This is a genomic window from Sphingomonas agri (assembly GCF_038148795.1).
Taxonomy (GTDB): domain Bacteria; phylum Pseudomonadota; class Alphaproteobacteria; order Sphingomonadales; family Sphingomonadaceae; genus Sphingomicrobium; species Sphingomicrobium agri.
In genome coordinates this window covers 167,159-223,560 of record NZ_JBAPEU010000003.1, presented here as the reverse complement: position 1 = coordinate 223,560, position 56,402 = coordinate 167,159, and the positions used below count along the sequence as shown (strand labels likewise).

General features: G+C 62.3%; 56 protein-coding genes and 1 tRNA gene (2 of these 57 running past the window's edge). 29 read left to right on the top strand and 28 right to left on the bottom strand.

What is annotated here, in order from left to right; translation table 11 throughout:
* The 11 genes from V8192_RS13165 to V8192_RS13115 all read left to right on the top strand — a co-directional run.
* Nucleotides 1–459, top strand: partial view of a F0F1 ATP synthase subunit delta gene (locus tag V8192_RS13165; RefSeq protein WP_341633560.1) — the 3' portion only. Its footprint begins 96 nt before the window's first position; only the last 459 of its 555 coding nucleotides appear in the window; its start codon lies beyond the left edge, outside the window; its stop codon occupies nt 457–459.
* A gap of 8 nt (nt 460–467) precedes the next feature.
* On the top strand, nt 468–1,997 hold the full coding sequence (atpA, locus tag V8192_RS13160; protein ID WP_341633559.1) for a F0F1 ATP synthase subunit alpha: 1,530 nt from the start codon (nt 468–470) through the stop codon (nt 1,995–1,997).
* Between the two features lie 19 nt (nt 1,998–2,016).
* Complete coding sequence (locus tag V8192_RS13155) at nt 2,017–2,907, top strand: F0F1 ATP synthase subunit gamma (protein ID WP_341633558.1); 891 nt, start codon at nt 2,017–2,019, stop codon at nt 2,905–2,907.
* Nucleotides 2,908–2,934: 27 nt separating this feature from the next.
* Nucleotides 2,935–4,455: a F0F1 ATP synthase subunit beta gene (atpD, locus tag V8192_RS13150; protein ID WP_341633557.1), complete on the top strand. Its 1,521-nt coding sequence runs from the start codon at nt 2,935–2,937 to the stop codon at nt 4,453–4,455.
* A gap of 3 nt (nt 4,456–4,458) precedes the next feature.
* Nucleotides 4,459–4,644 carry a glutathione S-transferase gene (locus tag V8192_RS13145; protein WP_341633556.1) on the top strand — a complete coding sequence of 62 codons (186 nt, stop codon included), beginning with the start codon at nt 4,459–4,461 and terminating at the stop codon, nt 4,642–4,644.
* Nucleotides 4,644–4,916, top strand: coding sequence for an ATP synthase F1 subunit epsilon (locus tag V8192_RS13140; RefSeq protein WP_341633555.1), 273 nt, complete (start codon nt 4,644–4,646; stop codon nt 4,914–4,916). The genes V8192_RS13145 and V8192_RS13140 overlap by 1 nt, the downstream gene beginning before the upstream one ends.
* A gap of 37 nt (nt 4,917–4,953) precedes the next feature.
* Nucleotides 4,954–6,498, top strand: a complete 1,545-nt coding sequence (locus V8192_RS13135; RefSeq protein ID WP_341633554.1) for a hypothetical protein — start codon at nt 4,954–4,956, stop codon at nt 6,496–6,498.
* Nucleotides 6,499–6,584: 86 nt separating this feature from the next.
* Nucleotides 6,585–8,102, top strand: a complete 1,518-nt coding sequence (locus V8192_RS13130; protein ID WP_341633553.1) for a TadA family conjugal transfer-associated ATPase — start codon at nt 6,585–6,587, stop codon at nt 8,100–8,102.
* Nucleotides 8,103–8,356: 254 nt separating this feature from the next.
* Entirely contained in the window at nt 8,357–10,300 is a 1,944-nt protein-coding gene (gene asnB / locus V8192_RS13125) for an asparagine synthase (glutamine-hydrolyzing) (RefSeq protein ID WP_341633552.1), read from the top strand.
* Nucleotides 10,263–11,336 (top strand): ELM1/GtrOC1 family putative glycosyltransferase, encoded by a 1,074-nt coding sequence (locus V8192_RS13120; RefSeq protein WP_341633551.1) that lies wholly within the window; start codon nt 10,263–10,265, stop codon nt 11,334–11,336. The genes asnB and V8192_RS13120 overlap by 38 nt, the downstream gene beginning before the upstream one ends.
* The gene (locus tag V8192_RS13115; RefSeq protein WP_341633550.1) at nt 11,305–12,354 is read left to right on the top strand and encodes an ELM1/GtrOC1 family putative glycosyltransferase; all 1,050 of its coding nucleotides are present in this window, start codon (nt 11,305–11,307) and stop codon (nt 12,352–12,354) included. Before V8192_RS13120 ends, V8192_RS13115 begins: the two co-directional genes overlap by 32 nt.
* Before the next feature lie 379 nt (nt 12,355–12,733).
* Here V8192_RS13115 and V8192_RS13110 read toward each other — a convergent pair whose 3' ends face one another.
* Nucleotides 12,734–12,877, bottom strand: coding sequence for a hypothetical protein (locus V8192_RS13110; RefSeq protein ID WP_341633549.1), 144 nt, complete (start codon nt 12,875–12,877; stop codon nt 12,734–12,736).
* Between the two features lie 35 nt (nt 12,878–12,912).
* Between V8192_RS13110 and V8192_RS13105 the strand changes: the two genes are divergently transcribed.
* On the top strand, nt 12,913–13,464 hold the full coding sequence (locus V8192_RS13105; RefSeq protein WP_341633548.1) for a hypothetical protein: 552 nt from the start codon (nt 12,913–12,915) through the stop codon (nt 13,462–13,464).
* Between the two features lie 109 nt (nt 13,465–13,573).
* Here V8192_RS13105 and V8192_RS13100 read toward each other — a convergent pair whose 3' ends face one another.
* From V8192_RS13100 to V8192_RS13090, 3 genes are read right to left on the bottom strand one after another with little or no spacing between them, the layout of a single operon-like run.
* Nucleotides 13,574–13,798, bottom strand: coding sequence for a hypothetical protein (locus V8192_RS13100; RefSeq protein WP_341633547.1), 225 nt, complete (start codon nt 13,796–13,798; stop codon nt 13,574–13,576).
* The gene (locus V8192_RS13095; protein WP_341633546.1) at nt 13,795–13,947 is read right to left on the bottom strand and encodes a hypothetical protein; all 153 of its coding nucleotides are present in this window, start codon (nt 13,945–13,947) and stop codon (nt 13,795–13,797) included. The genes V8192_RS13100 and V8192_RS13095 overlap by 4 nt, the downstream gene beginning before the upstream one ends.
* Before the next feature lie 49 nt (nt 13,948–13,996).
* The gene (locus V8192_RS13090; protein WP_341633545.1) at nt 13,997–14,158 is read right to left on the bottom strand and encodes a CsbD family protein; all 162 of its coding nucleotides are present in this window, start codon (nt 14,156–14,158) and stop codon (nt 13,997–13,999) included.
* Nucleotides 14,159–14,486: 328 nt separating this feature from the next.
* Between V8192_RS13090 and V8192_RS13085 the strand changes: the two genes are divergently transcribed.
* Entirely contained in the window at nt 14,487–14,696 is a 210-nt protein-coding gene (locus tag V8192_RS13085; RefSeq protein ID WP_341633544.1) for a S1 domain-containing protein, read from the top strand.
* 115 nt (nt 14,697–14,811) lie between these two features.
* Entirely contained in the window at nt 14,812–15,444 is a 633-nt protein-coding gene (locus tag V8192_RS13080; protein ID WP_341633543.1) for a hypothetical protein, read from the top strand.
* Nucleotides 15,445–15,497: 53 nt separating this feature from the next.
* On the opposite strand, the gene V8192_RS13075 is transcribed toward V8192_RS13080, so the two are convergent.
* The gene (locus tag V8192_RS13075; RefSeq protein WP_341633542.1) at nt 15,498–16,571 is read right to left on the bottom strand and encodes a sensor histidine kinase; all 1,074 of its coding nucleotides are present in this window, start codon (nt 16,569–16,571) and stop codon (nt 15,498–15,500) included.
* Between the two features lie 485 nt (nt 16,572–17,056).
* On the opposite strand from V8192_RS13075, the gene V8192_RS13070 reads away from it, so the two are divergent.
* Complete coding sequence (locus V8192_RS13070) at nt 17,057–18,115, top strand: acyltransferase family protein (protein WP_341633541.1); 1,059 nt, start codon at nt 17,057–17,059, stop codon at nt 18,113–18,115.
* A gap of 138 nt (nt 18,116–18,253) precedes the next feature.
* Here V8192_RS13070 and V8192_RS13065 read toward each other — a convergent pair.
* Both V8192_RS13065 and cpdR read right to left on the bottom strand, forming a co-directional pair.
* A tRNA-Val gene (locus V8192_RS13065) sits at nt 18,254–18,328 on the bottom strand.
* Between the two features lie 159 nt (nt 18,329–18,487).
* A complete protein-coding gene (gene cpdR / locus V8192_RS13060; protein ID WP_341633540.1) occupies nt 18,488–18,865 on the bottom strand; it encodes a cell cycle two-component system response regulator CpdR in 378 nt (125 codons plus the stop codon).
* Between the two features lie 112 nt (nt 18,866–18,977).
* Between cpdR and V8192_RS13055 the strand changes: the two genes are divergently transcribed.
* On the top strand, nt 18,978–19,817 hold the full coding sequence (locus tag V8192_RS13055) for an N-formylglutamate amidohydrolase (RefSeq protein WP_341633539.1): 840 nt from the start codon (nt 18,978–18,980) through the stop codon (nt 19,815–19,817).
* A 4-nt stretch (nt 19,818–19,821) separates the two neighbouring features.
* On the opposite strand, the gene V8192_RS13050 is transcribed toward V8192_RS13055, so the two are convergent.
* Entirely contained in the window at nt 19,822–20,613 is a 792-nt protein-coding gene (locus V8192_RS13050) for a SapC family protein (RefSeq protein ID WP_341633538.1), read from the bottom strand.
* 191 nt (nt 20,614–20,804) lie between these two features.
* Between V8192_RS13050 and V8192_RS13045 the strand changes: the two genes are divergently transcribed.
* The 3 genes from V8192_RS13045 to yghU all read left to right on the top strand — a co-directional run bounded on the left by V8192_RS13045 (nt 20,805) and on the right by yghU (nt 23,732).
* Nucleotides 20,805–21,239 carry a hypothetical protein gene (locus V8192_RS13045; protein ID WP_341633537.1) on the top strand — a complete coding sequence of 145 codons (435 nt, stop codon included), beginning with the start codon at nt 20,805–20,807 and terminating at the stop codon, nt 21,237–21,239.
* Between the two features lie 125 nt (nt 21,240–21,364).
* Nucleotides 21,365–22,714 (top strand): DEAD/DEAH box helicase, encoded by a 1,350-nt coding sequence (locus tag V8192_RS13040; RefSeq protein ID WP_341633536.1) that lies wholly within the window; start codon nt 21,365–21,367, stop codon nt 22,712–22,714.
* 112 nt (nt 22,715–22,826) lie between these two features.
* Nucleotides 22,827–23,732, top strand: coding sequence for a glutathione-dependent disulfide-bond oxidoreductase (yghU, locus tag V8192_RS13035; protein WP_341633535.1), 906 nt, complete (start codon nt 22,827–22,829; stop codon nt 23,730–23,732).
* A gap of 101 nt (nt 23,733–23,833) precedes the next feature.
* On the opposite strand, the gene tgt is transcribed toward yghU, so the two are convergent.
* The 9 genes from tgt to V8192_RS12990 form a co-directional block, all read right to left on the bottom strand.
* Nucleotides 23,834–24,961 (bottom strand): tRNA guanosine(34) transglycosylase Tgt, encoded by a 1,128-nt coding sequence (gene tgt / locus V8192_RS13030; protein WP_341633534.1) that lies wholly within the window; start codon nt 24,959–24,961, stop codon nt 23,834–23,836.
* A complete protein-coding gene (gene queA / locus V8192_RS13025; RefSeq protein ID WP_341633533.1) occupies nt 24,958–25,995 on the bottom strand; it encodes a tRNA preQ1(34) S-adenosylmethionine ribosyltransferase-isomerase QueA in 1,038 nt (345 codons plus the stop codon). The genes tgt and queA overlap by 4 nt, the downstream gene beginning before the upstream one ends.
* A gap of 10 nt (nt 25,996–26,005) precedes the next feature.
* Nucleotides 26,006–26,575, bottom strand: coding sequence for a peptidylprolyl isomerase (locus V8192_RS13020; protein WP_341633532.1), 570 nt, complete (start codon nt 26,573–26,575; stop codon nt 26,006–26,008).
* Between the two features lie 50 nt (nt 26,576–26,625).
* Nucleotides 26,626–27,117 carry a pantetheine-phosphate adenylyltransferase gene (coaD, locus tag V8192_RS13015; protein ID WP_341633531.1) on the bottom strand — a complete coding sequence of 164 codons (492 nt, stop codon included), beginning with the start codon at nt 27,115–27,117 and terminating at the stop codon, nt 26,626–26,628.
* An 11-nt stretch (nt 27,118–27,128) separates the two neighbouring features.
* On the bottom strand, nt 27,129–28,043 hold the full coding sequence (locus V8192_RS13010) for a polyprenyl synthetase family protein (RefSeq protein WP_341633530.1): 915 nt from the start codon (nt 28,041–28,043) through the stop codon (nt 27,129–27,131).
* On the bottom strand, nt 28,033–28,281 hold the full coding sequence (locus tag V8192_RS13005) for an exodeoxyribonuclease VII small subunit (protein WP_341633529.1): 249 nt from the start codon (nt 28,279–28,281) through the stop codon (nt 28,033–28,035). The genes V8192_RS13010 and V8192_RS13005 overlap by 11 nt, the downstream gene beginning before the upstream one ends.
* A gap of 45 nt (nt 28,282–28,326) precedes the next feature.
* On the bottom strand, nt 28,327–29,031 hold the full coding sequence (locus V8192_RS13000; protein WP_341633528.1) for a DUF1013 domain-containing protein: 705 nt from the start codon (nt 29,029–29,031) through the stop codon (nt 28,327–28,329).
* A gap of 110 nt (nt 29,032–29,141) precedes the next feature.
* A complete protein-coding gene (locus tag V8192_RS12995; RefSeq protein WP_341633527.1) occupies nt 29,142–29,762 on the bottom strand; it encodes a glutathione S-transferase family protein in 621 nt (206 codons plus the stop codon).
* 12 nt (nt 29,763–29,774) lie between these two features.
* Nucleotides 29,775–30,746, bottom strand: coding sequence for an NAD(P)H-quinone oxidoreductase (locus tag V8192_RS12990; protein WP_341633526.1), 972 nt, complete (start codon nt 30,744–30,746; stop codon nt 29,775–29,777).
* Nucleotides 30,747–30,813: 67 nt separating this feature from the next.
* Here V8192_RS12990 and V8192_RS12985 point away from each other — a divergent pair, with 67 nt between their 5' ends.
* Both V8192_RS12985 and clpA read left to right on the top strand, forming a co-directional pair.
* Nucleotides 30,814–31,014 (top strand): DUF1192 domain-containing protein, encoded by a 201-nt coding sequence (locus tag V8192_RS12985; protein WP_341633525.1) that lies wholly within the window; start codon nt 30,814–30,816, stop codon nt 31,012–31,014.
* 147 nt (nt 31,015–31,161) lie between these two features.
* Nucleotides 31,162–33,492, top strand: coding sequence for an ATP-dependent Clp protease ATP-binding subunit ClpA (clpA, locus tag V8192_RS12980; RefSeq protein WP_341633524.1), 2,331 nt, complete (start codon nt 31,162–31,164; stop codon nt 33,490–33,492).
* A 52-nt stretch (nt 33,493–33,544) separates the two neighbouring features.
* On the opposite strand, the gene V8192_RS12975 is transcribed toward clpA, so the two are convergent.
* From V8192_RS12975 to V8192_RS12960, 4 genes are all read right to left on the bottom strand, one after another.
* Nucleotides 33,545–34,474: a hypothetical protein gene (locus V8192_RS12975; protein WP_341633523.1), complete on the bottom strand. Its 930-nt coding sequence runs from the start codon at nt 34,472–34,474 to the stop codon at nt 33,545–33,547.
* Between the two features lie 168 nt (nt 34,475–34,642).
* Nucleotides 34,643–35,185 (bottom strand): SRPBCC family protein, encoded by a 543-nt coding sequence (locus V8192_RS12970; protein ID WP_341633522.1) that lies wholly within the window; start codon nt 35,183–35,185, stop codon nt 34,643–34,645.
* Nucleotides 35,178–35,621, bottom strand: a complete 444-nt coding sequence (locus V8192_RS12965) for an SRPBCC family protein (RefSeq protein ID WP_341633521.1) — start codon at nt 35,619–35,621, stop codon at nt 35,178–35,180. Before V8192_RS12965 ends, V8192_RS12970 begins: the two co-directional genes overlap by 8 nt.
* On the bottom strand, nt 35,621–35,944 hold the full coding sequence (locus V8192_RS12960; RefSeq protein ID WP_341633520.1) for an ArsR/SmtB family transcription factor: 324 nt from the start codon (nt 35,942–35,944) through the stop codon (nt 35,621–35,623). The genes V8192_RS12965 and V8192_RS12960 overlap by 1 nt, the downstream gene beginning before the upstream one ends.
* Before the next feature lie 121 nt (nt 35,945–36,065).
* On the opposite strand from V8192_RS12960, the gene V8192_RS12955 reads away from it, so the two are divergent.
* From V8192_RS12955 to V8192_RS12945, 3 genes are all read left to right on the top strand, one after another.
* Nucleotides 36,066–38,174, top strand: coding sequence for a prolyl oligopeptidase family serine peptidase (locus V8192_RS12955; RefSeq protein WP_341633519.1), 2,109 nt, complete (start codon nt 36,066–36,068; stop codon nt 38,172–38,174).
* A 75-nt stretch (nt 38,175–38,249) separates the two neighbouring features.
* A complete protein-coding gene (locus tag V8192_RS12950; RefSeq protein ID WP_341633518.1) occupies nt 38,250–39,962 on the top strand; it encodes a M28 family metallopeptidase in 1,713 nt (570 codons plus the stop codon).
* 222 nt (nt 39,963–40,184) lie between these two features.
* Entirely contained in the window at nt 40,185–40,820 is a 636-nt protein-coding gene (locus tag V8192_RS12945; protein ID WP_341633517.1) for a glutathione S-transferase family protein, read from the top strand.
* Between the two features lie 13 nt (nt 40,821–40,833).
* On the opposite strand, the gene V8192_RS12940 is transcribed toward V8192_RS12945, so the two are convergent.
* Together V8192_RS12940 and V8192_RS12935 are read right to left on the bottom strand one after the other, a co-directional pair.
* A complete protein-coding gene (locus tag V8192_RS12940; protein ID WP_341633516.1) occupies nt 40,834–41,208 on the bottom strand; it encodes a DUF4186 domain-containing protein in 375 nt (124 codons plus the stop codon).
* Between the two features lie 220 nt (nt 41,209–41,428).
* Complete coding sequence (locus tag V8192_RS12935; RefSeq protein ID WP_341633515.1) at nt 41,429–42,175, bottom strand: Bax inhibitor-1/YccA family protein; 747 nt, start codon at nt 42,173–42,175, stop codon at nt 41,429–41,431.
* A 194-nt stretch (nt 42,176–42,369) separates the two neighbouring features.
* On the opposite strand from V8192_RS12935, the gene V8192_RS12930 reads away from it, so the two are divergent.
* A complete protein-coding gene (locus V8192_RS12930; protein ID WP_341633514.1) occupies nt 42,370–43,407 on the top strand; it encodes a metallophosphoesterase in 1,038 nt (345 codons plus the stop codon).
* 16 nt (nt 43,408–43,423) lie between these two features.
* On the top strand, nt 43,424–44,446 hold the full coding sequence (locus V8192_RS12925) for a hypothetical protein (protein WP_341633513.1): 1,023 nt from the start codon (nt 43,424–43,426) through the stop codon (nt 44,444–44,446).
* Here the strand turns inward: V8192_RS12925 and V8192_RS12920 are convergent.
* Together V8192_RS12920 and ppk2 are read right to left on the bottom strand one after the other, a co-directional pair.
* Nucleotides 44,439–45,122 (bottom strand): DUF4956 domain-containing protein, encoded by a 684-nt coding sequence (locus V8192_RS12920; RefSeq protein ID WP_341633512.1) that lies wholly within the window; start codon nt 45,120–45,122, stop codon nt 44,439–44,441. The genes V8192_RS12925 and V8192_RS12920 overlap by 8 nt on opposite strands.
* 46 nt (nt 45,123–45,168) lie before the next feature.
* Entirely contained in the window at nt 45,169–45,987 is an 819-nt protein-coding gene (gene ppk2, locus V8192_RS12915) for a polyphosphate kinase 2 (RefSeq protein WP_341633511.1), read from the bottom strand.
* 215 nt (nt 45,988–46,202) lie between these two features.
* Between ppk2 and V8192_RS12910 the strand changes: the two genes are divergently transcribed.
* Complete coding sequence (locus tag V8192_RS12910) at nt 46,203–49,385, top strand: WD40/YVTN/BNR-like repeat-containing protein (protein WP_341633510.1); 3,183 nt, start codon at nt 46,203–46,205, stop codon at nt 49,383–49,385.
* Nucleotides 49,386–49,460: 75 nt separating this feature from the next.
* A complete protein-coding gene (thpR, locus tag V8192_RS12905; protein ID WP_341633509.1) occupies nt 49,461–49,994 on the top strand; it encodes an RNA 2',3'-cyclic phosphodiesterase in 534 nt (177 codons plus the stop codon).
* Nucleotides 49,995–49,999: 5 nt separating this feature from the next.
* Here the strand turns inward: thpR and V8192_RS12900 are convergent, their stop codons facing one another.
* From V8192_RS12900 to V8192_RS12890, 3 genes are all read right to left on the bottom strand, one after another.
* Nucleotides 50,000–51,967, bottom strand: coding sequence for a tetratricopeptide repeat protein (locus V8192_RS12900; RefSeq protein ID WP_341633508.1), 1,968 nt, complete (start codon nt 51,965–51,967; stop codon nt 50,000–50,002).
* 24 nt (nt 51,968–51,991) lie between these two features.
* Nucleotides 51,992–52,867: a PEPxxWA-CTERM sorting domain-containing protein gene (locus tag V8192_RS12895; protein WP_341633507.1), complete on the bottom strand. Its 876-nt coding sequence runs from the start codon at nt 52,865–52,867 to the stop codon at nt 51,992–51,994.
* A gap of 280 nt (nt 52,868–53,147) precedes the next feature.
* Nucleotides 53,148–53,435 (bottom strand): GlsB/YeaQ/YmgE family stress response membrane protein, encoded by a 288-nt coding sequence (locus V8192_RS12890; protein ID WP_341633506.1) that lies wholly within the window; start codon nt 53,433–53,435, stop codon nt 53,148–53,150.
* Between the two features lie 168 nt (nt 53,436–53,603).
* Between V8192_RS12890 and uvrA the strand changes: the two genes are divergently transcribed.
* Nucleotides 53,604–56,402, top strand: the 5' portion of a protein-coding gene (gene uvrA / locus V8192_RS12885; RefSeq protein WP_341633505.1) for an excinuclease ABC subunit UvrA. The gene runs 183 nt beyond the window's last position; the window shows 2,799 of its 2,982 coding nt (coding positions 1–2,799); it begins with the start codon at nt 53,604–53,606; the stop codon falls past the right edge of the window.

Here is a 56,402-nt window from a genome sequence, read left to right as displayed (position 1 = left end):
GGCAAGAGTCTCGATGCCCTCAATGAGGCGCTTGCAGGCTCAAATGACCTGGCGGAGATGATCGACAGTCCCCTCGTTTCGCGGGAGGAAGCCGGCAGGGCCCTTGCGGCCCTCGCCCCCCAGCTGCACCTTGATCTCACCACCACCAATTTCCTCGGCGTCCTCGCGAGGAATGGACGCAAGCGCCAGCTGCGCTCGATTATCGGAGCCTACCGGCGGCTTGCCTCCGAGCATCGGGGCGAGACCAGCGCCCAGATCGTCACGGCAAGGCCCTTGAACGACGATCAGCTTGCCCAACTTAGGCAGCAGCTTCGTACCCGCGCCGGCCGGGATGTGAACATCGACGCGACCGTCGACCCCAACATTCTCGGCGGAATCGTCGTCAAGCTGGGAAGCCAGCAGATCGACGCTTCAATCCGCACCAAACTCAACCGACTCGCCCAGGCGATGAAAGGCTAAGCAAGAAGATGGACATCCGCGCCGCTGAAATCTCCCGCGTCATCCGCGACCAGATCGCGAACTTCGACGCCGAAGCGCAGGTCTCCGAGGTCGGCACCGTGCTGTCGGTCGGCGACGGCATCGCGCGTATCTACGGTCTCGACAACGTCCAGGCCGGCGAAATGGTGGAGTTCGACAACGGCACCAAGGGAATGGCCCTCAACCTTGAGGCCGACAACGTAGGCGTGGTGATCTTCGGCTCGGACTCCGAGATCCGAGAAGGTTCGACTGTCAAGCGCACCGGGACGATCGTGGATGTTCCCATTGGAAAGGGCCTCCTCGGGCGCGTCGTCGACGCCCTCGGCAATCCCATCGATGGCAAGGGCCCGATCGAATACACCGAGCGCCGCCGCGTCGAGGTGAAGGCGCCTGGAATCATTCCGCGCAAGTCCGTGCATGAGCCGGTTCAGACGGGCCTCAAGGCCCTCGACGCGCTCGTTCCGATCGGCCGCGGCCAGCGCGAATTGATCATTGGCGACCGGCAGACCGGCAAGACTGCAGTCGCGCTCGACACCTTCATCAACCAGAAGGAAGTCAACAAGTCGGGCGACGAGAGCCAGAAGCTCTACTGCATCTACGTGGCAGTCGGCCAGAAGCGCTCTACCGTGGCTCAGATCGTCCGCGCGCTCGAAGAAAATGGCGCGATGGAATATACGATCGTGGTCGCCGCCACTGCATCGGAGCCGGCGCCCCTGCAGTTCCTCGCGCCCTACACGGGCTGCGCGATGGGCGAATATTTCCGCGACAACGGCATGCACGCCGTCATTGTCTATGACGACCTCTCCAAGCAGGCTGTCGCCTACCGCCAGATGTCGCTTCTTCTTCGCCGCCCGCCTGGCCGCGAGGCTTATCCCGGCGACGTTTTCTACCTCCATAGCCGCCTCCTCGAACGCGCTGCGAAGATGAATGAAGCCAATGGCGGCGGCTCGCTGACCGCCCTGCCCGTCATCGAGACCCAGGCGGGCGACGTGTCGGCCTACATTCCGACCAACGTGATCTCGATCACCGACGGCCAGATCTTCCTCGAGACAGACCTGTTCTATCAGGGCATCCGGCCGGCCATTAACGTCGGCCTCTCGGTCAGCCGCGTTGGATCGGCCGCACAGACCAAGGCGATGAAAAAGGTCGCAGGGTCGATCAAGCTCGAACTTGCACAATATCGCGAGATGGCGGCCTTCGCCCAGTTCGGCTCGGACCTTGACGCCTCGACCCAGAAGCTCCTTGCACGAGGTGCACGCCTTACGGAGCTTCTGAAGCAGCCGCAGTACCAGCCGATGCCGATCGAAGAGCAGGTTGCATCCATTTTCGCTGGCACCCAGGGTTTCCTCGACAACGTCGGCGTCCGGGACGTTGTGCGTTACGAGGCGGCGATGCTGAGCTTCCTGCGCTCATCTAAATCGGAAATTCTTGCGAAGATCCGCGACACCAAGCAGCTCGACGACGATACCGCAGCAGCGCTCAAGGACGCGCTCGGCGAGTTCGGCAAGCAGTTCGCGTAAGGGAAGTCGGCGCTAGATCATGGCGAGCCTCAAGGCCCTCAAGATCCGCATCGGCTCGGTGAAGTCGACGCAGAAGATCACCAAGGCGATGAAAATGGTCGCCGCGGCGAAGCTTCGCCGAGCGCAGCAGAACGCCGAGGCCGGCCGCCCTTATTCCTCGCGGATGACCGAGGTCGTTCAGTCGCTGGCTTCGCGCGTGACGGTTGGCCCGCAGACCCCCAAACTGCTTGCCGGCACTGGCAAGGACGCGACCCACCTGATCGTCCTTGCAACCGCGGACCGCGGGCTTGCCGGAGCCTTCAGCAGCAATGTTGTCCGTGCGGCCCGCCGCAAGGCCGATGATCTCATCGGCCAAGGCAAGACAGTCCTCTTCTACATCGTGGGCCGCAAGGGGCGCCCGGTCATCCAGCGCCTCTATCCCAAGAGCATCGTTGCCCAGTACGACACGAGCGAGATGAAAACGCCGACGTACGCCGATGCGCAGCGGATCGCGAAGGACCTCGTCGACCGTTACGTCACTGACGGCATTGACGTTGTTCACCTCGCCTATGCGAACTTCCGCTCGACGCTCGTTCAGGAGCCTGCGATCGACCAGATCATTCCTGTCGCGGTCAAGCCGGCGACAGAATCTGCGCCGCCGAAATCAGGCGCCCCCGCGGCCGTCGAATATGAGCCGGACGAGGAGGAGATCCTTGCAGATCTGCTGCCGCGCAACATTGCGGTCCAGATCTACCGCGCGCTTCTTGAAAATCAGGCCGGCTTTTACGGTTCGCAGATGACCGCGATGGACAATGCGACCCGCAATGCCGGCGACATGATCAACCGCCTGTCGATCCAGTACAACCGGCAACGCCAGGCAGCCATCACCACCGAACTCGTTGAAATCATCTCGGGCGCCGAAGCGCTCTAACCAGACCTGAAGGCAAGGAAGACTGACATGGCTACCGCCGCCGAACCCAAGCCCCGCGCCCGCGCCAAGAAGACCGAAACGTCGGCAAGCGGAACCGGAACCGCGATCAGCGCCACCAACCTGGTCGGCCGCGTCAGTCAGGTGATCGGCGCCGTCGTCGACGTCGCGTTCGAAGGTGATCTTCCGCCGATCCTCTCAGCGCTGGAAACCGACAACCAGGGCAACCGCCTGGTGCTCGAAGTCGCGCAGCATCTCGGCGAGAACGTCGTTCGCACGATTGCGATGGACTCCACCGACGGCCTGACGCGCGGCCAGGCGGTCAACGCGACCGGCTCCCAGATCCGGGTCCCCGTCGGTCCCAAGACGCTGGGGCGGATCATGAACGTCATCGGCGAGCCGATCGACGAGCGCGGCCCAATCGGCAGCGACCAGACTGCTCCCATCCACGCTGAGGCGCCGGCCTTCGTCGACCAGTCGACCGAGGCCGCGATTCTCGTCACCGGCATCAAGGTCATTGATCTTCTCGCTCCTTACGCCAAAGGCGGCAAGATCGGTCTCTTCGGGGGTGCAGGCGTCGGCAAGACGGTGCTCATCCAGGAGCTCATCAACAACATCGCCAAGGGCCACGGCGGCGTTTCCGTGTTTGCCGGCGTCGGTGAGCGTACCCGCGAGGGTAACGACCTTTACCACGAGTTCCTCGACGCCGGCGTCATCGCCAAGGATGCCGACGGAAACCCGACCCCCGAGGGCTCGAAGGTCGCGCTTGTGTTCGGCCAGATGAACGAGCCGCCGGGAGCGCGCGCCCGTGTCGCCCTGTCGGGACTGACGCAGGCCGAATATTTCCGCGACCAGGAAGGCCAGGACGTCCTATTCTTCGTCGACAACATCTTCCGTTTCACGCAGGCCGGTTCGGAAGTGTCGGCGCTGCTCGGCCGAATTCCGTCGGCCGTCGGCTACCAGCCCACCCTGTCGACCGACATGGGAGCGCTGCAGGAACGCATCACCTCGACCAACAAGGGGTCGATCACCTCGGTGCAGGCCATTTACGTGCCCGCCGACGACTTGACCGATCCCGCGCCGGCGACCTCGTTCGCCCACCTCGACGCGACGACGACGCTCAGCCGCGCCATCTCGGAGCTTGGAATTTATCCGGCGGTCGATCCTCTCGACTCGGTCAGTCGCGTGCTCACGCCGGCCGTCGTGGGCCAGGAGCATTACGAGGTCGCCCGCGCAGTTCAGGAAACGCTTCAGAAGTACAAGAGCCTCCAGGACATCATCGCGATCCTCGGCATGGACGAGCTCTCCGAAGAGGATAAGCTCGTGGTGAGCCGGGCCCGCAAGATCCAGCGGTTCCTCTCCCAGCCCTTCCATGTCGCGGAGGTCTTCACCGGCATTCCAGGCAAATTCGTCCAGGTCGAGGACACGGTCCGCTCTTTCAAGGCGGTGGTCAGCGGCGAGTACGACCATCTGCCGGAGGCGGCCTTCTACATGGTGGGCGGCATCGACGAGGCGGTCGCCAAGGCCGAGAAGCTCGCCCAGGAAGCTTGAGCCTTGGCCGACGACCTTCATCTCGACGATTGCGTCAACGAAGTGTGCCCGTGGTCCGGAAAGCCGGTCAGCGCGGACAGCCTGGCACGCTATAGAGGCAAAGTCGTCGGCTTCTGCAATACGGGCTGCCGCGACAAGTTCGAGGCGGCAACGCGCGCATTCGACGCCAAGATTGAAGGCAGGGAATAATGGCCGAACTGCATTTCGAGCTCGTCACGCCGGACCGGCTGGTGATGTCCGAGGATGTTTACATGGTCGTTGTACCGGGCGTTGAAGGGGATTCGGGCATCATGGTCGGCCATGCCCCGTACATGACGACCCTCAAGAACGGCGATATCGCCGTTTACCGCAGTCAGGGCTCGGCGCCCGAGCGCATTCCCGTGACCGGCGGCTTCGCCGAAGTCAGCGACAGGGGCCTGACCGTTCTCGCCGAGAGCGTCGGCGACCAGGCCGCAGCTTAGCAACACGTTTACCATCTTCGACTAGTCACCGCGGTCGATGCCGGCCGCCTCTTTGATTGCAGCCAAGCCTTCGGGCACCGGGCCGTTTGCCAAGATCGCGGCGCGGCCGCTCACCTTGGCGCTCATTACGCTCGCACTGCTTACGGCCGCCCGCGTGAATGGTCGGGTCGATTCCGACGTCGCCTGGCAACTGTGGATCGCCGAGCGGATTCACGCCGGCGCGAACCTTTACACAGACATCGTCGAAACCAATCCGCCCCTGTGGTTCTGGATGGCTGTTCCGGTGGAGCGACTTGCGGCCCTTCTCGACGTCCGGATAGAGTCGCTGCTGATCCTCGCGATGAGCTTCATCACGGCGCTATCGCTAGCAGCGACGGACCGGTTTGCTGTCCACATCGAACCTGCCCGCCGCAGCCTTCTTCTTGCCTATGGTGCAATCATTCTTGCGGCGATGCCCTGGATGCATGTCGGGCAGCGCGAGCAGATCGTACTCATTGCCACGTTGCCCTACGCAGCGCTGGTCGCAAGCCGCCGGGAGGGCCGATCCGTCTCGGTCCTGACCGCGGCGTCGATCGGCGCGGGGGCAGCGCTGGGGTTCGCGCTCAAGCAATATTTCCTTCTTGTCCCGGCGATGCTCGAACTGTGGCTTCTGGCGGGCAAGCGGCGCGCCTGGCGAGCAATCCGCCCGGAGACGCTCGCCCTCGTCGCTGTCGGTGTCTCCTACGCGGCTGCGATCGCATTCATCGAGCCTGATTTCATCGGTCGCATCGTCCCGCTCATCCGTCTTGCCTACGGAAGCTTCGGTGCGCCCGGCGTTCGCTATCTCTTTGGCCCCTTCGCCATCGTGGGATTGCTGCTGCTGGGCGCGCTGAGCTTTAGCGCCCGCGTGCTTGGCGGCCGAAGTACTCCGATCGCGTCGGCGATGACCGTGGCTGCATTCACGTTCGCGCTCGTCTATTTCATCCAGTTCAAGGGGTGGCCCTACCACGCGATCCCCCTCATCGGCTGCGCGTCGATCGCGCTTGCGTCCCTCCTTGCCGAAGGCAAACAGACACCGCCCTGGCTTCGCGTGTTCGCCCCTGCTCTACTTCTTCTTCCGCTGGCCCTGTCGGCTCAAGAGGAGCTCAACCCCGCGCTTCCCAGTCCGGACCTCTTGAATGCGGTCTCTGGCCTGAGGCCGGGCGACAGCGTGGGCTTCCTCACCACCGAGACGGCAATCCCCTGGTCGGTAACCCTCCAAGGCCACTATCGCTACGCGTCGCGATACAACGGGTTCTGGATGATGCGCGCGATCCTCCGCAACGAGCATGCCCGCAGCCCCGACCCGCGGCTGACCGCTCTCGGCCGGCAAATCGCCGCCGAGACTGCATACGACTTCGCCTGCATCCCGCCCAAGCGGATCATTGTCACCCGGCCGCGCCCTGGCGAGGCTACCTTCGACACTCTCCCGTTCTTCCTGCGGGACCGGGATTTTGCCTTGCTCCTCTCCCACTACCGCGTCCGTAGCCGCACGAGCCTTGAAACCTACGAGCTCGCCTCGCCCTTCCCGGCACTATCGTCGAGCTGCCGCAAGGGCGTTTGAGCGATGCCACGCCAAGGTTAGTCTTTCTTTAGGCATCTGCCGTTAATGGTCAGGCTCGAATTCCAGTTAAGCGAGCGACAACAGGCATGAGCGCATTCGGCAAGCGTGGTGGCATGAGCGGCGGTGGCGGACGGCCCAATTTCGGCGTTGCCAAGCCGATGAAGGGCGGCCCGGCAAGCGCTCCGGTCTCAGGCGGCGATCAGTTTCCGCCGATCGACGAACTGACGCCGCCGGTTGATGGCCCGCTTGCGGAACCCGCCAGCGGCAACATGGGGGCGATGGACCGCCTGACGGCGCGCCAGAACAGCAGCGGCGATCAAGCAAGCAGCAAGGCCGAAGGTTTCGAGGCCTCGGTCCACCGCATCAAAGAGCAGGTGCTGCCGCGACTTCTGGAACGCGTCGATCCCGAAGCGGCAGCCACCCTCAACAAGGACGAGCTCGCCGAAGAATTCCGGCCGATCATCTCGGAAGTGCTCGCCGAACTAAAGATCACCCTTAACCGGCGCGAGCAATTCGCGCTCGAGAAGGTCCTGGTCGACGAGCTCCTGGGTCTCGGGCCGCTGGAAGAGCTGCTCGCCGATCCGGCAATCAGCGACATCATGGTCAACGGCCCAGAGCAGACCTACGTGGAACGCAAGGGCAAGCTCGAGATCGCGCAGATCCAGTTCCGTGACGAGGAGCATCTGTTCCAGATCGCTCAGCGGATCGTGAACAAGGTCGGTCGCCGTATCGACCAGACGACACCGCTATGCGACGCCCGCCTGCAGGACGGCAGCCGCGTCAACGTGATCATTCCGCCGCTTTCGCTTCGCGGCACTGCGATCTCGATTCGTAAGTTTTCGGAAAAACCCATCACGCTCGACATGATGAAGGGCTTCGGCTCGATGTCGGAAAAGATGGCGACCGTCCTCAAGATCGCCGGCGCCAGCCGGATGAACGTCGTCATCTCGGGCGGTACCGGCTCCGGCAAGACGACGATGCTGAACGCGCTGTCCAAGATGATCGATCCTGGCGAGCGCGTGATCACCATCGAAGACGCGGCCGAGCTTCGGCTGCAGCAGCCGCACTGGCTGCCGCTCGAAACGCGGCCCGCCAACCTCGAGGGCCAGGGCGCGATCACGATCCGCGATCTCGTCATCAACGCCCTGCGTATGCGTCCTGACCGCATCATCCTGGGCGAGATCCGCGGCAGCGAGTGCTTCGATCTCCTCGCTGCTATGAACACGGGCCACGACGGTTCGATGGCGACGCTCCACTCCAACTCCCCACGCGAGTGCCTCGCGCGTATGGAGAACATGGTGATGATGTCGGACATAAAGATCCCGAAGGAAGCGATCAGCCGTCAGATTGCCGACTCCGTTGATCTCATCGTGCAGGTGAAGCGCCTTCGCGACGGATCGCGCCGCACGACCAACATCACCGAAGTAATCGGCATGGAAGGCGACGTCATCGTCACCCAGGAACTCTTCAAGTTCGAGTATCTGGACGAGACAGCCGACGGCAAGATCATCGGTGAATATCGGTCGATGGGCCTGCGCCCATACACGCTCGACAAGGCCAAGCAGTTCGGCTTCGATCAGCCTTATCTGGAAGCCTGCCTCTAGCCACAGCACGGCCTTCGCGTTGATGAAGTGAACCCGCGCTCATAGCTATCAGACTGCAGAACGCCCGTAAGTCGGGGCCGTTTGCCGCGACGAAAATCCGCGTGCCACCGGCCAATCGGGGATCCCAGAAGCGACAGGCGGCACTCCCTTGCCGACTTTTGCACATGAACCCTTCGTAATGGAGAATTCACTCGTCAGATCGGCGGCCGCTCCGCACGGCCGCTCCACTGCAGGCACCAAGGCGTAAGACTACCATGTGCGGAATCGCCGGCTGGTACAGAAGGGGCGGCCGTCCGGTCGAGCGCGACGAGATTGCCCGCCAGTGCGGCCGCATGCGCAATCGGGGGCCGGACGATTCCGGCTATCTGACCGAGGGCGACTTTGGGTTTGGAATGCGCCGCCTCAGCATCATCGATGTTGCGGGCGGACACCAGCCCATCCTCAGCGCCGACGGCCGCTATGCCATCATCTGCAACGGTGAGATCGTCAATCATCTCGAATTGCGCGCAAAAATCGGTGCAGCCTACCCGTTTCGCACGCGCAGCGATGTCGAGACGCTGCTGGCGGCGTTCATCCGATGGGGTGACGAGGCGTGGCTGCACGCCGAGGGAATGTATGCGGCCGCGATCTGGGATCGTGCTGATCGAGAACTGCGGCTCGTTCGCGATCCGCTCGGGATCAAGCCCCTATTCTTTTCGGAGCAGCAGGGCGGAATTGCCTTCGCCTCGGAGATCCCGGCTCTACGCGAAACACCGGGATTTGAATTCGACGTGGATGAGCGCGGCATCCACGACTTTTTCTGTTTCGGCCATGTACTCGGGCCCCGTTCGATCTTCAGCCAGGTACGCGCACTTCCGCCCGGGCACATTCTGCGGATCGGAGCGACTGCTAGCGCCCACATAGAGCGTTATTGGGCGCCGCAGATCCGGGCCCTCGAGGGTCGGAGCGATTCTCAATGGATCGAGGAAACGCGGGCGCGCGTGCTGGACACTGTCCGGCAACATATGATTTCCGACGTGCCGGTCGGTGCTTTCCTTTCAGGAGGCATCGATTCGGGCGCGGTGGCTGCGGGGATGACGCGAGCAACGCAGCGGCCGGTTACCGTCTTCACCGCCGGATTTCCGGGCTCCAGGATCGACGAGACCGCCGCTGCGCGCCGGGTTGCCGATCATCTGGGATGCAATCACATCGTCTTGCCGATCGAGCCCAGGAGGGCCGCCGACATTCTGCCCCTTGTGCAGGCTGCGTTCGATGAGCCTTCGGCTGCGAATTCCGCGATCCCTTTATGGTATCTGTCCAGGGCAGCAGCTGAGCACGTAAAGGTCGTGCTCTGCGGCGAAGGCGGCGATGAGCTCTTCCTCGGCTACAACAGACAGCGCTGGGCCGAGCGGATGCGTCGCTATGCCCCCCTCGTCCGGGCCGCGGGCAACCTCCAGTGGCTCGACCGTCTCGGCGATCTTCCGACAAGGAAACTCAATTACCTACGCGATCATGCGACGCGATTTCGCGACGGCACCCTGCTCGAGAGCGGCTTTGAAAGATTCTTCGCTGCCGTCAGCATCACCTCGTCCTCGGTCCGGGCGCGCATCTACAACCCTGATTTCTGGGCCAGACACGAGCGGGGCTGCACGCCTGCAAAGCGCGTGTCGGAAGCCTTCGGTCAGGAGGCTGCTCCCGGGCTCGCAATCGAGCAGTTCATGCTCGGCGACCTCACGGTGCATATGCCAGCGTCGCTGCTGCAGCGCCTCGATCGGGCGACCATGGCCCATTCGCTCGAGGCCCGGGTCCCGTTTCTTTCCCGCGGCTTCGTCGACTGGGCATTGACCATCCCGACGGGTCTCAAGCTGCGCGGCGGGGTCGGTAAATATGTACTCCGACAGGCGGTGAAGCCCTGGCTTCCGGCCGTCACCCTTAAGGGTCGGAAACTCGGATTCCAGATGCCGCTCGCCGACTGGTTCGTCGGTGGGTTCAGCGATTTTGCGCAGGAGGCCTGGATGTCCTCGGGGGCAGCCGACGCAGGTTTTCTGGAATCGAGCGAGATCAACCGCCTCTTCGACGAGCACCGCCGCGGGCTCGCCAATCACGGCCGTCTTCTGTACGCCATCGCGATGTTCAGCTGCTGGTGGAAGGACCAGCGTCCAACGCGACGCGAGGCGCAGAGTGCGGCACAGCCCCAGAAGCAAATCGCACTCGGCTGAAGGCGGAGCGCGCGTCTCTACTGCTCACGCGACCGGCGATGTCACGGCCCCGCTCGTCTGGCTCCTGATGGGCACGCGGGCAGGTGACAACAATCAGCTTCGCGCGCTTGCAGAGGGGCTCGGTTATCCGTTCGAAGAAAAGATGATCGGCTATAACGGGCTGCGCCGCATCGCCTTTCTTCGACGTGGCCTTACGATCGTCAAACGTCGGTCACGTCCATTGATCCGGCCGCCATGGCCCGATCTCGTCCTGTGCGTCGGCTACGCAAGTGTTCCCGTTGCCCGCTATGTTCGCCGGCAAAGCGGCGGCAGTGCCAAGCTCGTGCACATCGGAAATCCCCGCGACAAGCTGAAGGATTTCGATCTGCAGATCACCAACCCGCAATATGCGCGCAGCGCCCCCAACCTCCTTGAGCTCCTCTTCCCCATCGGCAATCCGGCAAAGCACGTCGAACCGAGTGCCGACGAACTTGAATGGCTCGCCCGCTTGCAGCGTCCGCGCCGGTTGGTCGCGGTCGGCGGCCCGGCGCGGCACTGGCGGCTCGACCATGCGGCCATTGCGAGCGCAATTGGGACACTGAGGTCCAAAAGCGGGGGAAGCCTGATCGTGGCCACCAGTCCCCGGACCACGCGTGCCACTCGTGATTTTCTTCGGACGCTCGTCACCGGCGGGCACGAGGCGCTTGTCGAGGACTTTCCGCGCTTTGCCGTACTTCTTGCCGAATGTGACGAAATCCACGTGACTGCCGATAGCGTGTCCATGCTCTCCGAGGCTGTGCTGACGGGAAAGCCCGTGGGAATGATCCCTATCGCCCGCTCGGCCCGGGGGCTGCTCAGCCAATGGTTTTGGGAACGGCCTTTCGGCGGCAGGAGCCTTCCGGATTTTGGAAACTTCTGGCGTCTGCTTCATCGAGGAGATCTGGTCGGGACGGTCCAAGACCCTGTTGTGAGCCAATCGGGCGATACTGTCGGTCAGGCGACTGCTGCAGTGCGCAAGTTGATCAGTGGGGGAAGATTTGAACGGCAAGTCGGGTGAACCGGCCGTGCGCGTCTGGGCGCTGACGGGCGCCCGGGCGGGCGATAACGACCAGGTGATCGCGCTTTCCGAAGCGCTTGGCGTCCCCTTCGAAATCAAGCAGCTGGAATATAACCGCTGGCGGCTGTTGGGGCCCCGACTCCTCGGTCGGTCACTCATGAGCCTCACCCGCGCCTCGCGCAGCGAAGTCCTCGCCCAAGAGCCGCCCGATCTTACGATCTCGGGCGGCCACAGGAGCGTGCCGGTGGTCCAGGCGCTGCGCCACCGGTCGGACGGCCGCACGCGCTCGATCCATGTCGGATTTCCCCGCGCCTCTCCGGGTCTGTTCGACCTCGTCATAGCGACGCCGCAATATCCGATTGCCGAGCACCCCAATCTTCTTCGCGTTCCTTATGCGCTGACGACTGCAGCAATGAGGCACAACAGCCCGTCAAACGACGCGACGCTTGCTGATCTTCCCCGCCCCCGCCGGCTGATCATCGTGGGCGGACCCAACCTCTACTGGAAGATCGATGAGGCAGCCCTTCTTGGAACGATTCGAGAGGCGCTCGCGGACGCCGAGGCGTCCGGAGGATGCGTTCTCGTAACAACCAGTCCCCGCACACCCTCGCCACTTCGCCGGAAAATCGCCGGCTTGCTCGGCGCCTCCTTTGCACCGTCCCTCCTTGCTTCGCCGGGCAAGGCGCCCCCTTACGCGAGCCTCCTTGACGCTGCGGACTCGATCCGGATCACCGCTGACAGCGTCGCCATGGTCTCGGATGCAATCTGGAGCGCTAAAGAGATAGCGCTCGTAAGAGTAAGCATGAGGTGGCTTGGAAGAGCAGCGATGACGATTATGGGACTGCTTCGGCCGGGCAAACCCATCCATCCCCAAGACCTGCGATTCTTTTGGCGCGCGCTGGAGAAGATCGGAGTGACGGAGCGCTTCGCCCGACCGGCGACTCCAACGAGCGAGGAAATGGACAGGATTCTCGTCCGCGCCGCGCCTATCCTCGAGGCTATCAAGGAGCGCGGCTGAGGATCTTGCCCCCGAGAATGCCGTCGATTCCAAATCATCGTTTTGACGGAGAGAGTGCTGGGTGCGGGAATGTCGACGGGAGCAACCCCGCTGGTCATGGTGAACCACTCGAACACTGCCAGGTCAGCTCCCTCAAACCCCAACCTGAGGTTGTTCCTGGTCCAGGCGGATCGTTGCTCGTAACCAGGCGCATGCGTCCCCATATGGCTAACGCCGCTCATTGCTGGCTGAGCGGAGGCTGAAAGCGAGCGGAAGGGTCCGCTCGGCTTGGGAGAACTTACATGGAGGTTTGTTTGGCGCCGATTGCCCCCCATCGCCTGGTAAGGTTCAAAGAAACGGCGTGTTCATGAGCAATTTGCCGGCGGACGGATCGTCTCTGTCAAATCCTCTCCGGAAGAAACGGAGGATTGAAACAGACAAGGGTCGGGCGGCACGGCTCGAGAACCGCGCGCTCGAGCGCAGCGAGAAGGCTTCCTCCGAAGACGAAAAAATCGACGCCGCCATCAAGCGAAGCATCGATCAATATGGCGCCTGACGCCTGAGCTTAGGAGAGGTCTCATGCACGATCCCGGCGATGCGAAAGACAAGAGCTTCACCGCCTTTCGGTCCGCGGCCGAGGAGGCCGACACGAAGCGCCACAGCGATGCAACGAAACGGGAAGAGCAATCGTGGGACAACGAGGGTGGTCACATGAGCTCGACGGCCGGCCGGGTCACGCGGGTCTCGCGCACCGACCTGCCGTATGTCGTTATGTTGGAACATCATGGAAGCGAAACCAGCGAACACGCGTTCGCGACGATGCGAGAGGCCGAGGCGTTCATCAAACGGAACACGCCAGTGCCAGGCGCGGTCCTTGCCACGACCTATGACCGGCCCGCTTCCGCGCTCGCAAGATCTCCGAGCCAAGCGGATGGCGACATGGACGATGAAAGCATTCTTGCGCGGCTAAAGGTCATTGACCGGCGATTGCGACAAATCTCGACGGAAGAGGCAGCATCGGTGCTGGCCGGTGGTCTGGCAAATGCAGGGATCAATGACCACGAGCGCCTCAGACTGATCGCCGAGACGGAGCTTATTTTGGACGAGCTCGATGGGATGAGCGATCGCTGATTACGGTACGACTGGTTGCCAGCACAGTAGGATCTTCGATCGCAATTGGCGGTGAAAGCGATTGAGACGCGACGATAGCGCGAATAACAGCTCGCGTCGGCGCTTGTGCTCACAGGCGCGGCCTCAACGGACGAATCCTTTCACGAACGACGTCGCCGCGGATCACGTCGGCTTGCAGCTTTTGCCTCATCGTGTCGGCGCCAGCGCCACTTTGGCATACCAGCCGGACGCCGCCGCCCATCAAACCTTCGATCGACGAGACTCCCACTGCAGAGCGAGCGCAGTGCGCTCTCACATCGACTTCGCTCAACGCGAGCAGGATGACGCGGCTCATCGCTTCTCAGCGCGCTTCGCAGCGGCGAGCGCGTCTCGCGCCTGGGTATAACGGTAACCTTGCCAGACGAAGGTCTCGGCCTGAACTCGTTCGATGCCATACTGCTCGAGCTCGGCATTACTCGGCTCCGCATTGGGGTATGAGCTCATCTCGATTTCCTTTCGATTTGCGGTGGAGCGTTGACGGAATAGTCAGTTCTCAAAACGATTTGTTCTGCATCCATTCCCCGACATCGGCTTCCGCATTCTCCTGCGAACGGGAACAGCGCTCCTTGATCATGGTGACGAGCTGGCGCTCGTTCTTGATGGTGGAAGCATCGAAGTGAGTCAGAAAGGGCCAGCGCGTCTGCGCTTCAGCCATATATCTCCGTTTACGGAGAACGGTTTCAGGGCTGTCGGCACCAGTGAATCCGAACATATAGCCGCCTTCTCTCAAAAATGATCACTCATGATATAAGAAAAGATAACTAGTTTACTAGATGACGGCCGCAGGTTTATTATTTCAAGTTTACTAATATGATCGATTTATATTTTACGAGATAACTTGTTTTACTCGCAGTTCAGACCTATCTAATTCAAGCTACCAGTCGCAATCGACGGTTTTGGGCGCTAAGCCGCACCTTCCTCCCTCTTTGACGTCTCCTAGCGGCCCGGCGCCATTCCGGCGCGTGCCAACAAAGGAACTCACCATGAAATATTTTGGAACCGTCAACTCGTTCGACACCGGCAAGGGCCACGGCGAGATCAAGCCGGAAACGGGCGGCGACATGCTTCGCTTTGAGCGCAGCGCCTTCTCATGGGAAAATAACGCTGTCCCGACCGTCGGTCAGCGTCTCTCCTATGACGTCGGCACCGATAGCGAGCGCAAGCCCTGCGCTCTGAACCTGCAGACGATTTAACGAAGAACGAGCGGCGGCGATTGTTCGTCTCCGCTCGAACTTTATCAAAGTCCATCGCGCGGCGCTTCGATTGCTTTCGACGGGGTCTCGACCGGCGGGACACAAGGAGAATTCGATGCGCCCGTTTTATATGACAATGGCAGCGCTCGCCGGCCTTTCGGTGGCCACGCCTGTCTCGGCCCGATGGGCAGATGAACCGACTTACAATCAGGCATCGGCCGCGACCACGATGGTACAGTGGGGCCATGACCGCACTTACAGCCGACAACTCCAGATGCAGATTGACGCGGGCATCAGCCAGGGCATGATCTCACGGCGCGAAAGCGTCAGCCTACGGAATGAGCTGGGCAGCTTGATCCGGCTCGAACGAAGGTTCAGTCCAAATGGCATCAGCGGCCGCGAACACGCCGAGCTGCTGCAGCGTAGCGCTCCTTTAGCTCGGGACATTCGTATCGCCAGTGGCGAGCGGAGCGACCGCCGCGGCGACACGGCGAGCTGGGAAAGTGGCACTATCAATGGGAAGTGGGTGCCCGACGCCAGGTTTGCAGGATTGCATCCCGGCGATCGCTTCAATGGCGACGCAAGGATCGGTCAGCAGGCGACAGCCCGTATAGTCGGCCTACCTGCCGAGTATCGCGGCCAGTATGTTGATGATGCTCGCATCTACTACGGTTACGACAATGGACGCGTCTACCAGATCGACCGCCAGTCAAAGATGATCCTGGCGCTGCTCGACATCACGCGTTGATAGGTTAGTTTGTCACGCGAAAGGTGCCCGGCTTCGGCTGGGCGCCTTTTTCTTCACGCCGCCCGCGGCAACCGTGATTCAAATGTCGCCTTGGTTATCGCTACAGCAAGCCCCTCGGTAGAGGATGTTTCGGAGACCTGAGCCTTCAACTGCTTGGCCAGTGCCGCGACGAGCGCCGTGCCAAGTCCAGTCGATGCTCCCGGCTCCTTCTCTTGGCGTCGGCCCATACCATTGTCCGCCACGGTGAGCCTCCAGTCAGATTTGGCCATCTCGAAGGTCACTCGAATACGCCCGGACAAATGCGTTCCTGCAAATGCGTATTTCACCGCGTTTATGATTAGCTCGGTTACGATCAAACCGATGCTGACCGCGTGGCTTGTCGGGAGCACACCTGGATCAGCCTTAACGGCAATGTCGATGTGTTGACGTGGGTCGACCATCGACTGCGCCAGGCCTGAGCTCAGCTTCGTGAGATAGGGGCCCATCTCGATCTGCTCGATACCGTTGGAGGCTTGCAGGTGACTTTGCACAGCGGCCACCGACATGACCCGCTGGTGAGCTGCACGAAGCTCGTTCTTGGTCTCTTCCGAACTGACTGCTCCTGCTTTCAGTAGCAGGATGCTGGCAATGATCTGCAGGCTGTTCGCGATGCGGTGCCGCATTTCGCGCAAGAGCGTCTTTTGCTGTTCGAGAAGCTCCTCTGTGTGTTCGAGGAGTTGTTGCTTCTCCTGCTCCGCCACACGTCGCTCGGTGATGTCCTTGATCGCAACCAGCACCATCCGGCCTGAACCGCTTTCATCGCGGATGGGCAAGGCGTTAAGATGAAGCGTCCGCTTGCCAAGCTTCGCGAAGTCACGCTCAAATTCGAAACTGTCGATGGTGGTGCGATCGTCAACGACGGCTGTCAGCAGCTGCCTGAGCCCGGGGATGTCCCATTGTCCGCCCGACAGCTCGAACATCGAGCGGCCGTGCGCGCTCGCGGGATCCTCGCCGTAGACTTCGTAAAAGCAACGGCTGCCCGCTAGTAGTTGGAGCGCGTCATCGAGTACCAGGAAGGGTTCTGGCAAGGTGTCGACAATCGCCAGCGCGAGCGCCTGCGCTTGAGCCAAGTCGTGGGGCTGTTTCATTGAGCGCTCCATTGGGCGGGAGCTTCGCACATCTCTCAGCCATCGGCGCGCCTATCATGTCCGATGGTTTTGTAATCATACACCGTCCGAAGCCGAACCCTAACTCAAAACATCGTTGCTCCTTTAGTTCCCGCGGACGAGCTGCAGTGCTGCCGCGCTCCTCACTGCAAGCGGAGCTCAGCGATTATCGGGACGACGATCTTGTCGCCGTTGCGATCGAGGCAGCTCCGCGGTTCCTGCAGACGTTAACGGATGTTGACCTATTTTGTGTTCAATGTGGTGTTGCTCTGCGCAAATCGAGAGGAGTGAGCATGGGCGCTGTAGTGTGCGGGCAGCGGGAAGGAGACTGTCGCGAATTGCGGGCGTTCGACAACAAGCGGGCCGCGAGCGACTGTCTCAGCTCGGTTGAGCCAGACTATTATGGCTTTCAGGCCCTAGCTGACGGCGAAGTTGCCGCGCGCAGCTTTGGGTAACGGCGTTAGAGCATGAAGCCCGCTCAACGACTGCTGCTCGTCGATTGCGCGCGAGCGCTGGCAGCCTTCGGAGTGCTGCTCTGGCACTACCACGTCTTTTTCTGGCATCCCGGGGTCTTTGGCGACCCTCCAACCGTGGCTCTGCCGCTGCATCGGCCATTGGCGCTGTTCTATGACTACGGGCTGTGGGCGGTGCCGATCTTCTGGGTGATCTCGGGCTTCGTATTTTCGCGGGTCTATATCGGCCAGGCCGTCTCCACGGGCGATTTCATCGCCAACCGCTTTGCGCGCCTCTACCCGCTGCATCTGCTGACGCTACTTATCGCCGCCGCACTTCAGGGAGGGATCTACGCGAGGTTCGGAACGTGGTTCGCCTATGATCACAACGACGCTTCGCACTTCGCATTGCAGCTCACCTTTGCGTCGAACTGGCTCACTCGCGACCTCTCGTTCAACGGCCCGATCTGGTCCGTCTCCGTCGAAGTCCTGATCTACGCTGTGTTCTGGGCGATTCATTCCAGACTTGCCCGCTCCGCGCCGCTGCTGCCACTGCTGGCAACCTTGGCCTTCTGCGAGCTGGCGCTCATTAGCGGCGGCAACTGGCTTGCCCAGTGCGGCTTCTGTTTCTTCCTTGGTGTAACGCTCGAGGTTGCCTCGCCGAAGGTCGCGAGGCTTTTCGCCATCGTCCTGCTCGCCATGGGTGCGGCGCTCTTATGGTGTGCGCGGCTTCATTTTGGCGTACCGGCGCTATTCGGCGCGATACTTGTCGGGCTGATCGAATTAGAGCGGTTCGTTCCCGACCGCTGGGCCAAGACACTGACGGCCATCGGAGATAATACCTACGGCATGTATCTCTGGCACATGCCGCTGGTGATCTTGTTGTTCCTGATCTTCGGGACGACCCTTGCCGGCGCGGCTTCATCGCCATGGTTCCTGCTTGCCTTCCTCACGACTGTAATCGTGATCGCCCGCGTCAGCTTCCTGTGGTTCGAGAAGCCGATGCGGAACCGGATCAGGCGGTTATGGGCGCAGCGCGACCAGATAGGTCTGAAGGCTCGCCCGATCGCCTGACTTCAGCGTCTTAGATCCAATTGTCGACGACACCGGCGAGAAAACACCTGGAACAACAGCATTGAATCCAAGGCCGCATCTTGCTGCAACCGAGGGCTACGGGGTTCTGATTGGAGCCTGCTAAGCGCTGAAAAGAAATGGTGGGCGTGGCAAGGATTGAACTTGCGACCCCTGCGATGTCAACACAGTGCTCTACCACTGAGCTACACGCCCACCGAGAAATCAAGCAGTCACGGGACTGATTGGATTTCAAAAGCGGACCCAAAGGACCGTCCGAAGACCGCTGCCGGCCGCCGGAGCGAGGCATTTAGGGGGCAGTTAGGTAACGCGCAACCCTGTCCTCTAGACCGGAGCCGAGGATCTCATTCGCGGCTATAGCCGGCCGTGCTGATCCTCGGTCTGGAATATCCTGTCCACCTCCATCACGAGGTCCTTGAGGTGGAAAGGCTTGGACAGCAATTTTGCCTCCGGGGCGGTCCGTCCGCCCTGCAGCGCAACGGCAGCAAAGCCAGTGATGAACATGACCCGGATCGAGGGATCAAGAGCGCTGGCCTTCTGAGCGAGTTCGATGCCGTCCATCTCCGGCATCACGATGTCGGTCAGAAGGAGGTCGAAATGCTCCGCTTCGAGAAGAGGCATCGCTTCGGTCCCGCAGCCGACGGCCTCGACCTCATAGCCAACCCGCTGCAGCGCGCGCTGCAGATATTCGCGCATCGACGTATCGTCTTCGGCCAGGAGGATTCTCGCCATAGCGCTTCTATGCTCCGCTCGATTGCGTTTTGCCAGAAGCGAATAATGCTCTCACGCGTTGCAGGCTCCCTCAGCAAGTCCTAAAGTGGCACGGAAATTAACCTTGAGCCCTGTGAGCAAGCTCCACCCAACCCTCATTCATGAACCTCGGGGCGACCTTCCGGTCCTGCTCTCCGTTCCGCACTCGGGTCGCGATTATCCTGACTGGCTCGTCTCTCTTGCCTCTGGCGGAAAGGCTGCCCTGACGACGCTTGAGGACCCGCTTGTCGACCGCCTCGTCTGGCGTGCGCTTCAGCGGGGCTGTGGCGCAGTGATCGCGCGGGCTCCCCGAGCGGCAGTCGATTGCAACCGCGCTGAGGACGAGGTCGACCCGTCGGTCGTCGACGGGGCCCGGCGCAGCAGGATCAGTGCCCGTGCCCGTGGCGGCCTTGGTATTGTGCCCGCACGCACGCAGCAGCACGGCTATCTGTGGCGACGGGCGATCAGCCCGACACAGCTCGAAGAGCGGCTCGTGCAGGTCCATCGCCCCTATCACGAAGCGATCGAAGCCCAGCTCTCGCTGCTGCTGAACCGGTTCGGCTGCGCGCTCCTGCTCGACTGTCACTCGATGCCGCCTCCGGCTTCCTCCGCACCCTCGATCATCTTCGGAGACTGCCGCGGCAAGACGGCCGACGGATGGCTGAGCGAAGACGCGATGTCGATTGCGCGGCGCGCCGGCTTCGAGGCGGGTCTGAACGATCCGTTCGCAGGAGGCCACGTCATCGATCGCCATGGTCACCCGGCGAGCGGAGTTCATGCACTTCAGCTCGAAATCGATCGCCGCTGCTACCTGGACGAAAAGCTGCAGCGCCCAGGTGGCGGGTTCGACGGCGTAGCTGCCCTAGTCGAAACGCTCGCGGTCGAGCTCGGCCAGGCGCTCCTGGGCCGCCAATTCGCGACGGCCGCAGAGTAGAAGGTCAGACGATCGCAGCGTCGGGCTGCGGAACCAGGTTGGGTGCCTTGCCCTGCTGCATCTGCCGCGCAAATACGTCACGCATCTGCGTCAGCGAGAACAGGTGCGCGAATATCAGCGGAAGCATGCCGTTCTGGTTCATCTTCCGAAGCTCGTCACCGCGCAGGTTGCGCACCTTTTCCTCGTCGACCATCCGGAACCCGCGGTAGACGAACGGCTGCTCGAAACCTTCGGGCTGGATCGCCACTTCGCCGTCCATCAGCAGGTCCGACTTCTGGAGATCCTCGACGAATGCATTGGTCCGAAGGCCGGCGGCCTCGAACTGCTCGCAGAACTGCAAAATTGCCTGTGTCGCGGCGCTCGGCTGGTCACCATCGAACAGCGGCTCACCCTCGGTGAAGTCACCAACCGCGCCCGAGGTCGGGTCGTAGCATAGAGAAAGCTCGTCGCTGTCGGGTCTCAGCTTTGCAAGAAGGAACGGATAGCGGCGCAGGTAGGCCGGGATATAAAGATTGGGATCGGTCGCCCGGCCGTTCTCGTCGAGGAAGACGTTGACGCCCTCGTTGAGGCCCATGAGCGCGATCGGGACGGGCGCGTCTCCGACCGAGAAGACGATGGGAAAGTGGCGCTGGACCAATGCGAATTCATCGACAGTCAGTGGCACTGCATGCGTCCGCCCGAGTTCCGGCATGCTGGTGACGCCGCGCACCTTCATCTTGCCATGCTGCTCGAGGTTCAACGGTTCGAGCGCGTTGTAGAAAAGAGGTAAGCCTTGGTTCGGAGCGGCAGTCGCCATCTAGAATCTTCTCCTGGGATCCGGTCTTACGGCTGCGCTTGCCCTCGCGCGCCTGCCGTCAACAGTGAGGCGCCTCCTATTGGCCCCGCGCGCGTAAGGCAAGCGGCTGGAAGCATAGGGCATTTGGACAGCTAGTTCATTGAACATTCAACGCTTTGCTGCAAAGCCGCGGCCATGGGGATCGGCCGTCAGTGATTTCGGGGACATTCTGGACTCTCGTGCCGCTGCTGCTGGGTCTCGTCGGCGCTCAGCCCGGCATCGTTAGCCAGTCGGTTACGCGCCTAATCATCCAGGACGAAGTGATCCTGCGCGTACCGGTCGATCCGCGGCCGCTTGTTCCCGAGATCGAGTGGATCGAAAAGAAAGGGCCCAAGTGCGTGCCCGTGGCCGAGATCCAGCGTGCGCTGCTCTCGGGCTCGGGACAGGTCGATTTCGTCTTCTTGAACAGGGCCCGCGTCAGGGCCCACCTCGACGAGGACTGCCCGGCACTCGATTTTTATCGCGGTTTCTACCTGCAGTCGCGGGATGATCACCTCTGCGCGCACCGCGACGCTATCCATTCGCGGATGGGTGGCAGTTGCACTATCGAGGGATTTAGACAGCTCGTGCCGCGATTCCGGCGCTGACTTGGAATTAGGTACCCCCCTCCCCACCTTTTCTTGACAACACTGGCGCACGCGGCATAGCCCGAAGGCCTGATCGCCGCACCGGCCAGGAGAAGCCGCGGCCACCTCTATCTTCCGGAACTTGAATGACTTTTGCCGACCTCGGCCTTTCTGACGAACTACTCCGCGTAGTAACCGACAGCGGTTATACCGATCCGACGCCAATCCAGCGCGCGGCCATTCCATCCGTTCTCATGGGCAAGGACCTGATCGGGATCGCCCAGACCGGCACCGGCAAGACCGCGGGTTTCGTGCTTCCGATGATCGATATCCTGCACCACGGGCGCAGCCGCGCCCGGATGCCGCGCTCGCTGATACTTGAGCCGACACGCGAGCTCGCGATGCAGGTCGCCGACAATTTCGAAAAGTATGGCAAATATCATCCGCTCTCGATGGCGCTGCTGATGGGCGGCGTGCAAATGGGCGACCAGGTCAAAACGCTTGAAAAAGGCGTCGACGTGCTGATTGCGACGCCGGGCCGGCTGATGGACTTGTTCAGCCGCGGGAAGATCATGCTCAATGATTGCAGTCTGCTGGTGATCGACGAAGCCGACCGGATGCTCGACATGGGCTTCATCCCCGATATCGAGGAAATCTGCTCCAAGCTGCCCAAGGGGCGTCAGACACTGCTCTTTTCGGCGACCATGCCGCCACCGATTCAAAAGCTCGCAGCCAAATTCCTCAATGATCCCAAGCGTGTCGAGGTGGCTCGCCCGGCGACCGCGAACGTCAATATCGAGCAGCGGCTGGTCACGGTAAGCGCCGATAAGAAGAAAGAGGTGCTCAAAGACTTGCTGCGCGAGAGCGACGTCAAGAACGCCATCGTCTTCTGCAATCGCAAAACCACCGTTCGCGAGCTCGCCGGGAGCCTGCGCCGGGCGCGGCTCGCGGCTGGCCAGATCCACGGCGACATGGAACAGTCCGAGCGCATCGCGGAGTTCGACAGGTTCAAGAAGGACGAGATCAACATCCTCGTGGCTTCAGACGTCGCGGCCCGCGGCCTCGACGTCAAAGGTGTCAGCCACGTATTCAATTTCGACGTGCCATGGCAGCCCGATGATTACGTCCATCGCATCGGTCGCACCGGCCGAGCCGGAGCAAAGGGCATTGCCATCACCCTAGCGACCAAGGCGGAGGCAGAGCTGGTCGACCGCATCGAGAAGCTCACCGGGCAGAAGATTGCGCGGACACCGTCTCCGGGCGCGCCCGCCAAGGCAGAACAGCCGAGGAAAGCGGAAAGCCCCAAGGCCGAAGAGGTAGCGCCAAAAGCGCGCAGGCAGCACCAGAGCAGAGAAGGCAAGGGCAGAGAAGACGAAGGCCGAGAAGACAAGCGCGGGGAAGACCAGAGCAGGGAAGAACGCTCCGCCGTCGTCGAGGACATCAAGAACGAGTGGAATGGCCCACTGCCCTCGTTCCTGTCGGTGAGCGCCGGCTGATCTGACCTCCGCGCCTTTCACCTGGCGCTGCCCCCGACAGGCACATCGATGACACTGGAAAGCCTGAGCGCGCATTCCTAGCTGCCGGTCCTAAGGAAAAAAGGGACCCAGCATGACCGAATATGTGCTTCCCAGGGTATGGAAGTCGGAACTACCGAGCGGCGGGCAGTTCGCCAATATCAACCGGCCGATCGCTGGCCCCACTCACGACAAGCAATTGCCCGTCGGGAAACACCCGTTCCAGCTCTATTCGCTTGCGACGCCCAACGGGCAAAAGGTCGCAATCATGTTCGAGGAGCTGCTCGAGAAAGGCCATAAGGACGCCGAATATGACGCTTGGCCAATCCGCATCGGCGAGGGTGACCAGTTCAGCACCGGCTTTGTCGAGGTAAACCCCAATTCAAAGATTCCGGCTTTGATGGATCGAAGCGGCCCTGAGCCGATCAGGTTGTTCGAGTCCGGCGCGATCCTCCTCCACCTGGCGGAGAAATTCGGCGAATTCCTGGCGGCTGGCGGGCCCCAGCGGGCAGAAACGCTCTCGTGGCTCTTTTGGCAGATGGGTAGTGCGCCGTTCCTGGGCGGCGGCTTTGGACATTTCTTCGCCTACGCTCCCGAGAAGATCGAATATGCGATCAATCGCTATTCGATGGAGGCCAAGCGCCAGTTCGACGTCCTCGATCGCCGGCTCGGGGAAAGCGAATATATCGGGGGGGATGATTATTCGATCGCCGACATCGCGATCTGGCCCTGGTACGGCGGAGTCGCACTCGGCCGCTCCTATCCCGGCGCCGATGAGTTCCTCGCGACCAACGAATATCGGAACCTGATGCGATGGGCCCGCGCGATCGACGCGCGTCCCGCGGTTGGTCGCGGCCGCATCGTCAACAAGCTCACCGGCGATGAACGCGAACAGTTGCATGAGCGGCACGATGCCAGCGACTTCGACTTGAGGACCGAAGACAAGATCGCGGGTATAGCGCTCGACGACAAAGCAGGCGTCAAGGACGACGCAATCTAAAGCCGTTGACCGCAAAGTCTCGAAGCCAAGGGCTGACTTGGCTCTTGAGGCTTCCTCGCCCCCGCGCCAGCCTCTTCATTGAGGCTGGCCAGGCGCCTCCATCAGCCTTTCGCCCGATATTTCGAAAGGAAGGCAGCAGCGAAGTTCGCCAGCCGTTGCTCGCTGACGGCCGCCCGTAGCCCTTCCATCATGCGCTGGTAGAACCATAGATTGTGCTGGGTCATCAGCATCGCGCCGAGGATTTCGCCCGATTTCACGAGGTGGTGCACGTAGGCGCGGCCAAACGCGGTGCACGCGGGACATGGGCATCCAGGTTCGATCGGCTCTTCATCCTCCGAAAAGCGGCTGTTGCGCATGTTCAATGGACCTGCTGCAGTAAACGCTTGGCCGGTGCGCCCAGAGCGCGTCGGAAGGACGCAGTCGAACATGTCAATTCCGCGGACCACAGCCTCGACGATATCGTCGGGCTTGCCGACTCCCATCAAATAGCGGGGCTTGTCGGAAGGCAGCATCGCGACTGCATAATCGAGGCAGCGGAGCATCGCTTCCTGCCCTTCGCCCACGGCAAGTCCTCCAACGGCATAACCGTCGAAGCCAATTTTTATGAGCGCTTCTGCCGACGCGCTCCGCAATCCCTCGTCGAGCGCGCCTTGCTGGATACCGAAGATTGCGGCCCGCTTCGAGTGCCCGACGTCCCGGTCGAACTCCTCGCGCGAACGCGCTGCCCATCGTACCGAGCGTTCCATCGCCTCGCGCCGGGCCTCAACTGGCGCTGTGGCCGGCACGAGCTGGTCGAACTGCATGAGAATGTCGCTGCCGAGCAGCCGCTGCACCTCGATCGAACGCTCGGGCGACAACATGTGACGCGACCCGTCGAGGTGGCTGGCAAAGGCAACGCCCTCCTCGGTGACCTTCGTCAGCTCGGACAGGCTCATCACCTGGTATCCGCCGCTGTCCGTCAGGATCGGCCGCTGCCAGCCCATGAACCTGTGGAGACCGCCGAGCTTCGCCACGCGCTCGGCACCGGGTCGGAGCATTAGGTGATAGGTATTGCCAAGGATGATGTCGGCCCCCGAAGCGCGCACTTCCTCGGGGCGCATTGCCTTCACGGTTGCTGCAGTCCCGACCGGCATGAAGGCCGGCGTGCGGATATCGCCGCGCTCCATGGAAATCGTGCCGGCGCGCGCGGCACCGTCGCTCGCGCCAATCGAGAAGGCAAAACGGGTCACTGCAGGTCCAGTGGCAGCAACAGGCTCGCATCGCCATAGGAGTAAAAGCGGTAGCCCTCGTCGATGGCATGCGCGTAGGCCGCCTTCATGACCTTGGTACCCATCAGCGCGCTGACAAGCATGAACAGGGTCGATCGCGGCAGGTGGAAGTTGGTGAGAAGGCCATCGATCGCGCGAAAGCGATAGCCCGGCGTGATAAAGATTGCGGTATCGCCCTCGAACGGCCCGATGATGCCATGCTCGTCAACCGCACTTTCAAGGAGACGAAGGCTCGTCGTACCGACAGCAATTAGCCTGCCGCCCGCAGCACGCACGGCGTTGAGACGGGACGAGGTTGCAGCATCGATGCGACCCCATTCGGCGTGCATCTTGTGACCCTCCGTGTCCTTCGCCTTCACGGGCAGGAAAGTGCCCGCGCCAACATGAAGCGTCAGGGTTTCGCGGCCCACGCCCCGGGCCTCGAGCGCATCGAGGACCCGCGGGGTGAAGTGAAGCGCTGCCGTGGGGGCCGCGACTGCGCCCTCCTCGCGCGCGAACATGGTCTGGTAGTCCAAAAGGTCCTTTTCGTCCGCTTTCCTCCTTGATGCGATATAAGGCGGCAGCGGCATTTGCCCCGCGCGTTCCAGCAGAAGCTCGACCGGTTCCTCGCCCCCGAAGCGCAGCAACGCCGAACCGTCTGCTGACTTGTCGATCACAAGAGCCCGGGCGCCCGATCCAAAATCGATCTCGTCCCCGATGCGGGCCCGCTTTGCGTTGCGCAGGAACGCCTGCCACTCGCGCGGGCCCTCGCGCTTGTGCAGCGTCGCCCCGATGGCCGCCTCTCCGCGCCGCCCCTCGAGCTGCGCGGGAATAACCTTGGTGTCGTTGAACACGAGGACGTCACCGGATCTCAGAAGATCCGGCAAATCGAGGATGCGCCTGTCGGAAATCTCGCCGCCCTCGACCACAAGGAGGCGCGCAGTGTCGCGCGGACGCACGGGGCGAAGCGCGATCCGGTCCTTGGGAAGCTCGAAATCGAAAAGGTCGACGCGCATGCGGACGGCACTAGCCGCCGAGATACGCTCTCACAATTTTCGTTGGCTCGGCGGGCGGCTCACCCGGTGCGATCCCATCCACCGCGTCCATTCCGGAAATGACGCGGCCCATGACGGTGTAGTTGCCGTCGAGCTCGGGGTGAGGCGCATACATGATGAAGAACTGGCTGTTGGCCGTATCGGGCGCATTGGTGCGGGCTGCGCCGAGCATGCCGCGAAGGAAGGGCACTGCAGTGAACTCCGCCTTGAGATCCGGCAGCTCCGAACCTCCTTCTCCAGTCCCTTTGGGATCCCCTCCCTGGGCCATGAATCCAGGAACGACGCGGTGAAAGGTTAGCCCGTTGTAGAAGCCGCGCCTCACCAGGGCCTGGATGCGCTCGACATGGTGGGGAGCAAGGTCCGGCCGCAGCACGATCTCGACGGTGCCGCCGGTAGATAGGTCGAGAAACAGATGGTTCGCCTTGTTGGCGGCAATCTCCGCGGGCGCAAGGATGCTGGGCAGCGGCGGCGGCACAGGCGCCGGCTTTGCTGCAACGAGCGCCGCTGCGACGAGCGGCAAGGCGATCAACGTCCTAAACATTTCCCTCCCCGAATAATTCGGCGGCGCCCTTTGTCGGGGCGCTGCTTTCGTTAGCGTGAACCGCCGTTCAAATGGCGCCGAACGTCGTCGGCAACTGCGGGCGTCACGAACTTGTCGATGGCGCCTCCAAAACGGGCGATCTCCTTGACCAGCTTCGAGGCGATCGGCTGGAGCGACGCGTCGGCCATCAGGAATACGGTTTCGATATTGTCGTTGAGCTGCTGGTTCATGCCCGCCATCTGGAACTCATATTCGAAATCCGCCACCGCGCGGAGACCACGAAGGATCGCGGTAGCCTCCTGCGCTTCTGCAAAGTCCATAAGCAGGCTGTCGAACTCCACCACCTCGACGTTGCCGCCAATGCCCTGCACTTCCCGGCGGACCATCGCGAGTCGTTCCTCGACCGAGAACATCGGCTCCTTGGATGGATTGGTCGTAACGCCGATCACCAGCTTGTCGACGAGATGTGCGCCGCGCCGGATGATGTCGAGATGGCCAAGCGTAATTGGGTCGAAAGTCCCCGGATATACTGCGATCTTCACGCCGCCCTCCCTCAGTGATCCCGTTCAACGGCGAACCGGGCGATCGCCCGCAGCAGGTCCGCCTCCCCCCCGTGGCCCGATATATGCTCGACCGCCTGCTCGACGAGAAAGCCCGCCTGCTGGCGCGCCCTGGCCTCCCCAAGGAGCGAGACAAAGGTTGCTTTTCCGGCGTTCGCGTCCTTCCCGGTCGGCTTTCCGGCTGCAGCCGCATCGCCGCTATGATCGATGAGATCATCCGCGATCTGGAAGGCAAGGCCGATGTTGCGCGCATATCCCCGATAGGGCGTCCTCGCGTCCACCGGCATCTTCGTCATGATGCAGGCGGCCTCGACCGCATATTCGATGAGCGCGCCGGTCTTGAGCTGCTGGAGACGCGTGATCGAGGGAAGATCGAGACTTTGGCCCTCGGCAGCGAGATCCATCATTTGTCCGCCGGCCATTCCTGCAGGCCCGGCTGCGCGGGCAAGCTCGAGCGCGAGGTCGGAGCGGACCCAGGGATCTTCATGGGTCGCGGGATCCGCAAGGATCTCGAATGCGAGTGCGTGCAGGCTATCGCCCGCAAGAACCGCCGCCGCCTCCCCGAACGCCTTGTGCACGGTTGTCTTGCCGCGCCTCAGGTCAGCGTCGTCCATGCATGGGAGATCATCATGGATGAGCGAATAGACGTGGATCGCCTCTATCGCGCAGCCAACTCTCAAGGCGCAGGTGCGATCAATTGCAAAAAGACGGGAGGCAGCGACCGTCAGGAGGGGCCGCAGGCGCTTGCCGCCGCCGATCGCAGCGTGGCGCATCGCCTCATACAAGGGCTCACGGCTGTCGCCGGGCGCTGCGAGCAGCTCACCGAAGAAAGTGTCGACGTCGCCCCGAACCCGCGCGCTTTCCGCGTTCAGCTCGTCAGCGAGCCGCTCGACGGTCTCAACCGGCATCGAAGGGCTTCAGCCCCGCCGGCTTGCCATCGCTTCCAAACGCGATCTGCTCGATGCGGGCCTGGGCATCCTTGAGGCGCGCCTCGCAGTGCCGTTTCAGGCGGTCGCCCTCCTGGTAGAGCTCGATCGAGCGATCGAGAGGCGCCTCGCCCTTCTCGAGCGTACGCACGATCTCCTCGAGCCGCTGCAACGCGGCTTCAAAGCTCAGCTGGCTAACATCAGTTTCCGCCGTGTCCATCGACGCGACTTTTGGTCCCCGCTGCCGTTCAAATCAAGCGAGCGGCTATTCGACGGGCGTATTCTTGAACGGATCGCGAATGCCCGGAACGACCTCGTCGCGAAGCGCCTCGTCACTCGCTTCGACGAGCGCAGCCTCCGCTTCCCGCGCGTGGCGCTCCCGCTCGTGGCGCAGCTCTTCGATGAGAGCCTCGCGGTCGCTGTCCAGCCTCGTGTCGGTCGGAGCCTGCATTCCTGCAGCCTTGGCCGCCTTGGCGACTGCCGCGTCGAGTTCGCGCTGGGTCGTAAGGCCGAGTGTCACGGGATCCTTGGGCGTGATGTTCGCCATGTTCCAATGAGTGCGCTCGCGGATCGCGGCGATCGTCGTGCGCGTCGTCCCGATGAGCTTGCTGATCTGGCCGTCGCTGACCTCGGGATGGTTCTTGATGATCCAGGCAATGCCGTCAGGCTTGTCCTGGCGCTTGCTGACGGGCGTGTAACGTGGCCCCTTGGTCCGTCGCACCGCTTCGGGGGCCTTGTGCATTTGCAATCGATAGTCGGGGTCGGCCTGCCCCTTCTCGATCTCCTCGTGCGTAAGCTCGCCCGCACGGATCGGGTCTCTCCCGGTCAGCTTGGTCGCGGCCGTATCGTCGGCGATCGCCTGCACCTCAAGAATGTGAAGGCCGCAAAATTCGGCAATCTGCTCGAAAGTCAGCGACGTATTGTCGACCAGCCAGGCGGCGGTCGCGTGGGGCATCAGAGGCTGGGCCACTGGGTTTCTCCCGAAGAATCTGTGTAGTGAAAACAAATAGGGCCGCCCCTTCACGGAGCGGCCAGCTTGGGCGGCGATGTAGCCAGCGACGGCTCCCGGGGCAAGGCCGCTCAGGACATCATCGAAACATAGCGGGGATGACCCTTAACGCGCTCCGTCCATTGCTGGACGTGGGGATAGCGCTTCAGGTCGAATTCGGCATCCCCTGCGACGTGGGTGTAGGCAAAGAGGCAAACGTCGGCGAGGCTGGTATGGCCGCCGACGAACCAGTCGTGGCCGGCCAGATGCTCGTCCATCAGCTTGAGCGCGGAGTTGCCGGCCTGACGTTTGCCCGGCATCTGCAATCGCTGGAGGTCGCTCAGATTCTCCGGACCAAGCCACTTCATCCAGAATCGCAGCGTCGCGACATTCGGTTCGTGGCTATATTGTTCCCAGAACATCCAGCGCAGCATGTCGGCGTGGTCGAACGGATCGGTCGGGATCAGGCTCGAACCTTCGGCGACGAAGTAGCAGGCGGCATTGCTCTCCGTGATGAAGCGATCGCCCACCTGGAGGACCGGGATGCGGCCGTTGGCATTGATGTTGCGGAGAAACTCCGGCGTGCGCGTCTCGCCTTTCATGATGTCATATTCGCGCCGGTCGAGTTGAGCGCCGACGAGGGCTGCAGTGAGACGCACCTTGTAGCAATTCCCGGATTGCGAATATTCGTGAAGGATCAGCCTTTCCGACATCGCGACACCCCTTTAGCGGCGAACCTCGAGGACGATCTTACCCACATGCTCGCCCGATTCCATCCGCGCATGAGCCTCGTCGGCCTGCGCAAGGGGAAACACGCTGTCGATGACCGGTTTGAGGCGGCCTCCCTCCGCATAGGGCCAGACTGTCTTGGCAATCTCGTCAGCGACCATGGTCTTGAATTCAACCGAGCGGGCACGAAGCGTCGAACCCGTCAGCATCAGGCGCCGGCGCATGATGTCGAAAATCGGGATCTCGGCAGTCGGCCCGCGCTGCACGGCAATCGAGACGTGGCGCCCGTCCTCCGCAAGGCAGGCAAGATTGCGCGGAAGATAGTCGCCGCCCACCATGTCGATGACGACGTTGACCCCCTCGCGGCGGGTGACGCGATGAACCTCTTCGACGAAGTCCGCAGTCTTGTAATTGATGGCAGCATCGGCGCCCATTTCGAGGGCCCGGCCACATTTCTCATCCGTTCCGCAAGTGACGATGATGTTCAGCCCGAAGAGCCTGGAGAGCGCGATCGCCATCGTACCGATACCGCTGGTCCCCCCATGCACCAGCACCCATTCGCCGTCCGCTGCGAAACCGCGCTCGAAGAGGTTGACCCAGACCGTGAACAAGGTTTCGGGCATCGCCGCCGCTTCGACGCTCGAGAGCGCCCTTGGCACCGGAAGGCAGGTACCCGCTGCGGCAACGCAATATTCGGCATAGCCACCGCCTGCAACGAGCGCGCAGACCTTCTGGCCGACGAGGCGTTCCTCCTGCTCACCGCCGGCAACGATCTGGCCGGCGATCTCAAGTCCAAGGACGTCGGGGGCTCCGGGCGGCGGTGGATAGAGCCCGCGGCGCTGCAATATGTCGGGACGATTGACCCCGGCTGCCGCGACCTTGACCAGCACTTCGCCGGGACCCGGCTGCGGGACCGGCCGGGCGACCACAGCAAGCCCTCCCGACCCGTCCGCGACGACCGCGCTCATGGAGGAGGGAAGGTCTGGCACGAGCCGGCTTATTGACTTGGCCGCCCTAAGGGTCAACGATTCGCCAGTGGACCTCGACGACCTCTTCCCGAGCAAGCCAGGCGATCCGCTCGTGGAGCTTGCAAAGCAGGATCTCGATCCCATGTCGATCGAGGAGCTCGAAGCCCGGATCGAGGCGCTCAAGGCGGAGATCGCCCGGGTCGAAGCCCATATGAATCGCGCGCAGAGCCACCGCTCGGCAGCCGAAGAACTGTTCAAGAAGTCGTGACCGGAGCGGCCGTTCAGCCGCCGACAACCTCGAAGCGCGATAATCTGTTGAAAAGGCGAGACGCGGCTCTTGATTGCTGCGTTCGAGCGTATGACATTGAAATCAAAGCCCGTGGGCTTGTCCGCGGGTGCGGGAGTTACAGCCTAAATGCCTAGTTTTGCTCGCGAACTCGAACAGACCCTCCACAATGCACTGGGAGAGGCCAGCCGCCGCAGGCACGAGTATGCGACCCTTGAACATCTTCTGATCGCGCTGATCGACGACGAGCATGCCTCCAAGGTGATGACCGCCTGTGGAGTAAGCCGCGACGAGCTCAGAGCCTCGGTGAAGCAATATCTCGACAACGAGCTCGGCGCCCTTGTCGCCGACAGCGCTACCGATCCGACGCCGACCAGCGGATTCCAGCGCGTTGTCCAGCGCGCAATCCTCCATGTCCAGTCCTCCGGCCGCGACGAGGTCACTGGCGCCAATGTGCTCGTCGCTCTTTTTTCCGAGCGCGAGAGCTATGCTGTCTATTTTCTGCAGCAGCAGGACATGAGCCGCCTCGATGCCGTGACCTACATCAGCCACGGCGTTGGCAAGGGCGAGACTCCGGTCGAGACGCGGGCCCCCGAGGGAACCGAGGAGAAAAGCGAGAAGGAAGGCGGTAAGAAGGAATCCGCTCTCAAGCAATTCACCGTCGACCTCAACGAGAAGGCGAAAGCGGGCAAGGTCGACCCGCTCATTGGGCGCATGCCGGAGGTCGACCGGACCGTGCAGATCCTCTGCCGCCGCTCGAAGAACAATCCGCTGTACGTGGGCGATCCCGGCGTCGGCAAGACGGCGATCGCGGAAGGCCTTGCGCGCAAGATCATAGAGGGCGACGTCCCTGACGTCCTCAAGGGCGCAGTGATCTATGCTCTCGACATGGGCGCCCTCCTTGCGGGAACCCGGTACCGCGGTGATTTCGAGGAACGGCTCAAATCCGTCGTTTCCGAGCTCGAAAAAATGCCGCACGCGATCCTGTTCATCGACGAGATCCACACCGTGATCGGCGCCGGCGCCACCTCCGGGGGCGCAATGGATGCGTCGAATCTCCTGAAGCCTGCGCTCTCGAGCGGTGCGATCCGCTGCATCGGTTCAACGACCTACAAGGAATTTCGCAACCATTTCGAGAAGGACCGGGCGCTGCTCCGGCGGTTCCAGAAGATCGACGTCAACGAGCCCTCGATCGAGGACACGATCAAGATCATCGCGGGCCTCAGATCCTCGTTCGAACAGCATCACAACGTCCGCTACACACCGGATGCTGTGAAGAGCGCCGTCGAGCTCTCCGCCCGCTACATCCACGACCGGAAGCTTCCGGACAAGGCAATCGACGTCATCGACGAAGTCGGTGCGATGCAGATGCTAGTGCCGCCCAGCCGCCGCAAGAAGGTGATCACGCCCAAGGAAATCGAGGCCGTGGTCGCGACCATGGCGCGCATTCCGCCCAAGTCGGTCAGCGCCGACGACAAGCAGGTGCTCGAACATCTCGAGGCTGACCTCAAGCGGGTGGTTTTCGGACAGGACCTCGCGATCGAGAAACTTGCCTCGGCGATCAAGCTCAGCCGGGCCGGCCTTCGTGATCCCGACAAGCCCATCGGCAACTATCTCTTTTCCGGTCCGACGGGCGTTGGAAAGACCGAGGTCGCACGCCAGCTTGCCTCCGTGATGGGCATTCCGCTCCAGCGTTTCGACATGTCGGAATATATGGAGCGCCACTCGGTCAGCCGACTGATCGGCGCTCCTCCTGGCTATGTAGGCTACGATCAGGGCGGGCTACTTACCGATGCCGTCGACCAGCATCCGCACAGCGTTTTGCTGCTCGATGAAATCGAGAAAGCCCATCCGGACCTGTTCAACATCCTCCTGCAGGTGATGGACAACGGGAAGCTCACCGACCACCACGGCAAGACCGTCGATTTCCGCAACACCATTCTCATCATGACGACAAATGCAGGTGCGTCCGACATGGCGCGCGAAAGCATCGGTTTCGGTGCGGCGAGCCGCGAAGATGCCCAGGAGGATGCGGTCAAGAGGATGTTCACGCCGGAATTCCGCAACCGCCTCGATGCGATCGTTCCGTTCGCCTACCTGCCGCCGGCGGTGGTCGCGCGGGTGGTCGACAAATTCATCCTGCAACTGGAGCTCCAGCTCGCTGATCGCGGCGTACACATCGAGCTCGACGACGAGGCTCGTCAGTGGCTGGTCGACCGCGGATACGACAAGCTCTACGGCGCTCGCCCGATGGGCCGGCTGGTCCAGGAGAAGATCAAGCAGCCGCTCGCCGAGGAGCTGCTCTTTGGCAAGCTCGTCAATGGAGGCGAGGTCAAGGTGCGCATCAAGGACAATGCGCCGGCCTTCGAGATCGTGCCGGCGGCGCCCAAGCCGACGAAGGCGAAAGCCAAGGGGCCGAAAAAGAAGGCCGGAGGCGAGGAAGCGTCCGCAGCAGAATAAGCGGGAGCCTTTGAGACCTCATTTGCATGGACCGGGCATTTGCGCCCGGTCCTTACCAGAAGCGACTGATCGCGATCGCGGGCGTCACCGACGCGGACGTGTTGTGGCCCTTGGGGCTGATCCAGACACCCAGGAGAACACCCGTGGTATCGCTCCAATTATATTCGACCGCCGGCGCAAAGCCGACGTCGGAGCTTGACGGGCTTCGCAGCCGCAACAGCGAACCGCCGGGATAGCTTCCCTCGACCCTTGTTTTGCCGGCCGATTCCCTGATCACGTCAAGCGCCAGCACCCATTCGCGCGTGACGCTATATTCGACGGCCCCGATGAGCGTCGTCTTGGAGCCCGGGTGAGCGCGTCCGCGAAATCCAGGTAGGGTCCCGTAGACGCTCCGATCGGCGAGCTTCGTGCCGCTTGGAAAAGAATGAAGCACGTTGATCCGCGCGCGCAGCAGGCGATTGTTCTCCAATAGGAAGTAATATTGGACGTTCACTCCGATCTCGGTTGCGAATGCCCCCGAGCCGTGTCCCTCCTCCCTCGGCCCCAGTTTGTCGTCCTTGCCGGTCGGAAGCACTTCATTGACGACGATCGCAATGGTCGGGACACGGTGCGTGGGCGTGAAGCGCGTCAGGCGGACCTGAGTCAGCAGCTTGAAGTCGCCGATCGCCATTCCCGAGCCAAGCCTGTTCGTCGCGGTCGCAAATGCAGGCTGAACCCCGACCGTGAAATTATCGAGGAGCCCGTACTGGTAAAATCCGCTCGAGCCCGGGTGGTGATCGCCGTTCGAGATCACGTCGAAAAAATAGGGTTCGGTATAAAAGTGCCCCTGAGGCAAGGTCTCGGCGGTCGAGGCGAGCATCGGACCCGTCCAGCGTGCAGACTTCATCGCAGCTCCGAGCCGGTCGGCAAGCGGCGCCTCGGCCCGTGAAACGGCGCTCGTACATGCAAGCAACGTGGCAAGGATCCGCGCGACCACGTTCATTGCACATGCCCTCCCAAGGTCTGCCCAAGCAATTAGCCGCGGTACCTCAACGGGAGGTACCGCGGCTTCCGGAACTGACTCGTCAAATTCCGAGAGGGACTGAACAGAAAGCGAACGTGGCGCGCCAATAAAATTGCGTTAGGACTCCATAAGTTGGAGTTTGCCCGTTCAACCCAGCGCCCTTGCGACCTCCTCGCGCGATTTCGAATGAAGCGCCCAGAAGTCGCGGACGCTTCGCCCGGCAAGCTTTTCCTGCAGGACCGAAAGATGCGAGTTCCAGCCCCCGCCGAAATCCTGGAAACCGCTCGGACTGGCGATCTTGCTGTGCGTCAGTATCAGCCGCGTCTTTTCACCCTCCGGCATCAGCTCGTAGGTGACGATACCGTTGTCGCCGCCCTGGAAGGTCGTTTCGAGGAGCCGGGGCGGCTCGAAACGGATCACTCGTTCATTGAAGATGCGGCCCTTGAAGCATTCGTAGCTGTCAGGATAGGAAACGGCCTCGCTCGACAGCTTGTCATGATCGACGAGAAGCTCGAACTCGCCCCCGGCGACGGCGTCGGTGCCCCCCATGAACCATTGCTCGCGAAGTTCTGCTTCGGTGAGATAACGCCATACCGTTTCAGCCGAGGCATCGAGCAACCGCTCGAGGCGGATCGCATCCGGCCCGACGCGTTCGACCACCTTGCTATTCTGGACCAGTAGCTCAGCCATTTTGGATCTCCATCTGCTGTGAAAGTTTATCGAGGATCATCGTCCATCCACGTTGCACGGGCTCGGCGTAATCGGCCCACTGCTCGGGAATTTCGTGGGTAAGGGTCAGCGTGCAGCCCGACACCGAGGGGCTAAATTCGAGGATGACCTTCGACCATTCGCCTTCGCTTGTCCCCGGCCCGCGGAAGAGGAACGCGAGCCGGCGAGGCCGCCCGATCTCGAGAAATTGGCCGTGATGCTCGGCGTCTCCGCCGGGGCGGCGGTCCGTGATCAGGAACCGGCCCCCAACGCGTGCGTCGATATCGCATCGAACGATCCTGCCCTCAGGGGTCGCGAACAGAAAATCCTTCGCCTGCGCCGGATCCAGCCAGGCGTCGAACACGCGCTCGGGAGTCGCGGAAAATTCGCGGCTGACCGTGACGATTGCATTGCTCATTACCGCTTGTCCTGCCCGATCAAGGCCTCGAGGCGGTCGAGGCGGCCCGCCCAGAATTCTTCCCACTGCCTCAGCCAGCTGTCCGCCTCCTCGAGGGGCTTTGCCCTAAGAGTGCAGATCTGCCTCCTGCCCACTTTGCGACGTTCGACGAGGCCAGCGCTTTCGAGGACCTTCACATGCTTGGATGCCCCGGCGAATGTCATCGCGAACGGCTCGCCAAGCTCCCCGATCGACTTGTCTCCAAGTGCAAGGCTCGCAAGCATGCCGCGCCGCGTCGGATCGGCAAGCGCATGAAAAGTCGTATCAAGTCTATTTTCAACCATTCGGTTTACTAATGCGCGAGCCCCGAACGATTGTCAACCAGTTAGTTGAACGACATTCACTTGCCGCGCGAACTCGAAAGTTGAATCGTGCACCATCGACTTTCGGGAAAGGGGAATGTCCTTGAGCATCACGAAGCTTGCGCCGTTCGCGGTCCTGTTTTCCGCCGCGGTTCTCGCAAGCCCGGCACATGCGGTCCCAGCGACCGGGCCGAGCCGCTACCTGGCCGGCTCGGACCTGTTCGGTCTCGAATGGGCAAGCGATCCCCAGATCAGCCCCGACGGCCGCACCATTGCCTACGTTCGCCAGTCCAACGACATCATGACGGACAAGGCCCGTCCCACCATATGGCGCGTCGACGTTGCAACCGGACAGCAGCGTCCCCTCATCGCGGGCGCCGGATCCTATTTTTCTCCCCGCTGGTCGCCCGACGGAACGCGCCTCGCTTATGTTGCCGCCGAGGGCGCAAGCCCTCAGCTCTACGTTCGCTGGATGGCAAGCGGCGAGAGTGCACGGATCACCGGGCTTCCCGACAGCCCTGGCGGCCTCGCCTGGTCGCCCGACGGGCGGCGCATCGCTTATTCGATGCTGGTCCCGGACGATGCCCCGAAGCTCGGCAGCGCGCCGCCCAAGCCGGACGGCGCCAAGTGGGCCGATCCCCTCCAGGTCATCGACCGGGTGACCTATCGCTTCGATGCTGCGGGTTATCTGAAACCGGGATATCGGCAGATCTTCTGGGTCCCCGCCGACGGGGGCGCACCGACACAGCTGACCTTCGGTCCGACCAATGCAGGCGGTGAGGTTTCGTGGGCGCCCGACAGTCGGTCAATCGTCTTCAGCGCTGACCTCTCTCCAAACTGGCAGCGCGAGCCGCTGCAGAGCGAAATCTACCGGATCAGCATCGATGGCGGCGCGCCGGTCGCCCTGACCAGCCGCGACGGGCCTGACAACGCGCCGGCGGTTTCCCCGGACGGCCGCTCGGTCGCCTGGGTCGGGTTCGACGACAAGCATCTAGGCTATCAGAACCGCAGGCTCTCCGTCATGAACATGGATGGGTCGAACAAGCGCGTTCTGACCTCATCGCTCGACCGCTCCGTTTCGAGCCCCGCCTGGTCCGGCGATGGGCGGTCAATCTACGTCCAGGTCGAAGATCGCGGCGTTAACAAGGTCGAGCGCGTCGGTCTTGACGGCTCTGTCCGCGAGGTCGCGAGCGACATGGGATTTGGAGAACTCGATCGTCCTTATGCCGGCGGCGACTTCAGCGTTTCGAGAAACGGCGTGGTTGCATTCACGTCTGGAGATCCATCGCATCCCAACCAGGTGGCGGTGGCTTCAGGGAGCGGCGGTCGACGGCTGACGCACCTGAGCTCCAGCCTGCTCGACTCCAAGGTTCTCGGACAGGTCCAGAAATTTCCTGTTTCCTCGCAATATGATCACCGCCCGATCGATGCCTGGATGGTCACCCCGCCGGACTTCGACCCGGCGAGGAAATATCCAATGATCCTCGAGATCCATGGAGGCCCCTACTCGGCCTATGGCCCGCAATTCTCCAGCGACGACCAGCTTTATGCGGCCCACGGCTATGTCGTCGTCTACTCGAACCCGCGCGGCTCGACGTCGTACGGCGAGGACTTCGCCAATCAGATCGAGAAAGCCTATCCAGGCCACGATTACGACGATCTCATGAGCGTCGTCGACGCAGCAATCGCGACCGGTCACGTCGATCCCGGCAATCTTTTCGTCACTGGCGGTTCCGGCGGCGGGGTTCTCACCTCGTGGATCGTTGGCAAGACCGACCGCTTCCGCGCGGCTGCCGCACAAAAGCCGGTCATCGACTGGGCAAGCTGGGGACTGACGGCGGATATCGCCGGGTTCAGTTCACCCTATTGGTTCGCCAAGCGCCCGTGGGAAGATCCGATGGCTTATTGGCAGCGCTCGCCGCTCAGCCTCGTCGGAAACGTCAAGACCCCCACCCTGGTCGTGGTGGGAAGCGAGGACTATCGGACCCCGGTGAGCGAGGCCGAGCAATATTACGAGGCGCTGCAGCTTCGGGGGATCCCGACCATGCTCGTAAAAGTCCCCGGAGCGAGCCACGAGACGCTGACCGATCGGCCCAGCCAGTCGGCCGCCAAGGCGAGCGCGATCCTTTCCTGGTTCGACCGCTACAGGACCGACAAGGGGATGCCCGCCGCTGCTTCCAACGAAGGGGCTTCCCTCCCCGCGGCACACTAACTATCGGCCATTCCATCCCTTTTTGGGCGCCGCCCAACGCGCGAGCGGCGCCCAATTTCGCGATTGGAGAATCCGATGAAGATATTCCGCTGGCTCGCCGTAAGCAGCTCCGCGATCGTCCTCGCTGCCGTGTCGGCGTCCGCTTCAACCACGAGCGGCATCAGCCCCCAGCGCCTATCGGACATCGACCGCACGATATCCTCGGATGCATTTGAAGGTCGCGGGCCTGCAACCCGCGCCGAAACCAAGACGATCAACTATATTGCCGAACAGTTCGGGGCGGTGGGGCTTCGGCCTGCAGGCGACGTCAGGGGCGGACAGCGCAGCTGGTTCCAGGACGTGCCGCTCCTCAAGTCGGACATCGTGGGCAACCCGCAGTTCACGCTCAATCTCGGGAATGGCAAGTCGCTCCCGCTGCTCCAGGGCAACGAGATCGCACTGCGGGCGCCGCTCAACGGCCAGAAGCTGGTGGCATTTCAAAATGCGCCGCTGCTGTTCGTGGGCTATGGGGTCTCTGCACCCGAGCGCAACTGGGATGATTTCAAAGGTCAGGATGTACGGGGCAAGCTTCTCGTCGTCTTGATCAACGACCCCGATTTCGAAGGCGGAGAGGGCAATTTCGGCGGCAAGGCCATGACTTATTATGGCCGCTGGACCTACAAATATGAGGAGGCAGCCCGTCGCGGGGCCCTGGGCGTGCTCATCGTTCATGAGACCGACCCTGCCGCCTACGGCTGGAACACGGTCAAGAATTCCAACACCAATACGCAGTTCGACATCGTCCGGCAGCAGCCGGAGGCGACCCACACGATCTTCGAGAGCTGGATCCAGCGGCCAGTCGCCGAGCAAATCTTCGCTGCGTCCGGCCTGAACTTCGACCAGGCGAAGGCGCAGGCAAAAACCCGCGCCTTCCGCCCCGTCCCGCTCAAGGCAACTCTCAGCGCCAACGTGCAGGCAAAGGTCGAGACAATCACGTCGCACAACGTGGTGGGCTACCTGCCCGGCAAGAAATATCCCGACGAAACCGTTATCTACTCGGCGCACTGGGATCACCTTGGCATAGGCAAGCCCGATGATCGCGGCGACACCATCTACAATGGCGCCCTCGACAACGCGACCGGCATTGCCCAGCTGATCGAACAGGCGCGCGCCTTCGCTCATGAGCCGCGCACCGATCGGTCGATCGTGTTCCTCGCAGTGACTGCAGAGGAAAAGGGATTGCTCGGCTCAGAATATTACGCGCAGAACCCGCTGTTCCCGGCCGCCAAGACCGCCGGAGTCCTCAATACGGACGGGGGCCAGATCTGGGGCCCCGCCAAGAACTTCACCATTTCCGGAAGCGCCAAGCTGGGTTTGCTCGACATGCTGATATCCGAGGGCAGGAAGCAGGGCCGCTACTACAGCCCCGACCCGCATCCCGAAGCGGGCCACTTCTATCGCTCGGACCATTTCTCTTTCGCCAAGGTCGGAGTGCCCGCGATCAGCTTCGGCGACGGTGATGATCTGGTGAGGGGCGGCGTCGCCCGCGGCGAAGCGCTCAGCAAGGAATATGTCGAGAAGCATTATCACCAGCCGAGCGACGAATGGTCTCCGAATTGGGACTTCAGCGGCATGGCCCAGGACCTGCAGCTTCTCCACGATCTCGGGCGAGATCTTGCCAATTCACGCGCTTGGCCGAACTGGAGCCCGGACAGCGAGTTTCGTGCCGCGCGTGACCGTTCGGCCTCGGAGCGTCCGGGCGACGTTCCAGCGCCCGCGAGTACTGCGAGGAAAGGAGAGCGCGGCTGAGCGCCAGGCTCGGGAGGGACTTCCCGGCGATCTCGACATGCAGAACGAGCCTTGCCGGCTGGCGAGGCCAACGGAGGTTTGGGGCCGGGTGTTTGTCGCCGGTGCGATCGGCCGAGCGGGCTTTCGCCTGAAATCCTTGAAAGCCATGCTCCCCATGCTGGAGGAGACGCTCGAACAAGCGTAATTGCTCGCACCTGCCGCTGATCGACTGGAGACGCTCGCATGGCCGACCTCATCTTCTACACCAATCCCCAATCCCGCGGCCGCATCGTCCGCTGGATGCTCGAGGAAACCGGCGAGCCGTACGACACCGAGATCGTCGGCTATGCTGAAATGAAGAGCGAGGCCTACCTCGCAGTCAATCCCATGGGAAAGGTGCCTGCGATCAAACATCGTGGCCACGTCGTCACTGAATGCGCGGCGATCTGCGCTTATCTCGCCGATGCTTTCCCCGGCTCGGACCTCGGCCCCCGCGAGGGAGAAAAAGCCGATTTTTATCGCTGGCTTTTCTACGCTGCAGGCCCCCTTGAACAGGCCGTCACCAACCATGCTGCGAAGTTTGACCCGACACCCGAGCAGACCCGGATGTTCGGCTACGGCACCTACGACAAGGTCGTTGCCGTGCTCGATGAGCTGTTCACCTTGCATGAATATGTGTGCGGCGCGCGCTTTACTGCGGCCGACGTCTATTTTGGTTCGGCGATCATGTGGGGCACGCAGTTCGGCACGCTCCCTGAGCGCGAAAGCTTCAGTCGGTACAGCGACCGGCTGAAAAGCCGTGAGCAGTTCCAGCGGGCCTGGGCCAAGGACGACGAGGCGGTGGTGCAGATGCAGCAAGCCCAGCCGCACCCCGCTTGAGAAATTCGCGCAGCTAGCGTGGGCTGTCCGCCAGCCACCGCATGATTGCGTCCACCACATGCTCCTGCTCCTCTCCCGTCAGGAGCCGCCCGGCCTCGATTCCGTGCCACTTCGCAAGGCAGGAGCGGCAGCAGGTCCCGGTTGCATGCTGGGCGACGAAGACCGGGTGGCCGCGCCACGGCGTCTGTTTCCCGTCCTTGTAAGGGCGGGCAGGCGCGAGGCGCCTCGCAATCAGGTCCCGGGCATGATCGCGAATGACGCGGGCCCCACGCCCCTCAAGATAGGCGCGATCCTTGTCCCCCAGCGCGAACCGGGAGCGGAACGCGGACAAGGCGAGCTTTTTGAACACGGTATCGAGATCACGCATGGGCGCTTCGCCGCGTCTCATTCATTGCGGGAGCGGTAACCATTTCCCTTTGACCAAGCTTAACACCGACTCGGTTAAATCTGTTTCCGCACCCAGCCTTACCCCCCGGGTGCTTTGCACAAGACCGGTCCTGCCACTTCATCCGCTTGAACCCACGGCAGGACCGGGAATTGCCCTCAAGAACAAAGGGCCGGCGGATCGCTCCGCCGGCCCTTTTCTTTTTGACCTGTGCTGCGCCGGCCTAGCGGCGGTCACCCATGAACCGAAGCAGGAACAGGAACATGTTGATGAAGTCGAGGTAGAGATTGAGCGCTCCGATGACGGCGCTCTTGGCCACGGCCTCGCCGGTCCCTGCAACCGCAAAGTAGATGCTCTTGATTTTCTGCGTGTCGTAGGCGGTGAGGCCCGCGAAGATCAGGACGCCGATGGCGCTGATCGCAAGGTTGAGACCAGGAGAACGCAGGAACAGGTTGATCAGCATCGCGACAAAAAGGCCAACCACGCCCATGATCAGGAACGTGCCAAGCCCGGAAAGATCGCGCTTGGTCGTGTAGCCATAGACGCTCAGGCCCAGGAACGCCGCGGCTGTCGCAAAGAAAGCCTGCGCTATCGATGTACCGGTGTAGACAAGAAACAGGCTCGAGAACTGCACTCCGACGAGCGCAGCGTAAGCCCAGAACAGCGCCTGAGCCGTGCCGGCCGAGATGCGGTTGATGCCGAAGCCGAGCATGAAGACGATCGCCAGCGGCGCAAACAGCGCGATCCAGAACAGGGGCGTCGCCTGGCCTGTCGCCGGGTTGACGATGAGCTGGATGAGGCTGCTGTTTGCAAACAGCATCGCGACTATGCCGGTGAGCAGCACGCCCGATGCCATGTAGTTGTAAACAGAAAGCATGTACGACCGAAGGCCCGCATCGCGGGCAGCGCGCGGTACACCTACCGTCGCGGCGTTCACGCCGGTCGTTTGCGGGTCTTGCCAAATGGCCATTTGTTCTCCTCTCGCGCGGGCGAAGGGCCCGTTCGCTGCAACCGAATATCGTGAAACCCTTAAGCGACTTCAAGCGAAACCGGTCAATGTAGATGCCGCGTTTATCAGTTCTTGCAGAACGGCAGATTAACGGCATTGCCGTTCGGGCCTTCGAATGCGACACTGGATCAAGTCGATCGGGGGGAGCCAGCGCATTGGTTCGACGCCTTGCAGTGTTCGCGCTTGCCTTGCTTGCCTGGCTTGCAACGACCGTTCCCGCACCTGCAGCACCCGCCCGGATCGTCGCCGTCGGCGATCTCCACGGGGACTTCGACGCATGGATGTCCATTGCCCGCACCGCAGGCCTCATCGATGCCCGCGGTCGCTGGGCCGGCGGAAACACCATCCTTGTCCAGATGGGCGACATCACGGATCGCGAACCGGACTCGCTCAAGATCATCCGCGACATTCAGCGGTTGCAGAAGGAGGCGCCGCACAAGGGCGGAAAGGTCTTCGTCGTCCTTGGCAATCACGAGGCGATGAACCTTCTGGGGGATAACCGGTACACGACAGCCGGAGAATATGCCGCCTTTGCGGACAGCCAGTCGGCCGCGCGCCGCGACCGCGTCTACGGGGCCAATCGCGCCAATCTCGAAGCGGCCTTCCGAGCGCAGGATCCCAAGCTCACGACTGAGCAGATAAAGCAGAAGTGGATGGCCGAGCATCCCCTCGGCTGGGTCGAGCATCGCCTCGCCTGGCAGCCGCAGGGCGAGCTTGGGAAATGGGCAGCTGCGAACCCCGCGATCCTGAAGATTGGCGACACGTTGTTCGCGCATGGCGGCATTAGCATCGAATATGCCCGCCTTCCCCTGGCGATGGTCAACCAGCGGGTCGCCGCAGCGATGGCGGCGGCCGATGAAAGCCCTGGCTCGGTGCTGACCGATCCTCTGGGGCCGCTGTGGTATCGCGGACTCGTTCAGGCCGATCCCGATGCTCAGGCGGCGCGCGCAGCGGCCAAGCCTCCGTCGGCAGCGCCCGCTCCGGGCCAGGAACTGGACGCGGTTCTGAACGCCTATGGCGCGCGGCGTCTCATCATCGCGCACACTCCCAGCCTCCAGGGCATCCAGATCACCGGCAACGGCCGCCTTGCACGCATCGATACCGGAATTTCTCGATTCTACGGCGGGCAGCTCAGCTGGCTCGAGATCACCCGGGCTCAAATGGTCCCTCACTCGGTTCCAAGACCGCAGTGACGACAAGGAGCGGCAAATGAAGGCCTTGATCAGCGCAGTGACCCTTGCTTTCGCGGCACCCGCGGCGGCGCAAGCTCTTGAACCCCTGTTTGCAAGCTCCGACCCGATCCACATTACGATCCAGGCCCCTCTCAGCAGCATCTCGCGCAATCGCGATAATCCGCCGCCGATTGCTGGAACGCTCACCGATCCTGCAGGCCAGGCGCTTCCCGTCTCGCTTGCGCTTCGCAGCACCACGAGGCGCAGCTCCGACGTCTGCGATTTCCCTCCGCTGCGAGTGACCTTCACAACGCCGCCTCCCCCAACCTCGGTGTTCGCTCACCAGAAGCGGCTCAAGCTCGTTACCCACTGCCGGAACGCGGCGTCATTCCAGCAATATGTACTGCTCGAATATTCGGCATACCGCATGATGAACGTGCTGAGCCCTCGAAGCTTTCGAGTGAGGCTTGCGAACATCGATTATTCAGGCGCCGACGGGCGCCCGATCATTTCGCGCATCGGCTATTTTCTCGAGGAGCTGAAGGAGGTCGCCAAACGCAACGGGATGAAGGAAACGCACGGGCCCTCGCGGATACCGGTCACAGACCTCAGTCCCGCGGACGCGGCGCGATACGCGCTTTTCCAGCATATGATCGCAAACCACGACTGGTCGATGCGAGCCGGGCCCGAAGGCCATGATTGCTGTCACAATGCGGAGCTCATCGGCCCGCTTGCCCCGGGCTCGACCATACCTATTCCCTACGACTTCGATTTCTCGGGCTTCGTCAATCCGCCTTACGCCACCCCGCCCGACGAACTGCATCTCAGCAGCGTCCGCGAACGTCTCTACCGCGGTTATTGCATGCACAACGGGGAGGCGATTGCTGCGGCGCGCGAGTTCCGCGCAGCGCACGCCCAGCTAATCGCGGCGTTGACCGCCACCCCCGGCATGGAGCCAAAGACCCAGCAGCGCGCGATTGCTTTCCTCGATCCGTTCTTCACTGACATCTCAACGGATCAGTCGGTCACGAGCCGCGTGCTCAATCGCTGCGTTAACTAGGCTTCTTCTTTTCGATGATCGCTGCAGTCTTCTCGACGACGACAATCGACTCGTCGACGCCGTCATAGTCCGCAAGAAAGCGCTTCATGCCGGCGCGCTCACCATATTCGGTGATCCAGAGTACCGCGAAACAATAGTTGAAGGCGATGCTGATCACTGCGGCGAGCTCGATCGCGCCGATGCCGGCACTCAAGCCGATGCCGACCGCAAGTAGGATGAACAGCGCATCGCCCGAACTCTTGAGCGAGTTTCGAAACCGCACCGCGCCTGCAATGCCGGCAAGCGAAAATGCGAGTGCAAGCGAGTTCTGGACAATGATCACTATGCCGGTAACCACCATCGGGAGGACGATGATCGTATTGACCAGCGACTGGTCATACTCCTGGCCCCCGCGCACCGTCATGTAGACCCAGCTCACCGGCAGGGAGACGATGATCGCGGCAATGATCGCGACCACCAGCCAGAAGACGCTCTGTCCGAAATTGGCGACATGAGCTGCTCGTACAGCCTCGCTCGCCTGCAACGGGTTCTTGGTGGGTTGGCTGATGAGCTGCTCAACTCCGCCGATCGGCAGATACCCCCGAAGCTCGGGCCACAGCTTCAAGGCCAAGAAGACGGCGACCCCGATCAAAAGGTAATAGGCCGTGATCTCGAGAAGCAGTTTTCCTGCACGCATTCCCTGTCCCCCATCCAAGCGCCCGCGGCGCGTTCAGTTCAATCAGTCAGTTCCGATGCTTCATGGTCGTCTTTGGCCGGCTCACAGCATAGTTCGCGATCGGCCTCAGGACACCGTAGCGCTCCTTCAGGGGCTCGTGACCGAGCGGCGGCCAAGCGATTTCTGCGAGCGGGAGCTCGGTATCCGGCACGCGGTCGAGCAGATCCCTCAGGAGAGTCAGCCGGCCGAGCGGCTGGTCGTTGAAATCAACCAGAGTCCAGGGCGCAAAATCGGTGTGGGTCGCTGCGAGCATGAGCTCGCGCGCCTCCGTGTAATCGTCGTAATGTTCGCGTGCCTTGATATCGATGGGCGAGAGCTTCCAGCGCTTCATCGGGTTATGCAGCCGGTTCTGGAACCGTTCTTCCTGCACGGCCTGGTCGCAGCACAGCCAATATTTGTAGAGCAGCATTCCGTCATCGATGAGGTGACGCTCGAATTCCGGCGCGGCATTGAGAAAGTCCTGGGTCTGGTCGGGCGTGCAGAAGCCCATGACCTTTTCCACTCCGGCCCGGTTGTACCAGCTGCGATCGAACAGCACGATCTCGCCGGCGGCGGGGAGATGCTCGATGTAGCGCTGGAAATACCATTGGGATTTCTCGCGCTCGCTGGGCGAGGGCAGCGCGACGATCCGACATTGGCGGGGGTTCAAGAGCCGCGCGAACATGTCGATCGAGCCGCCCTTGCCTGCGGTATCCCGGCCCTCGAAGAGAACGACCATGCGCTGATCGGTCTCTGAGACCCATCGCGCCATCGCGCTGAGCTCCTTGGCCATCGGCTTCAGAAGCTCGGCATATTCAACTTCGCTGAGCTTGCTTTCCCCGCTCATCCGCGCCCCCTGCAGAGGGCGACGTTGTTGCACGACAAAGCCGCGATTGAAACACCGGTGCGGGCCCCCCTTTCAGGAACCCATTGCAGAGCGCGCCTCCCTGCCAACGCTGACATTCCCTTCTCGTTCGCTCGCCGCGCTTGCGCACGATTGCAGAGCGGCCGCCCTACGCTTACTCGTCCAACTTCCACACGGCCGTTTTTTGCGAGGTAACCTTGCGCCCAGTCCGCACGCCGATCGCCGCCCTCCTCCTGTCTTCGGTCCTTGCAACGGGCGCTTTTGCGACGCCCGTCGATCAAGCACACTATTCCCAGCTTCGCTGGCGGCTGCTCGGGCCGTTCCGCGCCGGTTGGGCTGAGATGATCGAGGGAATTCGCGACAAGCCGAATTCCTATGTTTTCGGCGCCTCCGGGGGCGGCATCTGGCGCACCGACGACGCCGGCCAGACCTGGACATCTCTGTTCGATCGCGGCGCAAGCTCGGCGATCGGCGCGATTGCAATCGCACCGTCAAATCCGAGCATCATCTATGCAGGCGGCGGTCAGCCCGAGCCGCGTTACGACGTCCAGTCCGGCCGCGGCGTCTACAAGTCTCTCGATGGCGGCGCGACGTGGACCGATCTGGGCCTTGCCGATACGCGCTACATCGGCCGCATCTGGGTAAGTCCGACCGACCCGAACACCGTGGTAGTCGCCGCCGTAGGCCATTTCTTCGGCGCGAGCGATGCGCGCGGAATCTACCGCTCGACTGACGGCGGCAGAAGCTGGACGCACGCGCTTGCGCCCGGAGGCTTCACCGGCGCCAACGACGTGGTCAGCGATCCTTCGAACCCGCGGACGCTGTTTGCATCGACGTGGGACGCAAGACAGTGGCCCTGGCAGAGCTATTTCACCGAGATTTCCGGGCCCGGCAGTGCGGTCTGGCGATCCGACGATCAAGGCGCGCATTGGCGAAGGCTGTCCGGCGGCGGCTGGCCAACCGGACCACTTGGCAGGACCAGCCTCGCAGCAACGCGCAAGGGCGGAAAGATCCGGCTCTATGCGGTCGTCGATTCCAAGACGAACGGCGGTCTGTGGCGCTCCGACGACGGCGGCGCCCATTGGACGAAAGTCAATTCCGAGAAGGCGTTCGCGAGCTATTATTTCAACCGGGTGACGGTCGATCCCAGGAACCCCGATGTCGTTTATCTGGTCGGGCAGTCGATGCGACGCTGCGACCAGGGCGGCGCGCATTGCACCATCTTCCGCGGAAGCCCCGGCGGGGACGATTATCACTCGATCTGGATAAGCCCCAGGGACGCCGGCCACATGGCTGAAGGATCGGACCAGGGCGCTGCAATCACGGTCAACGGCAACCGCAGCTGGAGCAGCTGGTACAATCAGCCTACCGGCCAGTTCTACCACCTCGCGGCCGACAACCGCTTCCCTTACTGGATCTATTCGGGCCAACAGGACAGCGGTACGGTCGCGATCGCCAGCCGCAGCGACTACGGCGCGCCCAACATGCGGGATTGGCACCCCGTCGGAGGTGACGAGCGCGACTACGACATCCCGGATCCTGTCGATCTCAATATCGTCTATGGATCCGGCCTTGGCGGCCGCGTCAGTCGATGGGATGCGCGAACCGGCGAAGTTGCCGACGTGTCCCCCTGGCCGGTGCAGAATTATGGCCTCAGGCCGACGCTCGTCGCCCACCATTTCAACTGGGTCACTCCACTCGTCGCCTCGCGCTCAGGCCCGCCCTCTCTCTATCTTGGTGGCGACGTAATCTTCAGAACGGGCGACCGGGGCGCAAGCTGGTCGATCATCAGTCCCGATCTCACTGGCAAGCGCCCCGGCGCGCAGCATTGCGATGGCGACGTAACGCTCGAAGCGGCGCTTCCCTGCGGCTACGGCACCATCACTGCAATCGAGCCTTCGCCCCATTCCGCTGCCGAAATCTGGGCCGGAAGCGATACCGGCATCCTCAGCATCACCCGCGATGGCGGCGCCAGCTGGTCGCAGGCACAGCTTCCCGGCGTCGCGCCCTGGAGCAAGATATCGAGCATCGACCTCTCGCCACTCGATCGCTCCACGGCCTACGTTGCTGTCGACGGGCAGCGGATCGACGACTGGCGCCCACACGTCTTTCGGACCCATGACGGCGGTCGTAGCTGGATCGAGGTCACGCGCGGCCTTCCTTCCAGCCAGGTCGTCAGCGCGGTGCGCGCCGATCCCGTCCGCCGGGGTCTGATCTATGCCGGAAACGAGACCAGCGTCTTCGTGAGCTTCGATGACGGGGACAATTGGCAGCCGCTGCGACAGAACCTGCCGACCGCCTGGGCCCGTGACCTCCTGGTCCACGGAGACGAACTCATTGTGGCAACTCAGGGACGCGCGATCTGGGCGCTCGGCGATCTTGCGCTGCTGCGCCAGCTGGGTTCGGACGGCGGTGCGCCGGCGGCACGTCTCTTCACGCCTGCTCCAGCCTATCGCGTGCGTCTCAACAACAACCATGACACGCCGCTCGCACCGGAAACCCCGGTGGGTCAGAACCCGCCGGAGGGAGCCGTCATCGACTATTGGCTGGCAAGCCCTGCACGCGGTCCGGTCACGCTCGAAATCCGCGATGCGTCCGGTTCGCTTGTCCGTCGCTACTCAAGCAGCGACAAGGCGATGAACCTTCCTGCCGAGCGGTACTTCGCAGCGGAATGGGTGAAGCCCGAGCCGATACTCGCCGCAACCCAAGGAGCACACCGCTGGGTATGGGACCTCAGGCGGCCACGGCCCAAAGCCGTTACCTACAATTATTCGATCGCTGCGATTCCGGGTCTCGACACCCCGCTCGACCCGCGAGGTCAGCTTGTTGAGCCCGGTCGCTACACGGCCGTTCTCACCGTCGACGGCCGCCAACAGTCCACGACCTTCGAGGTCCTTCCGGATCCGCGAGTCATCGGGGCCGATTACCACGCCGCGCGTCTCTTCTCGGAAAGCCTTTACGAACCTATGGAAAAGGCCTGGCGCGGCTATGCCGAAACCAGGGCCGTTCGCGACGCGCTCGACAAGCGTATCGCCGGGATCCGCGATCCTGCACTGCTGACACAAGCGAAGGCATTAAGGGCCAAGCTTGAACCTCCAGTCACGCCCAACGCGGGCTTTGAGGGTGAAAGCAACACGCTTGCCGCCCTCGAGACATCGGCGGAAGCGGCGGATTCCGCGCCTTCCACCGGCTTGCAGCAGATCGCCGCCGAGACGGTTTCGACCGTCAACCGCGACTGGGCGGCATGGCAGCAGATCAGGGCCAACGATCTTGAGCAGCTCAATCGGCGCCTCGCTGCTGCGCGCCTTCAGCCCATTGTCGTTCCACCGGAAGGCGAACTCCATGCGGAACCACCGTCGGGGGGCGAAGAGCTGCCCTGAGCAAGATGCTTCTCAACGACGCGACTGACGGCGGCTCAATGGCGGCAGACGTGTCGTGTGCGTTATTGGCAAACCATGCACCGACTGTTCGTCGCCATCCGTCCGCCGGAATTCATCCGTGACCTGCTCATCGACGCAATGGACGACAGTCCGGACTTTCGCTGGCAGGACGAAGAACAGCTTCACCTGACACTGCGCTTCATCGGCGAGGTCGAACGGCCCCTCGCCAACGACATTGCCGATGCCCTTTCGAGCATCCGGGCGCAGCGGTTCGATCTGCGCATCAAGGGCGTCGGACGTTTCGAGCAACGCAGTAGCGGAGCGCTCTGGGCCGGTGTCGATCCAAGGGCGCCCGTTGGTGCCCTGGCCGCGAAGGTCGAGCGATCGTGTCAACAGGTCGGCCTTGAACCCGAGCGGCGCGCCTACCACCCGCACATTACGCTTGCGCGGTGGAAGGGACGTCGCACCCGTGAGCTGCACGATTACCTCACGCGCCAGGCGGCCCTTTCATCGGAGCCCTTTGCAATTACCGGCTTCACGCTGTTCGAGAGCCGGTTATCCCGTCACGGCGCCCATTACCAAGAAGTCGCGAACTACGAGCTTCAATAGCTTGCTCAGGTCGCGAGCCGAAGCCGCTGCTCGACCTTGTAGCCGTACATGCTTGCTCCGTTCCAGCGCTTGAGGAGCACGGGAGCGCTCTGCCTCACCAGTACCGTGCCTGATTTGTCGCCGCGACGCAGCAGGCAGGCGCCGCGCGTATTTTCGACCCATGCAGACCTCCAGGGATCGCTTGGGTATTGCGCCTTCATGATGGGTCCTGCGCGCGTGAGCAGATCAAGTGCACCTGCATAATCACTGCGGCGGCACTGGAGATCGGCAAGATCGACCATGATCGGCGCCACAAGACGCGTGCCATGCAAGCGGGCAGCGGCGAGCGCTCGGGAGAGCAGAGCCTCGGCTTGCGCCAATTCCCCCATCCCTTCCTTTGCAAGCGCGAGGTTGGAAAAGAAAAAGGCCAGATCGTCATGCGTATCGCTGCGCTCGGCGAGGTAGAGGTTCACGCTTCGGTCCAGCAGCGGCTCGGCTTCGGCAAACTTGCGCTGCTCCACGAGTACGCGCCCAAGATTGTTCAACTTGACGGCCAGATCGGGATGATTGGGACCCAATATCTGTTCGTCGATCGCAAGCGCTTGCCGCCAGTAGCTTTCCGCGGCCTGCGGGTTGCGCTGCAAATATGCATCGTTTCCCAGGTTATTGAGATCATTGGATAAGTCGGGATTGAGCCTGCCCCCCGCCGCGAGCCGAATGGCGACGGCCTTCGAGTAATAATCGCGGCTTGCCGCGAGATCGCCTGCAAACTGCGCAGTCAGTCCGGCCGCCGCGAGATCGCGGGCAACGTCCGCCGACCTCCGGCCTTCGTGATTTTGATCCCACGCCAACGCAGCACGTGCCGTGCGCATCGCCTCGCCATAGCGGTCGAGCGCCGAGAGTGCCTCGGCCTTTCCAATCAGCAGACGCGAGTAGAGCGAAAGATCCTGCAATCGCCCGGGTGAGGGGACCAGTCGAAGGGCACGATCGAAGGTCCGCACGGCGTCATCGTAATTGCTCTGCAGGGCCTGCGAGGAACCAAGAACGCCCAATTGCCGCGCTCGGGTTTCCGTCCGCGCGACCTTCAGCGAAAGCGAATTGTGAATAATGGCATCGGCGCGCCGATAGGAGCCAAGGCCCATGTAGACCTCGCTCAAGGTGCTCATGAGCTCGGCCTTCACGTCCGGTTCACTGTCGAGCTGGCCCTCGATCTCCCGCGCGCCGCGGTCGAGCACCTCGATCGCAGTGATCGACCGGCCCTTGGCTTCGGATGGATCGGAAACCTGGAAAAGGCCTTTGACGAAGTCGGTCGTGCGCTGCGCAGCGAGAGTCTGCTGGCGCGCGATATCGCGTTGCCGGACTGCTTCGGCACGGGAAATGAACGCGAATACAGCAAGTGCGGACATGACGAGGCATCCGGCGCCGGCGGCAGTCGCGAGGGCAAGAAGCCGGCGGTGGCGGCGTGCCTGCTCCCGCTGCCGAAGCTCGTCGTAGCGAACGCCCACGATCCCCGCGACGAGCTTCAGGAATGCCGAGCGCTTGCCGTCGCCGGCCCTACGCGCATCGGCGGCGAGAGGTTCACCGCCAAGCTCGAGGAGCGCTGGCGGAAAGATGGCGCTGTCCGATCGCACCGGATCAGCCGGGCCGTCAAACTCCGGAACGATGAGGCACTGGATCCGGTCTCGCCTGCCGAGTGCCGCAAACTCGCGCACCTCCTCGTTGACCCAGCGCGATTTCGCCGCGTTCGTCGAACAGATGACGATCAGGCTATTCGCGCCCTGCAGCGCCTCGCGCACTGAGCTTGCAAGATCGGTGGAGGCAGCCAGTTCTTCCCTGTCCTGGAAAACCGGCGGCAGTCGGCGCTCAAGGGGCCCAAGCGGACTGTCGCGGCCGACCAGCGCCTTTGGCAGCCGGTAGCGCTCGAGCTCGCGGTGAAGCCACCCCGCCCATCGCCTGTCCCGATGATTGTAACTGATGAAGGCTGAATAGCGCACCGTTCAGCCTCCCCTTTCGGTGTTTCAGCCCGGCTGGTACGCGTGCCTGGGGCGCCGCCTCAAGGTAGCGCCAATCAGGCCAAGACCAATCAGCATAAGTGCCCAGCTGCCCGGCTCCGGGACAGCGGCCGGATTCGTGAACAGGAACGCCCAGATTCCGTTGGCACCACCAAAGTTGCTCTGCATCGGCGTAAAGCTGACGAACTGCGGCGGCTGCGGGGCACTGGGATTGAAATCGTCCGCGGAGAAGTTGAGGCCGCCGAGGTTGAAGCCGATGTTGGTGCATTCGTTGATGCACTGAAGGATGAGCTCGAAGTCTCCAGGATTGCCGCTGCCGGACTTGTCGATGAACTGAAAAATCGCGGAATCGGTCATCGGGCCGTAGCAGGCCATTGTGATCCCGCTGATGTCGCAGTCCGACGTGTCCGCGGGAGCCGGTCCGTTGAGGTTGTAGGCGACGCCGAAGTCGAAAGTCGACGCTTCGCTCACCGGGTGCAACGGCGTCGAGGTTTCGGTGGCATTGCCGAGCCTCACTGCCGGTCTCTGCTGGAAGGGGTCACTGCCTCCGATCACCTTTGCAAAAAGGACATCTGAGGGCGAGCTCGTGAACGTCAGTCCGACAGCGGCAAGTGCAGGACCGCTCGGCTGGACAGTGAACGAGGAAGGAAGCTGGACGGTTACGCTCGATTGCAGACCGGCGCCGTAATTCACCGGGAATGGGAGAGCCATGGTCTGGGCGTTGTCCGCATCGCTCCAGATCTCATCGGTATTATTGTCAATCGGGACGCCGCGGTCGGCCATCGCGGGACCGCCAGCAAGGCCGAGGCAAAGAGCGAGCAGCACCAGCGCACAAACAAGATCGAGCCGCTTCTTCAAGGCTCGCAACACGCAACTACGCACTGGCCCCTCCAAGGGAATGTGGCGATTCGGCAAGGTTAACCAGTGTTTAACATCCCCGTTAGCAAGGCAAGCGCAAACGCTGTCAGCGCGTCATCGTAACCTGCCGTAGGCCGTTCTTCCGCCGAGCACGGTCGCCAGCACCTTGAGGTGTCAGATCTTCCGCGCCTTCAGGATCAGCGCTCCGAGCTCGTAATTGTGCATCTACTGCGAGCCCTTGAGGTCGACTTCTCGATTGGACTTGCTGCCTCAGTGCCGACTGGCCCCTCTCGAGGCGGTTTGGCTAGCCGATGAGGCCAGTCATCCGCGCGAGGAAGATGAGAACCATTGCACCGATGATCGCCTCGATGAAGCCTGCCGGGTGGAACGGCTGGTCCCTTGTCGAGGGATGCAGCATCCGACCGGCGAAACCCGCAAGGAACGAACCTGCAACACCAAGCACAGCGCTCGCTATCAGTCCCATGTGAACGGCGCCCGGGTAGAAGAACCGCGCCAGGATGCCTACAATGAGACCGACGACGATCATCACGACATAATGCATGATCCACTCCTTGGTTGTGCGCGTGAACATGGCCGGCCCGCCGAGCCTCGCTCCGACCAAACAGCTATACGCCGGATGCCGATCCAAGTGTAGGTGGAGGTGTGGCAATCCGTTACGGCGCACCCATATAGCGCAAGCGCGTTGACCCGAGCGTCGGCGAGCACTACCACTAGAACATAAACGGAACGAAGCCGATCGATGCTGACGCACATTTCGGTCCGGGGCGCCCGGGAACATAATCTCAAAGGCATCGACGTCGACATCGCGCGCGAGAGCCTCACCGTCATCACGGGCCTTTCCGGCTCGGGTAAGTCCTCGCTCGCGTTCGATACGATTTATGCCGAGGGGCAGCGCCGCTACGTCGAGAGCCTGTCGGCCTACGCCCGCCAGTTCCTGGAGATGATGCAGAAGCCGGACGTCGAGCATATCGACGGCCTTTCCCCAGCGATCTCGATCGAACAGAAGACGACCAGCCGGAATCCCCGTTCGACTGTCGCAACCGTCACCGAGATCTATGATTATATGCGCCTGCTGTGGGCGCGCGTCGGCATTCCCTATTCTCCCGCGACAGGACTTCCCATCGAGGCGCAGCAGGTCAGCCAGATGGTCGACCGCGTGATGAACCTCCCGGAAGGAAGCCGCCATTACCTGCTCGCGCCCGTCGTGCGGGGCCGGAAGGGGGAATATCGCAAGGAACTTGCCGAATGGCAGAAGGCAGGCTTCACACGCGTGCGCATCGACGGCCAGTTCCACGCGATCGAAGAAGCCCCGACTCTCGACAAGAAATACAAGCACGACATCGAGGTGGTCGTCGATCGCATCGTCGTGCGCGAGGGCATCGAGGCACGCCTCGCCGACAGCTTTGAGACGGCGCTGAAGCTGGCCGACGGGCTAGCCTATCTCGATCCCGCCGATCCGCAGGAGAGCGAGGCGCCCGCAAGCGGGATGAAGCTCGATTACGCTCCTCCGGGTCGCATCACCTTCTCGGAAAAATTCGCCTGCCCGGTTTCGGGCTTCACCATTGCGGAGATCGAACCGCGGCTGTTCAGCTTTAACGCACCGCAGGGCGCGTGTCCTGCCTGCGACGGCCTTGGCGAGAAGCTCATGTTCGACGAGGACCTCGTCGTCCCCAACCACAATATCTCGATCGCCAAGGGAGCAATCGTACCCTGGGCCAAGTCAAACCCGCCAAGTCCCTATTACATGCAGGTGCTCTCTAGCCTCGCCCGGGCTTACGATTTCGACCTCAATATCCCTTGGAAGAACCTCTCCGAGGAAGCACGCGAAATCATTCTCCACGGCACTGACGGGAAGCCTGTCACCCTTCGCTTCATCGACGGCAGGCGCAGCTACGAGGTGAAAAAGGCATTCGAAGGGGTCATCGGCAATCTCAATCGGAGAATGCTCCAGACCGAATCGGCCTGGATGCGGGAGGAACTCAGCCGCTATCAGGCCAGCCGGCCGTGCGAGATATGCCACGGCGCTCGCCTCAAGCCCGAGGCACTGAGTGTCAAGATCGCGGGAGAAGACATCTCGATGTCGAGCCGGCGCAGCGTTGCCGACGCGCATGCCTGGTTCGGATCGCTGCATGACAAGCTCTCACCGCAACATCGGGAAATCAGCAAGGCGATCCTCAAGGAAATCAACGAACGCCTTGGCTTCCTCCACAACGTAGGTCTCGATTATCTTCATCTCGACCGCACCAGCGGCACGCTCTCGGGCGGCGAAAGCCAGCGGATCCGACTTGCCTCCCAGATTGGCTCGGGCCTGTCGGGCGTTCTTTACGTGCTCGACGAGCCTTCGATCGGGCTCCACCAGAAGGACAACGACCGGCTGCTCGAGACGCTGAAGCGCCTTCGCGGCCTTGGAAACACGGTTCTGGTCGTCGAGCATGACGAGGACGCGATCCGATCCGCCGACCAGGTGATCGACATGGGGCCGGGCGCGGGGGTCCACGGCGGTGAGGTCATCTACTCGGGCGCGCTAAAGGGTCTGCTCGAATGCAAGGGCAGTATAACCGCCGATTACCTTTCGGGACGGCGCGAGATTCCCCTGCCCCGCAAGCGTCGCCGCGGAAACGGCAAGTTCGTCACCGTCCATGGGGCGAGCGCCAACAACCTCCAGGATGTGACAGTGGCGTTCCCCCTTGGCACGTTCACCTGCGTCACGGGGGTCAGCGGTTCGGGCAAAAGCTCGCTCACGATCGATACGCTCTATGCGGGGGCTGCGCGCTCGCTCAACGGCGCGCGTATCGTCTGCGGTCCCTGCCAAAAGATCTCTGGCCTGGAGCAGCTCGACAAGGTCATCGACATCGACCAGTCGCCGATCGGGCGCACGCCGCGCTCCAATCCCGCGACCTACACCGGCGCCTTCACCCAGATCCGCGACTGGTTCGCAGGGCTGCCCGAGGCGAAGGCCCGCGGCTACAAGCCCGGCCGTTTCTCGTTCAACGTTAAGGGCGGCCGCTGCGAGGCCTGTCAGGGCGATGGTCTCATCAAGATCGAGATGCACTTCCTGCCGGACGTCTACGTCACTTGCGATGTATGTCACGGCGCCCGCTACAACCGCGAAACGCTCGAAGTGAAGTTCAAGGGGAAATCGATCGCGGACGTCCTCGACATGACGGTCGAGGACGCCGCCGAATTCTTCAAGGCCGTGCCCGGTATCCGCGACAAGATGGAGATGCTGAAGGAAGTCGGGCTCGGCTACGTCAAGGTCGGCCAGCCAGCAACGACGCTGAGCGGAGGCGAGGCGCAGCGCGTCAAGCTTTCAAAGGAATTGTCCCGGCGCGCAACGGGCAAGACCTTGTACATACTCGACGAGCCGACGACCGGCCTCCATTTCGAAGACGTACGCAAGCTCCTCGAGGTACTTCACCGCCTTTCGGACCACGGCAACACGGTCGTGGTTATCGAGCACAACCTCGACGTCATCAAGACGGCCGACTGGGTCATCGACCTTGGACCCGGGGGCGGGGTGAACGGCGGGCGGATCATT

Excerpts from the sequence above, each read along its gene's own strand:
- atpA (WP_341633559.1), top strand. The coding sequence starts at position 468 with ATGGACATCCGCGCCGCTGAAATCTCCCGCGTCATCCGCGACCAGATC.
- V8192_RS13155 (WP_341633558.1), top strand. The coding sequence starts at position 2,017 with ATGGCGAGCCTCAAGGCCCTCAAGATCCGCATCGGCTCGGTGAAGTCG.
- atpD (WP_341633557.1), top strand. The coding sequence starts at position 2,935 with ATGGCTACCGCCGCCGAACCCAAGCCCCGCGCCCGCGCCAAGAAGACC.
- V8192_RS13140 (WP_341633555.1), top strand. The coding sequence starts at position 4,644 with ATGGCCGAACTGCATTTCGAGCTCGTCACGCCGGACCGGCTGGTGATG.
- V8192_RS13135 (WP_341633554.1), top strand. The coding sequence starts at position 4,954 with ATGCCGGCCGCCTCTTTGATTGCAGCCAAGCCTTCGGGCACCGGGCCG.
- V8192_RS13130 (WP_341633553.1), top strand. The coding sequence starts at position 6,585 with ATGAGCGCATTCGGCAAGCGTGGTGGCATGAGCGGCGGTGGCGGACGG.
- asnB (WP_341633552.1), top strand. The coding sequence starts at position 8,357 with ATGTGCGGAATCGCCGGCTGGTACAGAAGGGGCGGCCGTCCGGTCGAG.
- V8192_RS13105 (WP_341633548.1), top strand. The coding sequence starts at position 12,913 with ATGCACGATCCCGGCGATGCGAAAGACAAGAGCTTCACCGCCTTTCGG.
- V8192_RS13100 (WP_341633547.1), bottom strand. The coding sequence starts at position 13,798 with ATGAGCCGCGTCATCCTGCTCGCGTTGAGCGAAGTCGATGTGAGAGCG.
- V8192_RS13095 (WP_341633546.1), bottom strand. The coding sequence starts at position 13,947 with ATGAGCTCATACCCCAATGCGGAGCCGAGTAATGCCGAGCTCGAGCAG.
- V8192_RS13090 (WP_341633545.1), bottom strand. The coding sequence starts at position 14,158 with ATGGCTGAAGCGCAGACGCGCTGGCCCTTTCTGACTCACTTCGATGCT.
- V8192_RS13085 (WP_341633544.1), top strand. The coding sequence starts at position 14,487 with ATGAAATATTTTGGAACCGTCAACTCGTTCGACACCGGCAAGGGCCAC.
- V8192_RS13080 (WP_341633543.1), top strand. The coding sequence starts at position 14,812 with ATGCGCCCGTTTTATATGACAATGGCAGCGCTCGCCGGCCTTTCGGTG.
- V8192_RS13075 (WP_341633542.1), bottom strand. The coding sequence starts at position 16,571 with ATGAAACAGCCCCACGACTTGGCTCAAGCGCAGGCGCTCGCGCTGGCG.
- V8192_RS13070 (WP_341633541.1), top strand. The coding sequence starts at position 17,057 with ATGAAGCCCGCTCAACGACTGCTGCTCGTCGATTGCGCGCGAGCGCTG.
- cpdR (WP_341633540.1), bottom strand. The coding sequence starts at position 18,865 with ATGGCGAGAATCCTCCTGGCCGAAGACGATACGTCGATGCGCGAATAT.
- V8192_RS13050 (WP_341633538.1), bottom strand. The coding sequence starts at position 20,613 with ATGGCGACTGCCGCTCCGAACCAAGGCTTACCTCTTTTCTACAACGCG.
- V8192_RS13040 (WP_341633536.1), top strand. The coding sequence starts at position 21,365 with ATGACTTTTGCCGACCTCGGCCTTTCTGACGAACTACTCCGCGTAGTA.
- yghU (WP_341633535.1), top strand. The coding sequence starts at position 22,827 with ATGACCGAATATGTGCTTCCCAGGGTATGGAAGTCGGAACTACCGAGC.
- queA (WP_341633533.1), bottom strand. The coding sequence starts at position 25,995 with ATGCGCGTCGACCTTTTCGATTTCGAGCTTCCCAAGGACCGGATCGCG.
- V8192_RS13020 (WP_341633532.1), bottom strand. The coding sequence starts at position 26,575 with ATGTTTAGGACGTTGATCGCCTTGCCGCTCGTCGCAGCGGCGCTCGTT.
- V8192_RS13010 (WP_341633530.1), bottom strand. The coding sequence starts at position 28,043 with ATGCCGGTTGAGACCGTCGAGCGGCTCGCTGACGAGCTGAACGCGGAA.
- V8192_RS13005 (WP_341633529.1), bottom strand. The coding sequence starts at position 28,281 with ATGGACACGGCGGAAACTGATGTTAGCCAGCTGAGCTTTGAAGCCGCG.
- V8192_RS12995 (WP_341633527.1), bottom strand. The coding sequence starts at position 29,762 with ATGTCGGAAAGGCTGATCCTTCACGAATATTCGCAATCCGGGAATTGC.
- V8192_RS12990 (WP_341633526.1), bottom strand. The coding sequence starts at position 30,746 with ATGAGCGCGGTCGTCGCGGACGGGTCGGGAGGGCTTGCTGTGGTCGCC.
- clpA (WP_341633524.1), top strand. The coding sequence starts at position 31,162 with ATGCCTAGTTTTGCTCGCGAACTCGAACAGACCCTCCACAATGCACTG.
- V8192_RS12975 (WP_341633523.1), bottom strand. The coding sequence starts at position 34,474 with ATGAACGTGGTCGCGCGGATCCTTGCCACGTTGCTTGCATGTACGAGC.
- V8192_RS12970 (WP_341633522.1), bottom strand. The coding sequence starts at position 35,185 with ATGGCTGAGCTACTGGTCCAGAATAGCAAGGTGGTCGAACGCGTCGGG.
- V8192_RS12965 (WP_341633521.1), bottom strand. The coding sequence starts at position 35,621 with ATGAGCAATGCAATCGTCACGGTCAGCCGCGAATTTTCCGCGACTCCC.
- V8192_RS12960 (WP_341633520.1), bottom strand. The coding sequence starts at position 35,944 with ATGGTTGAAAATAGACTTGATACGACTTTTCATGCGCTTGCCGATCCG.
- V8192_RS12950 (WP_341633518.1), top strand. The coding sequence starts at position 38,250 with ATGAAGATATTCCGCTGGCTCGCCGTAAGCAGCTCCGCGATCGTCCTC.
- V8192_RS12945 (WP_341633517.1), top strand. The coding sequence starts at position 40,185 with ATGGCCGACCTCATCTTCTACACCAATCCCCAATCCCGCGGCCGCATC.
- V8192_RS12940 (WP_341633516.1), bottom strand. The coding sequence starts at position 41,208 with ATGAGACGCGGCGAAGCGCCCATGCGTGATCTCGATACCGTGTTCAAA.
- V8192_RS12935 (WP_341633515.1), bottom strand. The coding sequence starts at position 42,175 with ATGGCCATTTGGCAAGACCCGCAAACGACCGGCGTGAACGCCGCGACG.
- V8192_RS12925 (WP_341633513.1), top strand. The coding sequence starts at position 43,424 with ATGAAGGCCTTGATCAGCGCAGTGACCCTTGCTTTCGCGGCACCCGCG.
- V8192_RS12920 (WP_341633512.1), bottom strand. The coding sequence starts at position 45,122 with ATGCGTGCAGGAAAACTGCTTCTCGAGATCACGGCCTATTACCTTTTG.
- ppk2 (WP_341633511.1), bottom strand. The coding sequence starts at position 45,987 with ATGAGCGGGGAAAGCAAGCTCAGCGAAGTTGAATATGCCGAGCTTCTG.
- thpR (WP_341633509.1), top strand. The coding sequence starts at position 49,461 with ATGCACCGACTGTTCGTCGCCATCCGTCCGCCGGAATTCATCCGTGAC.
- V8192_RS12890 (WP_341633506.1), bottom strand. The coding sequence starts at position 53,435 with ATGTTCACGCGCACAACCAAGGAGTGGATCATGCATTATGTCGTGATG.